This is a genomic window from Streptomyces sp. NPDC059788, from assembly GCF_042732265.1.
In the GTDB taxonomy this organism is placed as follows: domain Bacteria; phylum Actinomycetota; class Actinomycetes; order Streptomycetales; family Streptomycetaceae; genus Streptomyces.
In genome coordinates, this window is the sequence record NZ_JBHWHY010000025.1 from 1 (window position 1) to 57671 (window position 57671).

43 protein-coding genes, 1 pseudogene and 1 riboswitch (1 of these 45 running past the window's edge) are annotated in these 57671 nt (G+C 72.7%); of the genes and pseudogenes, 13 read left to right on the plus strand and 31 right to left on the minus strand.

What is annotated here, in order from left to right; genetic code table 11:
* Positions 1–185 precede the first annotated feature (185 nt).
* Positions 186–1361: a hypothetical protein gene (locus ACFV57_RS22225; protein ID WP_385234893.1), complete on the minus strand. Its 1176-nt coding sequence runs from the start codon at positions 1359–1361 to the stop codon at positions 186–188.
* A 495-nt stretch (positions 1362–1856) separates the two neighbouring features.
* Here ACFV57_RS22225 and sepH point away from each other — a divergent pair, with 495 nt between their 5' ends.
* On the plus strand, positions 1857–2921 hold the full coding sequence (gene sepH / locus ACFV57_RS22230; RefSeq protein ID WP_385234896.1) for a septation protein SepH: 1065 nt from the start codon (positions 1857–1859) through the stop codon (positions 2919–2921).
* A gap of 91 nt (positions 2922–3012) precedes the next feature.
* Here the strand turns inward: sepH and ACFV57_RS22235 are convergent, their stop codons facing one another.
* Positions 3013–3849, minus strand: coding sequence for a sulfurtransferase (locus tag ACFV57_RS22235; RefSeq protein ID WP_385234899.1), 837 nt, complete (start codon positions 3847–3849; stop codon positions 3013–3015).
* 273 nt (positions 3850–4122) lie between these two features.
* Between ACFV57_RS22235 and ACFV57_RS22240 the strand changes: the two genes are divergently transcribed.
* Positions 4123–4896 (plus strand): VOC family protein, encoded by a 774-nt coding sequence (locus ACFV57_RS22240; protein ID WP_385234902.1) that lies wholly within the window; start codon positions 4123–4125, stop codon positions 4894–4896.
* Positions 4897–4991: 95 nt separating this feature from the next.
* Here ACFV57_RS22240 and ACFV57_RS22245 read toward each other — a convergent pair whose 3' ends face one another.
* From ACFV57_RS22245 to ACFV57_RS22260, 4 genes are all read right to left on the minus strand, one after another.
* Complete coding sequence (locus ACFV57_RS22245) at positions 4992–5645, minus strand: thymidine kinase (RefSeq protein ID WP_385234905.1); 654 nt, start codon at positions 5643–5645, stop codon at positions 4992–4994.
* A gap of 122 nt (positions 5646–5767) precedes the next feature.
* Positions 5768–6976: an alkaline phosphatase family protein gene (locus ACFV57_RS22250; protein ID WP_385234908.1), complete on the minus strand. Its 1209-nt coding sequence runs from the start codon at positions 6974–6976 to the stop codon at positions 5768–5770.
* Complete coding sequence (locus tag ACFV57_RS22255) at positions 6976–7563, minus strand: DUF5998 family protein (RefSeq protein WP_003981824.1); 588 nt, start codon at positions 7561–7563, stop codon at positions 6976–6978. The genes ACFV57_RS22250 and ACFV57_RS22255 overlap by 1 nt, the downstream gene beginning before the upstream one ends.
* Before the next feature lie 36 nt (positions 7564–7599).
* Positions 7600–10482 carry a GNAT family N-acetyltransferase gene (locus ACFV57_RS22260; protein ID WP_385234912.1) on the minus strand — a complete coding sequence of 961 codons (2883 nt, stop codon included), beginning with the start codon at positions 10480–10482 and terminating at the stop codon, positions 7600–7602.
* A gap of 311 nt (positions 10483–10793) precedes the next feature.
* On the opposite strand from ACFV57_RS22260, the gene ACFV57_RS22265 reads away from it, so the two are divergent.
* On the plus strand, positions 10794–11075 hold the full coding sequence (locus ACFV57_RS22265) for an HPr family phosphocarrier protein (protein WP_030021209.1): 282 nt from the start codon (positions 10794–10796) through the stop codon (positions 11073–11075).
* A gap of 291 nt (positions 11076–11366) precedes the next feature.
* Here ACFV57_RS22265 and ACFV57_RS22270 read toward each other — a convergent pair whose 3' ends face one another.
* The 4 genes from ACFV57_RS22270 to ACFV57_RS22285 form a co-directional block, all read right to left on the minus strand.
* Entirely contained in the window at positions 11367–12059 is a 693-nt protein-coding gene (locus ACFV57_RS22270; RefSeq protein WP_385234916.1) for a GntR family transcriptional regulator, read from the minus strand.
* A 223-nt stretch (positions 12060–12282) separates the two neighbouring features.
* Positions 12283–13080 carry a M23 family metallopeptidase gene (locus tag ACFV57_RS22275; RefSeq protein WP_385234919.1) on the minus strand — a complete coding sequence of 266 codons (798 nt, stop codon included), beginning with the start codon at positions 13078–13080 and terminating at the stop codon, positions 12283–12285.
* Between the two features lie 13 nt (positions 13081–13093).
* Positions 13094–13248, minus strand: a riboswitch (cyclic di-AMP (ydaO/yuaA leader).
* A gap of 248 nt (positions 13249–13496) precedes the next feature.
* Positions 13497–14864 carry a M16 family metallopeptidase gene (locus tag ACFV57_RS22280; protein ID WP_385235179.1) on the minus strand — a complete coding sequence of 456 codons (1368 nt, stop codon included), beginning with the start codon at positions 14862–14864 and terminating at the stop codon, positions 13497–13499.
* 20 nt (positions 14865–14884) lie between these two features.
* Positions 14885–16222, minus strand: a complete 1338-nt coding sequence (locus tag ACFV57_RS22285) for a M16 family metallopeptidase (RefSeq protein WP_385235182.1) — start codon at positions 16220–16222, stop codon at positions 14885–14887.
* A gap of 248 nt (positions 16223–16470) precedes the next feature.
* On the opposite strand from ACFV57_RS22285, the gene ACFV57_RS22290 reads away from it, so the two are divergent.
* Entirely contained in the window at positions 16471–18918 is a 2448-nt protein-coding gene (locus ACFV57_RS22290) for a DNA topoisomerase (ATP-hydrolyzing) subunit A (RefSeq protein WP_385234922.1), read from the plus strand.
* Positions 18919–19096: 178 nt separating this feature from the next.
* Here the strand turns inward: ACFV57_RS22290 and ACFV57_RS22295 are convergent, their stop codons facing one another.
* A complete protein-coding gene (locus tag ACFV57_RS22295; protein ID WP_385234925.1) occupies positions 19097–20326 on the minus strand; it encodes a CobW family GTP-binding protein in 1230 nt (409 codons plus the stop codon).
* Between the two features lie 58 nt (positions 20327–20384).
* Positions 20385–21551, minus strand: a complete 1167-nt coding sequence (locus ACFV57_RS22300; protein ID WP_385234928.1) for a citrate synthase — start codon at positions 21549–21551, stop codon at positions 20385–20387.
* Between the two features lie 121 nt (positions 21552–21672).
* Here ACFV57_RS22300 and ACFV57_RS22305 point away from each other — a divergent pair, with 121 nt between their 5' ends.
* A complete protein-coding gene (locus ACFV57_RS22305; protein WP_385234931.1) occupies positions 21673–23034 on the plus strand; it encodes a citrate/2-methylcitrate synthase in 1362 nt (453 codons plus the stop codon).
* Positions 23035–23223: 189 nt separating this feature from the next.
* Here the strand turns inward: ACFV57_RS22305 and ACFV57_RS22310 are convergent, their stop codons facing one another.
* Entirely contained in the window at positions 23224–23430 is a 207-nt protein-coding gene (locus ACFV57_RS22310; protein ID WP_385234934.1) for a hypothetical protein, read from the minus strand.
* A gap of 655 nt (positions 23431–24085) precedes the next feature.
* Here ACFV57_RS22310 and ACFV57_RS22315 point away from each other — a divergent pair.
* From ACFV57_RS22315 to ACFV57_RS22325, 3 genes are all read left to right on the plus strand, one after another.
* Positions 24086–25144, plus strand: a complete 1059-nt coding sequence (locus tag ACFV57_RS22315; protein ID WP_385234938.1) for a sucrase ferredoxin — start codon at positions 24086–24088, stop codon at positions 25142–25144.
* Between the two features lie 680 nt (positions 25145–25824).
* Entirely contained in the window at positions 25825–27501 is a 1677-nt protein-coding gene (locus tag ACFV57_RS22320; protein ID WP_385235185.1) for an ATP-binding protein, read from the plus strand.
* The gene (locus tag ACFV57_RS22325) at positions 27498–28172 is read left to right on the plus strand and encodes a response regulator (RefSeq protein WP_385234941.1); all 675 of its coding nucleotides are present in this window, start codon (positions 27498–27500) and stop codon (positions 28170–28172) included. Before ACFV57_RS22320 ends, ACFV57_RS22325 begins: the two co-directional genes overlap by 4 nt.
* 90 nt (positions 28173–28262) lie before the next feature.
* Here the strand turns inward: ACFV57_RS22325 and ACFV57_RS22330 are convergent, their stop codons facing one another.
* The 4 genes from ACFV57_RS22330 to ACFV57_RS22345 form a co-directional block, all read right to left on the minus strand.
* Positions 28263–28940, minus strand: coding sequence for a response regulator (locus tag ACFV57_RS22330; protein WP_385234944.1), 678 nt, complete (start codon positions 28938–28940; stop codon positions 28263–28265).
* Positions 28937–30127 carry a sensor histidine kinase gene (locus ACFV57_RS22335; protein ID WP_385234947.1) on the minus strand — a complete coding sequence of 397 codons (1191 nt, stop codon included), beginning with the start codon at positions 30125–30127 and terminating at the stop codon, positions 28937–28939. Before ACFV57_RS22335 ends, ACFV57_RS22330 begins: the two co-directional genes overlap by 4 nt.
* 73 nt (positions 30128–30200) lie before the next feature.
* Positions 30201–30689, minus strand: a complete 489-nt coding sequence (locus ACFV57_RS22340; protein WP_385234950.1) for a DUF1453 domain-containing protein — start codon at positions 30687–30689, stop codon at positions 30201–30203.
* Positions 30690–30869: 180 nt separating this feature from the next.
* Positions 30870–32990, minus strand: a complete 2121-nt coding sequence (locus tag ACFV57_RS22345; RefSeq protein ID WP_385234953.1) for a type IIA DNA topoisomerase subunit B — start codon at positions 32988–32990, stop codon at positions 30870–30872.
* 446 nt (positions 32991–33436) lie between these two features.
* Here ACFV57_RS22345 and ACFV57_RS22350 point away from each other — a divergent pair, with 446 nt between their 5' ends.
* On the plus strand, positions 33437–33667 hold the full coding sequence (locus ACFV57_RS22350) for a hypothetical protein (protein ID WP_003981845.1): 231 nt from the start codon (positions 33437–33439) through the stop codon (positions 33665–33667).
* 209 nt (positions 33668–33876) lie between these two features.
* Here ACFV57_RS22350 and ACFV57_RS22355 read toward each other — a convergent pair whose 3' ends face one another.
* The 7 genes from ACFV57_RS22355 to ACFV57_RS22385 all read right to left on the minus strand — a co-directional run bounded on the left by ACFV57_RS22355 (position 33877) and on the right by ACFV57_RS22385 (position 45296).
* Positions 33877–34689, minus strand: coding sequence for a S1 family peptidase (locus ACFV57_RS22355; RefSeq protein WP_385234956.1), 813 nt, complete (start codon positions 34687–34689; stop codon positions 33877–33879).
* Between the two features lie 151 nt (positions 34690–34840).
* Positions 34841–36400, minus strand: a complete 1560-nt coding sequence (locus ACFV57_RS22360) for an RNA polymerase sigma factor (protein ID WP_385234959.1) — start codon at positions 36398–36400, stop codon at positions 34841–34843.
* Between the two features lie 602 nt (positions 36401–37002).
* Positions 37003–37956, minus strand: coding sequence for a FadR/GntR family transcriptional regulator (locus tag ACFV57_RS22365; RefSeq protein WP_385234962.1), 954 nt, complete (start codon positions 37954–37956; stop codon positions 37003–37005).
* A gap of 172 nt (positions 37957–38128) precedes the next feature.
* Complete coding sequence (locus ACFV57_RS22370) at positions 38129–40378, minus strand: ATP-binding cassette domain-containing protein (protein WP_385234965.1); 2250 nt, start codon at positions 40376–40378, stop codon at positions 38129–38131.
* Between the two features lie 272 nt (positions 40379–40650).
* A complete protein-coding gene (locus ACFV57_RS22375) occupies positions 40651–41415 on the minus strand; it encodes an NUDIX domain-containing protein (RefSeq protein ID WP_385234968.1) in 765 nt (254 codons plus the stop codon).
* Between the two features lie 48 nt (positions 41416–41463).
* Complete coding sequence (locus tag ACFV57_RS22380; RefSeq protein ID WP_385234971.1) at positions 41464–43446, minus strand: glycogen debranching N-terminal domain-containing protein; 1983 nt, start codon at positions 43444–43446, stop codon at positions 41464–41466.
* 215 nt (positions 43447–43661) lie between these two features.
* Positions 43662–45296: a DUF4192 domain-containing protein gene (locus ACFV57_RS22385; RefSeq protein ID WP_385234974.1), complete on the minus strand. Its 1635-nt coding sequence runs from the start codon at positions 45294–45296 to the stop codon at positions 43662–43664.
* A 126-nt stretch (positions 45297–45422) separates the two neighbouring features.
* Here ACFV57_RS22385 and ACFV57_RS22390 point away from each other — a divergent pair, with 126 nt between their 5' ends.
* Together ACFV57_RS22390 and ACFV57_RS22395 are read left to right on the plus strand one after the other, a co-directional pair.
* Positions 45423–47588 carry a RecQ family ATP-dependent DNA helicase gene (locus ACFV57_RS22390; RefSeq protein ID WP_385234977.1) on the plus strand — a complete coding sequence of 722 codons (2166 nt, stop codon included), beginning with the start codon at positions 45423–45425 and terminating at the stop codon, positions 47586–47588.
* 233 nt (positions 47589–47821) lie between these two features.
* A pseudogene (locus ACFV57_RS22395) lies at positions 47822–48367 on the plus strand (hypothetical protein); the annotation flags it as partial.
* 432 nt (positions 48368–48799) lie between these two features.
* Here ACFV57_RS22395 and ACFV57_RS22400 read toward each other — a convergent pair.
* The 5 genes from ACFV57_RS22400 to abc-f form a co-directional block, all read right to left on the minus strand.
* Positions 48800–49456: a hypothetical protein gene (locus ACFV57_RS22400; RefSeq protein WP_385234980.1), complete on the minus strand. Its 657-nt coding sequence runs from the start codon at positions 49454–49456 to the stop codon at positions 48800–48802.
* 66 nt (positions 49457–49522) lie between these two features.
* Positions 49523–50224: a ribonuclease HII gene (locus ACFV57_RS22405; RefSeq protein ID WP_385234983.1), complete on the minus strand. Its 702-nt coding sequence runs from the start codon at positions 50222–50224 to the stop codon at positions 49523–49525.
* A 613-nt stretch (positions 50225–50837) separates the two neighbouring features.
* On the minus strand, positions 50838–51743 hold the full coding sequence (locus ACFV57_RS22410; RefSeq protein ID WP_385234986.1) for an ADP-ribosylglycohydrolase family protein: 906 nt from the start codon (positions 51741–51743) through the stop codon (positions 50838–50840).
* A gap of 11 nt (positions 51744–51754) precedes the next feature.
* Positions 51755–52414 (minus strand): histidine phosphatase family protein, encoded by a 660-nt coding sequence (locus tag ACFV57_RS22415; protein WP_385234989.1) that lies wholly within the window; start codon positions 52412–52414, stop codon positions 51755–51757.
* A gap of 131 nt (positions 52415–52545) precedes the next feature.
* Complete coding sequence (gene abc-f / locus ACFV57_RS22420; RefSeq protein WP_385234991.1) at positions 52546–54165, minus strand: ribosomal protection-like ABC-F family protein; 1620 nt, start codon at positions 54163–54165, stop codon at positions 52546–52548.
* A gap of 110 nt (positions 54166–54275) precedes the next feature.
* Between abc-f and ACFV57_RS22425 the strand changes: the two genes are divergently transcribed.
* Positions 54276–54995, plus strand: coding sequence for a TetR/AcrR family transcriptional regulator (locus tag ACFV57_RS22425; RefSeq protein WP_385234994.1), 720 nt, complete (start codon positions 54276–54278; stop codon positions 54993–54995).
* Between the two features lie 216 nt (positions 54996–55211).
* Here the strand turns inward: ACFV57_RS22425 and ACFV57_RS22430 are convergent, their stop codons facing one another.
* On the minus strand, positions 55212–55817 hold the full coding sequence (locus tag ACFV57_RS22430; protein ID WP_385234997.1) for a YdbC family protein: 606 nt from the start codon (positions 55815–55817) through the stop codon (positions 55212–55214).
* A gap of 68 nt (positions 55818–55885) precedes the next feature.
* Positions 55886–57310 carry an amidase gene (locus ACFV57_RS22435; protein ID WP_385235000.1) on the minus strand — a complete coding sequence of 475 codons (1425 nt, stop codon included), beginning with the start codon at positions 57308–57310 and terminating at the stop codon, positions 55886–55888.
* 151 nt (positions 57311–57461) lie between these two features.
* On the opposite strand from ACFV57_RS22435, the gene ACFV57_RS22440 reads away from it, so the two are divergent.
* Positions 57462–57671, plus strand: partial view of a TetR/AcrR family transcriptional regulator gene (locus ACFV57_RS22440; RefSeq protein WP_385235003.1) — the 5' end (the start) only. 378 nt of this gene lie beyond the right edge of the window; only the first 210 of its 588 coding nucleotides appear in the window; the start codon lies at positions 57462–57464; its stop codon lies beyond the right edge, outside the window.

Consider the following 57671-nt stretch of genomic DNA (forward strand, 5'->3'; position numbering starts at 1 on the left):
ACCCGGCGGGGTGCCGGGTCCGGGCCGGTTCGGTCGCCGCCCGCGCGGGCGGCGGGACCGGGTTCTTCCGGGGGAAAGAGGATTCGGTCCTCGTGGATCGGGGAAATTCCGCGCCGGTTAAGGGGATTAGGTCCCCGCGCGGGACGGCATTACGTCCCGCGCGGGTGCGGATTTCCGTCCCGCGTTCACGGGGATTTCGGGTCCTGCGCCTGCTGTCCGCCGGGCTCCTGCTTGTTCCGGTCGCCGGAATCGCCCTTGGAGTCGTCCCCGCCCTTGCCGGTGTCGCCGTTGCTGCCGCCGCCGGACTTGGACGGCTGCGGGCTGGGCGGCGGCGTGGGCTTGCCGCTGCGGCTCGCGTCCGGGCTGGGCGGCGGCGTGGAGGGGTTGCCCGTACCGCCGGTGGAGCCGTCGTGGCCGGTGCCGGCGGAGCCGCTGGGGTCGGGCGTCGGCGTGCCGCCGGTGTCGCCCGTGGAGCCGTTGCCGTGCGAGGTCCCGGGCGACGGCGAGTCCGTGACCGGCGGGTTCCGGTCCCCGGACTGGTGTCCGCCGCCCCGGAAGACGTTGCCCACCGAGGTGCCGTTGCCGCCTGCCGCGTCGTGCCCGGTGAGCAGTTCGACGCAGGTCACGGCGCCCATCGACAGCACGAAGATCGCCAGTGCGGCCAGCGCCGGCCGCTTCCAGCCGCGCAGCCGGGTGCCGTACGTGGCGGTGCTGATCTCGTCGGCCTGCCGCGGCACCGCGGTGGCCCCGGCCGCCGGGTGGTCGGGGCGCGCCTGCCCCAGCGCCATGGTCCGGTCGTCGAGGCGCGGCACCATCTGCGTCTTGTCGGTGGGGCCGGCATCCGTCCCGGAGGCCCGCGCCGCGTCTGCCCGCGGCAGCATCCGCGTACGGTCCGCGTCACCGGCCTGCGGCAGCAGCTGCGTGCGGTCGGCGTCCCCCGCCTGCGGCAGCATCTGCGTACGGTCGGTGTCGCCGGTACGGCCCCGGTCCTCGGCCGCGACGGACGTGATCTCGTCCTCCGCGCCCTCCCGGTTGAAAGTGGGCAGCACCATGCCGCTGCCGGTCCCGGTGCCCGGGGGTCTGCGGGACACCGAGGAGCGGCGCGGCTTCGGCCGGGTGCCGACGGTCGCGGCCTCCTTGAGCTGCTCGCCGGTGCGCCGGAAGAGGTGCTGGAAGACCGAGCCACCGGTCGTGGCCACGACACTCACCACACCCGCGCCGATGATGGTCCCGTACACGCCGAGCTTCCCGGCGAGAAACGCGGCGACCGCGGCCGCCAGGGCACTGCCCGCGACCTGAGGAACGCTCAGGTCGAGCCGTTTCTCCTTGTTTTTCGTGTCGGTATCGCTTTTGTTGTCCATCTCCAGCCTTTGATCGCCCCTTCGATCCATCTTGCACGGACAAGTGACCTATGGGCGAAGCCGGTAGTTCCGATTCTGCGGATTCTGTGAACCTCGCCACCCGTCACGCGGTGTAGAGAGATCGACAAGGCGACCAACTCCCTTGGCGCAGGTGAACTTGGGCGGCGCGGCGGTCCACCTCAGTGGCCCGAATGGAGTACTGTGGCGAGCCCTGGCCCCGGAATCCCGTCCGGCTGCCCGGATACACGGGAAGGGGCCGGAAGGTGGCACTCACCCCCGGGTGCCGCCACGGGCACGGGTGACTGGGAGCAGGAACAGGACATGGTCACTGAGCGTTGCGAACAGGTAACCGTGTCATAACGGCGTTTCTGGGCCAAGCCTCGACACGCCGGGTAACTCGGCAATGTTGTGGCAGGCTGCACCCGGGCAGGCCACACTCGACTAGCGGAAGCAGCGACGCACGTGACGTCGGCAGGCACCACCCGGGAGGTCCCCATGCCCGAACTGCGTGTCGTGGCCGTCTCCAACGACGGCACACGGCTGGTGCTCAAAGCTGCGGACAGCACCGAGTACACGCTTCCGATCGACGAACGGCTGCGCGCCGCGGTCCGCAACGACCGCGCGCGTCTCGGCCAGATCGAGATCGAGGTCGAGAGCCACCTGCGCCCGCGGGACATCCAGGCGCGTATAAGAGCCGGTGCCTCCGCCGAGGAAGTCGCCCAGCTCGCCGGCATCCCGGTCGACCGGGTGCGCCGCTTCGAGGGCCCGGTGCTCGCCGAGCGCGCCTTCATGGCCGAGCGGGCCCGTAAGACGCCCGTGCGCCGCCCCGGGGAGAACACCGGACCGCAGCTCGGCGAGGCCGTCGCGGAGCGTCTGCTGCTGCGCGGCGCCGACAAGGACTCCGTGCAGTGGGACTCCTGGCGGCGCGACGACGGCACCTGGGAAGTCCTGCTGGTCTACCGCGTCGCGGCCGAGCCGCACTCGGCGAGCTGGACCTACGACCCGCCTCGGCGGCTCGTCCAGGCCGTCGACGACGAGGCGCGGGCGCTGATCGGCGAGACCGACGACACCCCGGAGCCCAGCTTCCCGTTCGTGCCGCGCATCGCGCGGCTGCCGCGCGACCGGCCGCTGGATCGCGCCCTGGACCGCCAGACGTCCCAGGACCGCGACCGCGACCGTTCAGGCGGCGAGGACGAGGAGCAGGCGCGCGCCGAGGACGGTTCCGGCGAGCGCGAGCGCGACTCGCTCACCAGCCTTCTGGAGGCGGTGCCCAGCTTCCGGGGCGACATGATCGTCCCGGAGCCGGTGCAGGCGCCCCCGCAGGAGGAGTCCGCCGAGGACGAGGAGCTGGAGGAGCCGGCCGCTCCGGCGGCCAGCGCGGGCGCGGGCTCGGCCTACGCCGACGTGCTCATGCCACGGGCGGTGGCCGGCCACCGGGACCGCCTCACCGGGACGACCGACCGGCAGGCCGAGGCCGACGGCGTACGGCCGGGGCGGCGCGCCGCCGTACCGAGCTGGGACGAGATCGTCTTCGGGACGCGGCGCAAGAAGCCGGAGTAGCGACGGCGGGCGCGGCCGGGCGGCACGGACGCCGACCGGCCGCCGTCTGAGCCCGCCCGGTGGCGGACGGGCTCACGGGACTCCCCGGGTGTCAGCCCGCCTGCGCGCCGGTGGCCACCGGACGCGCCGGATCGGCCGACCACTCGCTCCAGGAGCCCACGTACAGCGCCGCCGGCACGCCCGCGATCGCGAGGGCCAGCACCTCCTGCGCGGCGGAGACGCCCGAACCGCAGTAGACCCCGACCTCGGCGTCCGCGGTGGCCCCGAGGGCGGTGAAGCGCTCGGCGAGCCGCGCGGGCGGCAGGAATGTGCCGTCGTCGGCGAGGTTCTCCGTCGTGGGCGCGGACAGCGCGCCCGGGATGTGCCCGGCGACAGGGTCGATGGGCTCCACCTCGCCGCGGTAGCGCTCTTCGGCCCGCGCGTCCAGCAGCACGCCGCGCCGGGCCAGGGCCGCCGCCTCGTCCGCCGTCAGCAGCGGCAGCGCGCCGGGGGCCGCGGTGAAGTCGCCGGCCTTCGGGGACGGCGCGTCGGTGCCCAGCTCGCCGCCGGACGCGGTCCAGGCGGCCAGGCCGCCGTCCAGGACGCGTACCGAGGGGTGCCCGCTGTAGCGCAGCAGCCACCAGGCGCGGGCCGCCGACCATCCCTGGCCGCCGTCGTACACGACCACGGGCCGGTCGGACGAGACCCCGGCCCGGCGCATGGTCGCGGCGAACGCGTCGAGGTCCGGGAGCGGATGGCGGCCGGCCGGGCCCGCGGGAGCCGCGAGCTCGCCGTCCATGTCCACGTAGACGGCGCCGGGCACATGTCCGGCCTCGTACTCGGGGCGGCCGGGCGGGCCGCCGAGCCGGTAGCGGACGTCGAGGAGGACCGGCGGGGTCCCGGAGGCCAGTTCGTCCGCCAGCTCGGCGGCGGTGACGGTGACATTCATGGGGCCATCCTCGCGCAGGCCGGGCCCGCGATGAAGGCGCGTCCGGGGCCGCGACGGGCCCCTTCGCACGGTTTCCGGCACGCGTCCCCGAACCGCAACATCACCGAAACGGATGCGAAACATCAAATCGGGCATTCTCCCACGGGAACGCGCCGAAGACGGCGCGGCCGGGGCGCGCAGCGGATGAGGGGGTGCGAGCATCTGCACGGGACGGCGCACTCGCGCCCGGTCCCCGCACGGCCACCACCCCGATGGTCCGAGGAGAGAGTGACGATGACGACCGAGGCAACGACTCGGCGGACGCCCGGCGCGCCTTGCTGGGTGAGTCTCATGGTGCACGACCTGGCCGCGACCGAGCAGTTCTACGGTGCGCTGTTCGGCTGGGAGTTCAAACCGGGACCGCAGCACTTCGGTCCGTACGTCCGGGCGTATCTCCACGGGCGGGAGGTGGCCGGGATCGGGGAACTGGCGCCCGAACGTCAGCTTCGCGTGGCCTGGACCACGTACCTGGCGAGTGACGACGCGGACGCGGCGGCGGAGCAGATCCGCTGCTGCGGCGGCACGGTCGCCGTCGGCCCGCTGGACGCGGACGACGAGGCGGGGCGGATGGCGATCGCCTCGGACCCGCAGGGCGCGGTCTTCGGGCTGTGGCAGGGCAAGGAGATGGTGGGCGCGGCGCTGGTCGGCGTGCCGGGCGCCCCGGTGTGGAACGAGCTGGTGACCCGGGAGACGGAGGTCGCCGCCTTCTACGAGGCGGTGTTCGGCTACGAGACCCAGCCGGAGGCCACGGTTCCCGATTACCTGACGCTGCATCTGAAGGGGCGGGCCGTGGCGGGCGTGCACGGCGTCGGCGACACGCTGCCCCGTGAGCTGGGACCGCACTGGGTGACGTACTTCGCCGTATCGGACACCGACGCCGCGGTACGGCGGGTGGTGGAACTGGGCGGCCAGGAGGTGCAGGCGGCGTGGGACTCCGCGTACGGGCGGGTGGCGACGGTCGCCGACCCTGAAGGGGCGGTGTTCGCCCTGCTCCAGCAGCCGGGCTGAGCGGCCGGCGAGGGCGCGCCGCGCGGTGACCGGGGCACGGTGCCCGGCGCGCCCTGCGGTCCCGGTCTTCCGGCGGCCGGTGCGCGCCGGCCGCGCTACTTGGCGGCGTCGACCGGCAGGACGTCCGGGGAGAGCGCGGCCGCGTGCGCGGCGGCGGAGGTCTGGCGGCGCCGGTGGTGGCGACGGCAGAGCACCTCGTAACCGACCTCGGCGGGGGCGCTCTGCACGTCGCCGATGACGACCTGGGCGCCCTCGACGACCATCTGGCCGTCGAGGGTGCGGGCGTTGTGCGTGGCGCGCGCGCCGCACCAGCACAGGGCCTCGACCTGGAGGACCTCTATGCGGTCGGCCAGTTCGACCAGGCGCTGCGAGCCGGGGAAGAGCTTGCTGCGGAAGTCGGTGCTGATGCCGAAGGCGAAGACGTCCAGCTCCAGGTCGTCGACGACGCGCGCGAGCTGGTCGATCTGGTCCGGGGCGAGGAACTGCGCCTCGTCGGCGATGACGTAGTCGACCCGGCCGCCGGAGCTGAGGGCGGCGACGACGTGGGCGTAGAAGTCCATCTCGTCCGTCGCCTCGACGGCCTCGGTGACCAGGCCCAGGCGGGAGGAGAGCTTGCCGCGGCCCGCCCGGTCGTCGCGCGTGTAGATCATTCCTTGCAGGCCGCGGGCCGAGCGGTTGTGCTCGATCTGCAGAGCGAGGGTGCTCTTTCCGCAGTCCATCGTTCCGGAGAAGAACACCAGCTCGGGCATGGGAGAACGCGGGCCTTTCGGGCTCGTATCGAGTGGGGGCGGGCGGGAGCGCGTCGTGCGGGGGGCGGGCAGGGCGTGTGGGGCCGGGCTCGGGGCGGGCCCGGAGTGGGCGTTCGGGTGGCTCAGGTACGGACTTCCAGGAGCGGGACGAGCTGTTCGGCCGGGGTCATCGAGCCGTGCATACCGACCATCGCGGATTCACGCGGCTCCGTCTCGCTCGCCACGATCACCATGTCGGCGTGCGCGGCGGCGACGACGTCGCCGATCCGGGCCCGCACCCGGTCGTCCACCCGGGGGCCGAACCACCCGGCGGCGATGGCCTCGTCACGGCCTGCCACCCACATGTGTTCCCCGACCACCTCGCGCCATACCGCGAGCACGTCACCGGCCGCGCCGGGGTGGGCGTAGAGGTGCCTCGCGCGTCCCTCGCCGCCCAGCAGCCGCACACCGGCACGCAGTTCCCAGTCCTCGTCGAAGTCGATACGGGACTCCGGGCCGAACGGGATGTCGATCATGCCGTGGTCGGCGGTGACGTACAGGGCGCTGCGCGGCGGCAGTTGCTCGGCCAACCGCTGGGCCAGGCGGTCGACGTACATCAGCTGGCCGCGCCAGGCGTCGGAGTCGACGCCGTAGCGGTGACCGGCGCCGTCCACCTCGGCGTAGTAGGTGTAGACCAGCGAGCGGTCGCCGGCGGCGAGCTGCTCGGCCGCCAGGTCCATGCGCTCCTCGCCCGCGAGGCGGCCGTGGAAGGTGCCGCCGCTGAGCGCGACCTCGGTGAGCGGGGTGCGCTCGAAGTTCGGCGAGGAGACCTGGCAGGTGTGGATGCCCGCGGCGTGCGCCTGCTGGAAGACGGTGGGGTGCGGCTGCCAGGCGTACGGGTCGGTCCACGGGTACCAGCGCAGCTGGTTCATCAGCTCGCCGGTGTCCGGGTTCAGGCAGGTGTAGCCGGCCAGGCCGTGGGCGCCCGGCGGCAGACCGGTGCCCACCGAGGCGAGCGAGGCGGCCGTGGTCGCCGGGAATCCGGCGGTGATCGGGCGGCCGGTGCGGTTGAACGAGCTGTCCAGAAGGGACGTCAGAAACGGTGCCTCGTCCGGATGGTCGCGCAGCAGCTGCCAGCCGAGCCCGTCGATGAGGAAGACGCAGACGCGGTCGGCGGGCGCCAGGTCCATGCCCGGCGCGCCCGGCTGTCCGGCGCCGGGCAGGGTCAGGCCCTGGCCGGCGGTGATGGTGGGCAGCAGGTCGGCGAGCGAGCCGGTGCCGTACGCGGGCACCGGCGCGCCGGCCAGGTCGAGAGGTTCCGGTTCCGGCCAGGCGGGGACGGCGTGCGCCATCAGCGGGTGGTGGCCGCGGTGGCCTCGGACAGCGCCTGGGCGAAGGCGAGGGTCTGCCGGACGGTGTCCGGGCCGTCGCCGGCCTCGCTGACGCGCAGCGACAGGTCGTCGGCCGTCGAGGAGCCGGTGTAGCCGTGGTCGGCCTCGCAGTTGGGGTCGCCGCAGGTGGCGGGCTCCAGGTCCAGCCGGGCGACGGCGCCCCAGCCGATGGTCAGGACGACCTCGCGGGGCAGCCGGCCCGGCGTGTACGACTCGGGGTTGGCCACCACCCGGCTGAGCACCACGGAGGAGATCCGGCCCAGCTTGACGGACTCGGTGGAGGTCGTCGCGTACGGCGAGGGGGAGGTGTCGTCGGCGGACTGCTCGTCGGTGTGGCTGACGATGAAGCGGGTGCCCGTCAGCACCAGGACCGTGACGTGGCGGCGGACCTCGTTGGCGTCGAAGGTCGTCTCCTGGTGGACCAAGTACGACACCACCGGCTCGCCGCCGACCGCGGCCTGCACCGCCTCGGCCACCAGGGCCGGGTAATAGCCGCTGCGCTCGATCGCCGCGCGCAGCCCTTGGGTCGTCGTACCGGTCTTAGCCATGCGGCCCATCTTACGGGGCGTACCGGCCGGGGGGTCTCAGTAGGCGGGCAGTCGGCGGGGGCCCAGGTCGGTGGTGGCCGGCGGGCGGGCCAGGCGGACCGTGGCGTCCAGGACGGCGAGGCCGTGCGGGGCGACGACGACCGGCTCCAGGTCGACGCCGACGACCTCGGGGTGGTCGTCGACCAGCCGGGAGACCCGCAGCAGCAGATCCTCCAGGGCGGCGGTGTCCACCGGCTGGCTGCCGCGCCAGCCGAACAGCAGCGGGGCCGCGCGGATGGACCGTATCTGTTCGGCGACGTCGCGGTCGGTGGCCGGTACGAGGCGGTGCGCCGTGTCGCCGAGGAGCTGTGAGGGGGCGCCGGCCAGGCCGAAGGACAGGACGGCGCCGGCGGCCGGGTCGATGGCGGCGCGGATGACCGTGTCGACGCCGCGCGGCACCATCGGCTGGACGACCGGGCGCAGCTCCTCCGGTTTGCCGAGGAAGTCGGTCAGCTCGGCGTAGGCGCGGCGCAGCTCGGCCTCGCCGGTCAGGTCGAGGCGGACGCCGCCGAGGTCGGGGCGGTGCCGCAGGTGTGGTGCGGTGGTCTTCAGGGCGACCGGGTAGCCCAGGCGGGCGGCGGCGCGTACGGCGGTGTCCGGGTCGGGGGCCGGGTGGGCGGGGCGGACGGGGATGCCGTAGCGGGCCAGGAGGGCGTGGGCGTCCTCGGGTGGCAGCGGGACGGAGCGGGTGATGTCGGCGTGCCGGGCCAGCTCGTCGAGCAGCCGGTCGATGTCGGCTCCGGCGGCGGCCTCCTCGATGTCCTCGTACTCGGGCACCCGGCCGGGGTCGGCGGCGTCCCGGCGCCATTTCGCGTACCGGACCGCCTGGGCGAGCGAGCGGACGGCGCGCTCGGCGGCCGGGTAGGCCGGTATCAGAGGGACGGGCGGTGACCCGGGGCTCCCGGTGCCGCCGGGTGTGCCGGAGGGCGTCAGCGGGGCCGCTGTGGCGTCGGCGGGGGCGGCCGGGCTCGCAGGAGCGGGGGTGGCGGCGGGCGGCGGCGGGGCCGCCAGCGCGTCGGCGAGGGCGTCCATGGCCAGGTGCACGACGGTGACCGGTTTGGCGGGCGCGGCGGCCGAGGCCGCTTCGCGCAGCGCCGCGGCGAGGTCGGCGCCCTCGCCCGGGGAGGCCACGCCCTCCTCCCCCACCCAGGGGATGGCCGTGACGACGACGGCGTCGCAGAGTCCGTTGGCCAGGGCGGCGGCCAGGGCCGTACAGAAGTCCTCCGGTGTGGCCGCGGCGGCGAGGACGTGCGGACGCAGCGGGCGCAGCCCCTCGGTCAGGCAGGCGTCGTACGTCAGCAGGGCGAGGGCCTCGGAATTGCCGAGGATGGCGACGCGCGGACCGTCCGGCAGCGGCTGGGAGGCGAGCAGCAGCCCGGCGTCGATCAGCTCGGTGACCGTGTCGACCCGGATCACGCCGGCCTGGCGCATCAGGGCGGAGACCGTGCTGTCGGGGATGCGGACCGTGGGGACGGTGTGGCCGAGCGGCGCGGTGCCGGTGTGGCGGGCGCCCTTGGCGACGACGACGGGCTTGCCGGCGGCCGTACGGCGGGCCAGCCGCATGAACTTGCGCGGGTCGCCGATGGACTCCAGGTACAGGATCGCGACGTCGGTGGCGGGGTCGTCGTACCAGTACTGGAGCAGGTCGTTGCCGGAGAGGTCGGCGCGGTTGCCGGCCGACAGGAAGGTGGAGATACCGGCGATCGAGCCGTCGCCGGGGCCGCGCCGGTGCAGGCCGCTGAGCAGGGCGATGCCGATCGCGCCGGACTGGGTGAACAGGCCGATGCGGCCGGCGCCGGGCAGCTGCGGGGCCAGCGAGGCGTTCAGCCGGACGTCGGGCGCGGTGTTGATCAGGCCGAACGCGTTCGGCCCGATGAGGCGCATTCCGTACGAGCGGGCCTGGCGCAGCACGGCGCGCTGCCGCTCGCGGCCCTCGGGGCCGGACTCGGCGTATCCGGAGGAGAGGATCACCAGGCCGCGCACGCCGTGCTCGCCGCAGTCCCGGACCACGTCGGGGACCTGGGCGGCCGGGACGGCGATGACGGCGAGGTCCACCGGCTCGGGGATCTCCGGCACCGAGCGGTGGCCGGGCACGCCCTCGGGGTCGAGGTGGGCGCCGCCCCCGGGGAAGGCGTGGTTGACCGCGTACACCCGGCCTCCGTAGCCGGAGTCGAGGAGGTTGCGCAGCACGGAGCGGCCGACGCCGCCGGGGGTGCGGCCGGTGCCGATGACGGCGACCGAACCGGGCGCCAGCAGGCGCTGCACGGAACGGGCCTCGGCGCGCTGCTCGCGGCCGCGCATGACGGCCATGGACTGCTCGGTGGGCTCCAGGTCGAACTCCAGGCGCACCACGCCGTCTTCGAAGGTGCGCTGCTGGGTGTATCCGGCGTCGGTGAAGACTTTGATCATCTTGGTGTTGGCGGGCAGCACCTCGGCGGCGAACCGGCGGATGCCGCGCTCGCGGGCGACCGCGGCGATGTGCTCCAGGAGCGCGGAGGCCACACCGCGGCCCTGATGGGCGTCCTGGACGAGGAAGGCGACCTCGGCCTGGTCGGCGCCGGGCTCCTTGGCGGGGCGGCCGCGGTCGTCGATGCGGTCGTAGCGGACCGTGGCGATGAACTCGCCGCCCACGGTGGCCGCCAGGCCGACCCGGTCGACGTAGTCGTGGTGGGTGAAGCGGTGCACGTCGCGGTCGGACAGGCGTGGGTAGGGCGCGAAGAAGCGGTAGTACTTCGACTCGTCCGAGACCTGTTCGTAGAAGGAGACCAGGCGCTGGGCGTCGTCGGGGGCGATGGGGCGGATGCGCGCGGTGCCGCCGTCGCGCAGCACGACATCGGCTTCCCAGTGGGCCGGGTAGACGCTGTCCGACGGGCTCTGCATGGGGGACAGCGTACGACCCGCCACCGACAACCGGCTCGGTGTGCGTGGCCGTACGGGCCGGGGCAGGCTGGGACGTGATCGCCGGGTCCCGGATGGCGGACGGTCCGGCCGCGCGGCCGTGACCTGCGGGTAGCGTGCCGACGGCCGGCTCGGGGCGCCGTCGCGCGGGGCCGTCGCGCGGGGCCGTCGCGCGGGGCCGTCGCGCGGGGCCGTCGCCGAGGCCGTCGCCGAGGCCGTCGCGGCCTGCCGGAGCACTCCCGGCACCATGAGACACTGGTCTAGACAACCGTTACGACTTGAAGGGCAACACCATGGCTGAGCGCCGCGTCAATGTCGGTTGGGCCGAGGGTCTGCACGCCCGCCCCGCCTCGATCTTCGTCCGTGCGGCCACCGCCGCCGGGGTGCCCGTGACGATCGCCAAGGCCGACGGCAACCCGGTCAACGCGGCCTCCATGCTGGCCGTGCTGGGCCTGGGCGCCCAGGGCGGCGAGGAGATCGTGCTGGCCTCCGACGCCGAGGGCGCCGACGCCGCGCTCGACCGCCTCGCGAAGCTGGTCGCCGAGGGCCTTGAGGAGCTCCCGGAGACCGTCTGAACCGCCGCGCGGGTCAGTGTGCTCGCGGCTCCGCCGCGGTGACCGGGATTCCGGCGCCGGGCGGGGCCGCATTTTTGTGCCCGCCGGCAGAATGGGCGGACCTGCCGGAAAGCAGGAACTTCGCCGGCGCGGCCGGACAATTCAGCGCGGCCGGACAATTCACAGCGCTCCGCCGCCGCATTCCCGCGCCGCTCCCCGCATTCTCGGCACGCGCGACGCTTCCCGCCGCTCCCCCGCCGCTTTCCATCGCATTTCACTGAATCCGCCCACCGCTTGTATACGGCGCCCCCGTTAATTCTGGTCGTGCGCCGTGTTTACGGTCTGTTTCGAATCCCTCACCGCCGGGCCGGGGACCACCGGGCGCAGCCGGTACGCCGGGCGCGAGCGCTCGATGTGCGCCGCCATCAGGGCGCGGGCCCGCTCGGCGTCCCCGCGGCTCACCGCGTCCAGCACCGCCCCGTGCTCCTCCCACGACCGCTCGTCGCGGGCCGGCAGTTCGACCGCGTACATCCAGTCGATCTTGCGCCGCAGCTGGGTGAGCAGGGCCGCCAGGCTGGCGCTGCCGGACGCCTGGGCGAGCGTCTCGTGGAACCACCCGTCGAGTTGGCGCAGTTCGGACCGCTGGCCGTGCCGGGCCCGCTCCCGGCCCAGCCGTACGACGCCGCGCAGCACCTTCAGGTGCCCCGCGGTGCGCCGGGTGGCGGCGCGCGCGGCGCCCAGCGGCTCCAGCAGCCCCCGGATGTCCAAAAGGTCGGCCGCCTCGCGCTCGGTGGGCTCGGCCACGCAGGCACCCGCGTGGTGCCGGATGGTGACGAAGCCCTCGGACTGCAGCGTGCGCAGCGCCTCGCGCACGGGGACCCGGGAGACCCCGTAACGGCGGGCCAGCAGCTCCTCGATCAGCCGGCTGCCCGGCGCGAGCGCGCCGGATACGATGTCGTCGCGGATCGCCGTGCACACCACGTGCGCGGAAATGTGGCCTCGCATCGTCCGTGCCTCCGCCGTAATCCCCTGGAAACATCCGGAAATGCCACCGGGCGGCGGCATTCGACGTGACTCTATTCGACGGGCACGGAATTTCCGACGGCCGTGGCGTATTCGTGGATATTTTTGGCCAGGCGTGCGCGGGGCGGCGACGCGGAGCGGCCCCCGGATGCGCAGACGCCCCGGCCGTAAGGGCCGGGGCGTCGTACGGGGGACGGGGTGTGCGTCAGACGTTCACGCCGTGCGAGCGCAGGTACGCGACCGGGTCGATGTCCGAGCCGTACTCGGCGGAGGTACGGGCCTCGAAGTGCAGGTGCGGGCCGGTGGTGTTGCCGGTGCTGCCCGACAGGGCGATCTGCTGGCCCGGGGTGACGGTCTGGCCGACCGAGACGCTGATGGACGACAGGTGGCCGTACTGGGTGTAGGTGCCGTCGTTCATCTTGATCACGACGTTGTTCCCGTACGCGCCGCCCCAGCCGGTCTCGACGACGGTGCCGGAGCCCACGGCGTGGACGGTGGTCCCGGAGGCGGCGTGGAAGTCGACGCCGGTGTGGCTGCCGGAGGACCACAGGCCGCTGGAGGCCTTGTAGCTGGTGGAGACGTAGGAGCCGTCGACGGGCGCGACGTAGGTCAGCAGGCGCTTGCGCTCGGCCTCGCGCGCGGCGCGCTCCTTGGCCTCCCGCTCCTTCTTCGCCTCCGCCTCGGCCTGGCGCCTGGACTCCTCGGCCTGCTGACGCGCCTCGGCCTCGGCCTTGGCCTGCGCGGCGGCGGCCTCGGCGGCCTCCTGCTGCGCGTCGGCCTGCGCCTCGATCTGCTCGGCGAGCTCGTCGCCGAGGACGACGGCGTGGTGGAGGCCGGTGTCGTGGTTGCCCGCGTCGTCCGCGTTGCCGGCCGCCAGGGCCGGGGAGGCGACGGAGGCGATGACGCCGGACGCGGCGAGCGTGGCTATGCCGGCGAGGTTACGGGTCGTCCGCGCGCTGCGGCTCGGACCACGGTGCTTCCCGGTGGCACGGGTGAACGCCATGGGCTGGCTGTGTCCTTTCCTTCCCTCTCGCCTACCGGGTTAGCTGACGGGTTCGGAGCAGGAAGGTCTCCTACGGGCACCTCCGGGAAGGCGCCCGATTCACCCCAAGGGACATGGGTCCCCGGCTCCCCTGGCTCGCGCCGTACGGGGACTCGGCGATGACTGCCCGTGCCGCGGTTGCGGCGGTGATCCTGCGGACAGCCGGATCGACGCTAAACGGGGCCACTTTCGAACGGCAAACAGAACCGGGGTTTTATGACGTACGCCACAGGGGCACCGCGCAACCACCCCCAACAATTGGGACATAAAGAAGATCCAGTGGCGCGCACGCACCACTGGATCCCTTTTGTGACGGCTCGTCACCTCAGCGGGTCACGGTCCGCCGACCCCCGGCGGCCCGCGCCGCCGACGCTCCGTCAGCCCTTGACGACCGTCACCTCGCCGATGCCGAGCGCCTTGACGGGCTCCTCGATCTCGGCGGCGTCGCCCACCAGGACCGTCACCAGCCGGTCGACCGGGAAGGCGTTGACGGCGGCGGCGGTCGCCTCGACCGTGCCGGTCTGCGCCAGCCGCTCGTACAGCCGGGCCTGGTAGTCGTCCGGGAGCTGCTGCTCGACCTGGTCGGCGAGGGTGCCCGCGACGGCCGCGGCGGTCTCGTACTTCAGGGGCGCGACCCCGACCAGGTTCTGCACGGCCACGTCGCGCTCGGCGTCCGTCAGGCCCTCCGCCACGAGGGTGCGCAGCACCTTCCACAGGTCGTCCAGCGCCGGGCCGGTCGAGGCGGTGTCCACCGAGCCGCTGATGGCGAGCATCGCGGCGCCGTCGCCGTCGGCCGAGGAGCGCAGCACCTGACCGAAGGACCGCACCCCGTAGGTGTAGCCCTTCTCCTCGCGCAGCACCCGGTCCAGGCGGGAGGTGAGGGTGCCGCCCAGGCAGTACGTGCCGAGCACCTGGGCGGGCCAGACGCGGTCGTGCCGGTCGGCGCCGATGCGGCCGATCAGCAGCTGGGTCTGTACGGCGCCGGGGCGGTCGACGATCACGACGCGGCCGGTGTCGTCGGCGGTGATCGGGGAGGCCTTCACCGGCTCGGCGGGCGAACCCGTCCAGGCGCCGAGGGTCTCCGCGAGGGCCGCGTCCAGGTCGACGCCGGTGAAGTCGCCGACGACGACGGCGGTGGCCGTGGCGGGGCGCACATGGGCCTCGTAGAAGGCACGGACGGCCGCCGCGTCGATACCGGCGACGGTCTCCTCGCTGCCCTGGCGCGGCCGCGACATCCGGGAGTCGGCCGGGAACAGCTCCTTGGACAGGGCCATCGCGGCGCGCCGGGCCGGGTTGGCCAGCTCGTGCGGGATCTCGTCGAGGCGGTTGCGCACCAGGCGCTCGACCTCGCCGTCCGGGAAGGCCGGGGCGCGCAGGGCGTCGGCGAGCAGGCCGAGCGCCTTGGCCAGCCGGGAGGCCGGGACCTCCAGGGAGACGCGGACGCCGGGGTGGTCGGCGTGCGCGTCCAGGGTGGCGCCGCAGCGCTCCAGCTCGGCGGCGAACTGCTCGGCGTCGTGCTTGTCGGTGCCCTCGGACAGGGCGCGCGCCATGATCGTGGCGACGCCGTCCAGACCGGCCGGCTCGGCCTCCAGCGGCGCGACGATGTCGATCTCGACGGCGACGACCTGCTGGCCGGGACGGTGGCTGCGCAGGACCGTGAGGCCGTTCGGGAGCTGCCCGCGCTCGGGGGCCGGGAAGGCCCACGGCTTGGGCTCGCCGCCGGACGGCTGCGGGTGGAAGGTCATCGGGTTGCTGACGGCGTCGCTCACTGGGCCGCCTCCTCGTCGTTGTCCTCGGCGGCGGTCGGCTCGGTCGGCTCGTACACGAGGACCGCGCGGTTGTCGGGGCGCAGCCGGGCCTTGGCGACCTCCTGCACCTCCTGCGGGGTGATGTCCAGGACGCGCTGCACGGCCGTCAGGGCGAGCTGCGGGTCACCGAACAGGACCGCGAAGCGGCACAGTTCGTCGGCGCGGCCGGCGGCCGTGGCGAGCCGGTCCAGCCACTCGCGCTCCAGCTGTGCCTGCGCGCGCTCCATCTCCTCGGCGCTGGGTCCCTCCTCGGCGAAGCGGGCCAGCTCCTCGTCCACGGCGCTCTCGATCTCCGGCACCTCGACGCCGCCGGAGGTCTTGACGTCCAGCCAGCCGAGCGAGGGGGCGCCGGCCAGCCGCAGCAGGCCGAAGCCCGCCGCCACGGCCGTACGGTCCCGGCGCACCAGCCGGTTGTACAGGCGGGAGGACTCGCCGCCGCCCAGCACCGTCAGTGCCAGGTCGGCCGCGTCGGCCTCGCGGGTGCCGTCCTGCGGGAGGCGGTAGGCCGCCATCAGGGCGCGGGAGGGCACGTCCTCCTCAACGACCTCGCGCAGCTGCTCGCCGACGATGTCCGGGAGGGAGCCGTCGCGCGGCGGCTGCTTGCCCTCGTGGCCGGGGATGGAGCCGAAGTACTTCTCCACCCAGGCGAGTGTCTGCTCGGGGTCGATGTCGCCGACGACCGACAGGACCGCGTTGTTGGGCGCGTAGTACGTACGGAAGAAGGCGCGCGCGTCCTCCAGGGAGGCGGCGTCCAAATCGGCCATCGAGCCGATGGGCGTGTGGTGGTACGGGTGTCCCTCCGGGTAGGCCATCGCCGTCAGCTTCTCGAAGGCCGTGCCGTAGGGGACGTTGTCGTAGCGCTGCCGGCGCTCGTTCTTGACGACGTCGCGCTGGTTCTCCAGGGACTCCTCGTCCAGCGCCGTCAGCAGGGAGCCCATGCGGTCGGCCTCCAGCCACAGCGCGAGCTCCAGCTCGTGGGCGGGCATGGTCTCGAAGTAGTTGGTGCGCTCGAAGCTGGTGGTGCCGTTCAGGGAGCCGCCCGCGCCCTGGACCAGTTCGAAGTGACCGTTGCCCTTGACCTGGGCGGAGCCCTGGAACATGAGGTGCTCGAAGAGGTGGGCCAGACCCGTGCGGCCCTTGACCTCGTGGCGCGAGCCGACGTCGTACCAGAGGCAGACCGCGGCGACCGGGGTCAGGTGATCTTCGGAGAGCACCACGCGCAGGCCGTTGGCCAGCCGGTGCTCGGTCGCTGTCAGGCCGCCGGAGCCGGCTTGTTCTGTGGCCGTGTGACCCATGGGCATGTACGTCCCTTCGATCCGTTTGCGAGGAAGTTCTGTCACTGTATGCAAGCGCGCCGAGCTATGGCGAAGTTCCCGCCCGCGCTGCCTCGTACGAGCGGTCTTCGCATGCACCTCGTCCGGGGCCCCGGGGAGGGTCGCGGTCGGCGTTGTCAGTGGGGCGGGCCACAATGGTCCGCGAAAGACCCGAACGTTGATCCAGCATCGGCAAGCAGCAGGACGCAAGCGAAGGAGCCGCAGCCGCGATGGCCCGCCGTAGCACGAAGACCCCGCCGCCGGACGACTTCGAGGAGAGGATCCTCGACATCGACGTCGTCGACGAGATGCAGGGCTCCTTCCTTGAGTACGCGTACTCGGTCATCTACTCCCGCGCCCTCCCGGACGCCCGCGACGGCCTCAAGCCCGTACACCGCCGCATCCTCTACCAGATGAACGAGATGGGGCTGCGCCCCGAGCGCGGCTACGTCAAGTGCGCCCGCGTCGTCGGCGAGGTGATGGGCAAGCTCCACCCGCACGGCGACGCGTCCATCTACGACGCCCTGGTGCGCATGGCGCAGTCCTTCTCCATGCGCGTGCCGCTGGTGGACGGCCACGGCAACTTCGGCTCGCTCGGCAACGACGACCCGCCCGCCGCCATGCGGTACACCGAATGCCGGATGGCCTCCGCCACGTCCCTGATGACGGAGTCGATCGAAGAGGACACGGTCGACTTCGCCCCGAACTACGACGGCCAGGAGCAGGAGCCGGTCGCCCTCCCGGCCGCCTACCCGAACCTGCTCGTCAACGGCGCCTCCGGCATCGCCGTCGGCATGGCGACGAACATGCCGCCGCACAACCTCGGCGAGGTCATCGCCGCCGCCCGCCACCTGATCAAGCATCCGAACGCGGACCTCGACACGCTGATGAGGTACGTGCCGGGACCCGACCTGCCGACCGGCGGCCGGATCGTGGGCCTGAGCGGCATCCGGGACGCGTACGAGTCCGGCCGCGGCACGTTCAAGATCCGCGCCACGGTCGCCGTCGAGAACGTGACCGCCCGCCGCAAGGGCCTGGTCGTCACCGAACTGCCGTTCGCCGTCGGTCCCGAGAAGGTCATCTCCAAGATCAAGGACCTGGTGGGCGCGAAGAAGCTCCAGGGCATCGCGGACGTGAAGGACCTCACCGACCGCGAGCACGGCCTGCGCCTGGTCATCGAGATCAAGAACGGCTTCAACCCGGAAGCCGTCCTGGAGCAGCTCTACAAGCTCACGGCCATGGAGGAGTCCTTCGGCATCAACAACGTCGCGCTGGTCGACGGCCAGCCGCTGACGCTGGGCCTCAAGGAGCTGCTGGAGGTCTATGTCGACCACCGCTTCGACGTGGTGCGCCGGCGCAGCGAATTCCGCCGCACCAAGAAGCGCGACCGCCTCCACCTGGTCGAAGGCCTGCTGACGGCCCTGATCGACATCGACGAGGTGATCCGCCTCATCCGCTCCAGCGACAACAGCGCGCAGGCCAAGGAGCGGCTGATGGACCGCTTCGGGCTGAGCGACATCCAGACGCAGTACATCCTCGACACCCCGCTGCGCCGGCTGACCAAGTTCGACCGCATCGAGCTGGAGTCCGAGCGCGACAAGCTCAAGGCGGAGATCGAGGAGCTGACCAAGATCCTCGAATCGGACGCCGAGCTGCGCAAGCTGGTCTCGGGCGAGCTGGCCGCGGTCGCCAAGAAGTACGGCACGGACCGGCGCACGGTCCTGCTGGAGTCGGCGGGCGCCCCGGTGACCGCGGTGCCGCTGGAGGTCGCCGACGACCCGTGCCGGGTGCTGCTGTCCTCGACGGGCCTGCTGGCCCGTACGGCCAACGGCGAGGTGAACTTCGACGCGGACGCCAAGCGCGTCAAGCACGACGTCATCGTCTCGGCGGTGCCCGCCACCACGCGCGGCGAGGTCGGCGCGGTGACGTCGACGGGACGGCTGCTGCGCCTCCAGGTGGTCGACCTGCCGCAGCTCCCCGACACGATCGCCGCACCGAGCCTGTCCGGCGGCGCGCCGGTCTCGGAGTTCCTCAGCCTCCAGGACGGCGAGCAGCTGATCTGCCTGATGACGCTCGACGAGTCCTCACCGGGCCTGGCGCTCGGCACGCAGCAGGGCATCGTCAAGCGCGTGGTGCCCGACTATCCCTCCCACAAGGAGGAGTTGGAGGTCATCACCCTCAAGGACGGCGACCGCATCGTGGGCGCCGTGGAGCTGCGTACGGGCGAGGAGGATCTGGTCTTCGTGACCGACGAGGCCCAGCTGCTGCGCTATCCGGCGGGCCAGGTGCGGCCGCAGGGCCGGCCGGCGGGCGGCATGGCCGGCGTCAAGCTGAGCCCGGACGCGAAGGTGATCTTCTTCTCGGCCGTCGACCCGGCCGCCGACGCCGTGGTCTTCACGGTCTCCGGCTCGCACGGCACCCTCGACGACTCGGTCTCCACGGCCAAGCTCACGCCCTTCGACCAGTACCCGCGCAAGGGCCGGGCGACCGGCGGCGTGCGCTGCCAGCGGTTCCTGAAGGGCGAGGACTGCCTGTCCCTGGCCTGGGCCGGCCCGGCGCCGGTGCGGGCCGCGGACGCCAAGGGCACACCGGTCCCCCTCCCGGAGCCGGACCCGCGCCGCGACGGCTCGGGCGTACCGCTGACGAAGCCGGTCACGGCGCTGGCCGGGCCGGTGTGACGGAGGCGGTTGCGCGGTGAGGTCGCGCGATTGCCGTGACGACGTGCTCGCGCGGTGACAACGCCCCCGATGCGGCTTCGGCCGGGTCGGGGGCGATGTTGTGGGGCGGGGGGGCGGGTGTGGGGTGGGGCGTGCGGGCCGGGTGATGGGCGGGGCGGGATGGGCCGGGTGTGAGGGCCTACGGCTCCTCGGGCTCCTCGGGCTCTTCCGACGCCACGAACGCCCCACCGGGCTCACCGGGCTCACCGGGCTCACCGGGCTCACCGGCGGACGGTACGTAGCGCAGTACGCCCCACATGCTGTTCGCGTCGGCGCGTTCCGGACCCGTCTCCCGGCAGTCCGTGAGCTCCTTGCGCAGCGCCGCCGCGTCGACTCCACTGCCGATCAGGACGAGCTGGGTACGGCGCTCCTCGTCCTGCTCCCACGGCGACGGATAGAACCGCAGAAAGTCGCCGACCGCGTGCACGGCGAACTTCTGGCGGTTCTCCGGCACGTCGAAGTGGACGAAGCCCTTGATCCGGTAGAGGCCGGCGGGCCTGCTGTCGAGGAAGGCCATCAGGCGCCGCGGATGCATCGGCTCGTCCGAGACGAACTCGACGCTCTCGTAGCCCGCATGGAGATGACGACCGCACCCATGCCCGTGTTCGTGGCCGTGCCCTTGGCCGTGTCCTTGGCATCCCGCTCCGTCGCACTCGTGCTCCCCGCCGTCCCCCGCCCCGCTCGCCTCGGCCTCCGCGTCCGCCTCCTCGCGGAACAGGTCCTCGAAGGACAGCTGGCGCACCGCCTCGTCGTCCACGTCGCGCGGCTTGCGGTCGAAGAACAGCCCGGGGTCGACCCGCCCGTATGTCGCCGGAACGACGGGCGTACCCGGGCTCAGCTCGGCGAGCGTGTCCAGGAGGGCGCGCTGTTCCTCCGCCCCGATCCGGTCGGCCTTGTTCATGACCACCAGGTCGGCGATGGCCACATGCCGGTCGATCTCCGGATGCCGGGCCCGGGTGGCCCCGAACTCCGCCGCGTCGACGACCTCGGCCAGCCCGCCGTAGACGATGCGGTCGTTCTCGCTGGCCAGGATCATGCGGATGAGTTCCTGGGGTTCCGCCAGTCCGCTGGCCTCGATGACGATGACGTCGATACGGGCCGACGGCCGGGCCAGGCGCTCCAGGTACTCGTCCAGCTCGCTGGTGTCGACCGCGCAGCACAGACAGCCGTTGCCCAGCGACACCATCGAGTCGACCTGACCGGCCACCGTCATGGCGTCGATCTCGATCTTGCCGAAGTCGTTGACCACGGCTCCGACGCGGGTGCCACCGCTGCGGCCCAGCAGGTGGTTGAGCAGGGTCGTCTTGCCGGAGCCGAGGAATCCGGCGAGCACGATGACCGGGATCTGTCGCGGGGCCTGCGGGGCCAAGGGGGCGCCTCCATCGTCGTACGTCGGTGCGGCGGCGCGCCGTCGGTCCGGCACGCCGTCAGTTCAGCGCGGCGGGCACCGGCTGGGGCGGGGGCGGGCCCACATAGCGGGCCGCCGGACGGATGATCTTCGAGTCGTCCGCCTGCTCCAGGATATTGGCGCTCCACCCGATCACCCGCGCCGCGCAGAAGGTGGGGGTGAACATCTCCCGCGGCAGACCGCACAGCTCCATGACCACACCCGCGTAGAACTCGACGTTGGTGTGCAGTTCCCGGCCGGGCTTGAGTTCGGCGAGGAGCGCTTCGACCCGCTCCTCCACCTGCACCGCGAAGTCCACGAGGGGCCCGCCGAAGCCGCGGGCGATGTCGCGCAGCATCCGAGAGCGCGGGTCCTCGGTGCGGTAGACGGGGTGCCCGAAACCCATGATCCGCTCGCCCGACCGCACACGTTCCCGAATCCAGGCGTCGATCCGGTCCGGACTGCCGATCGCGTCGAGGGCGTCCAGGGCCCGGCTGGGGGCGCCGCCGTGCAGTGGTCCGGAGAGCGCGCCCACCGCGCCCGCCAGGCATGCCGCGAGGTCGGCGCCGGTGGAGGCGATGACTCGGGCGGTGAACGTCGAGGCGTTGAAGCCGTGGTCGATGGTCGAGATCAGGTAACGCTCGACGGCACGAGCACGCGCGGGGTCCGGCTCCTCACCGGTCAGCATGTAGAGGTAATTGGCGGCGTACGGAAGGTCGTCCCGCGGCTCGACCGGCGCCAGGCCCTGGCCGATGCGGTACAGCGCGGTGAGAACCGTGGGCACCGCGGCACTCGCGGTGAGCGCGTCCGCGCCACGCTGCCGGGGATCGATGTCGTACAGGGGCTGGAAGTCCGCGGCGGCACCGAGCAGGGAGAGCGCGGTGCGCAGCCCGGCGAGCGGGCCGCTCCGGGCTCCCGCGCGGGCGATGCCGGGCAGCGCGTCCCGTACGGCGTCGGGCAGGTGGCGGAGCGCCGCGGTCTCCGCCACGAACGCGGCGCGCTGCGCCGCGTCCGGCAGCGAACCGCGGATCATCAGGTGCCAGACGTCCTCGAAGCTGCGGCTCTGCGCGAGCTCCACGGCGGAGTACTGGCGGTAGTGGTAGAAGCCCTCCCCGCCCCGTACGTCCCCCAGCTCGGTCTCGGTGACGATCACACCCGCGAGTCCGCGGGGTGCGTCGACAGTCGCGTCGGCCCCGGCAATCGACATGACGGTGCTCCTTCCCTCTCCTGGACACTCCCTATTGACCCGACTGTCTATTCTGGACTCGATCCCTGTCAATATTGATTCAATCAATACATAAGCGAAGTCAATCGATACGGTGAACGACATGGCGGACCACAAGACGGACGACGACGGACACGGCAGCGGCAGCGGCAGCGGCAGCGGCAGCGGCAGCGGCAGCGGCAGCGGCAGCGGCAGCGGCAGCGGCAGCGGCAGCGGCAGCGGCAGCGGCAGCGGCGAACGGCGGCTGACCACCCGGGAAGCGGCCGAACGGCTCGGCGTGAAACCGGAGACGGTCTACGCCTACGTCAGCCGCGGCCAGCTGACCAGCCGACGGAACCCCGGCGGCCGCGGCAGCACCTTCGACGCCGAGGAGGTGGACGCGCTCGCCCGGCGCGGCGCCCGCCGCGAACCGCCCGCCGCGGGCGGCGACCTGGCGATCCGTACCGGCATCACCCTCATCGACACGGACCGCTGCTACTTCCGCGGCGTGGACACGTCCGAGCTGGCCGACCGCTACGGCTACGAAGAGGTCGCCGACTGGCTCTGGACCGGCGTACTGCGCCCCGGCGTCCGCTTCACCGCCCCGGAGGACGCCCTCACGGCCGCCCGCCGGGCCGTCGGCGCCCTCCCCGCGCACAGCGGCCCGATGGACCAACTGCGCGTCGCGGTGGTCGCGGCCGCCTCCGCCGATCCGCTGCGCTTCGACCTGTCCGAGGACGCCGTACTGAACACCGCGCGCGCCCTCATCCCCGTCCTCGTGGACGCCCTGCCCCGCCTGGAGCGCGGCACCGACCTCGCCTCGGCCCCGCTCCCCCGCCGCCTGTGGTCGCGCCTCGCGCCGGAGCAACCCGACGAGGCGTCACTGCGCGTCCTGGACGCGGCCCTTGTCCTCCTCATCGATCACGACCTCGCCGCCTCGACCCTGGCCACCCGGGTGGCCGCCTCCGCGCGAGCCCATCCGTACGCCGTCGTGTCGGCCGGCCTCGGCGCCCTGGACGGCCCCCTGCACGGCGCCGCGAGCAGCCTCGCGCACCGCATGGTGCTGGAGGTGCTGGAGCGGGGCAGCGCGGCGGCCGTGGTGGCGGACCACCTGCGCGCCGGACGCCGGGTCCCGGGCCTCGGCCACCGCCTCTACCCGGGCGAGGACCCACGCGCCCGCGCCCTCTTCCGCCTCCTGGAGGACGTACCGCAGGCCGCGCAGGCGCTACGGGCCGCACGCGAGGTGGCCGCGACGACCGCCCGCCACTCCGCACTGCACGCCAACGTCGACCTCGCCCTGGCCGTCCTGACCGTCTCGGCGGGCATGACCGCCGAGGCCGGCGAAACGGTCTTCGCGGTGGCCCGCACCGCCGGCTGGATCGCCCATGCCCTGGAGGAGTACGAGGAGCGCCCCATGCGGATACGCCCCAGCGGCCACTACCAGGGCCCCCGCCCACCCCAACTCCTGCCCCAGCCCCAGTCGTGAGCTGCGGCCAGGTGGGCACGGAAGCGAGCGAGGCGGGCGTACGGGCGGGGACGGGATACGGGGGCACGGGAGGGGGTGGAGGCGGGGCACCCAAGCGCCCGCACACCCACGCACCCACGCACCCACGCACCCACGCACCCACGCACCCACGCACCCAACGATCACCGGCTACTGGTGATCGGCCACCCCCTATCCCCCGAAGGGGCTGGTGATCCGCCCCAAGACCCTGGTCACCGCCCGGACATCGTGCTCGTCGATGGGGTCCTCGAAGGCCGAGACCGAAAGGCCCTCCGGACCCGGCTTGGGCCCTGCGGGACTGGCAACCGCCACGGTCGGTGACGCCACAGCGGCACCGGCCAGAGCGACCACCGCGACGAACGCGGGACGGAATTGCATGACTGTCTCCCAAAGGGACTGGGCTCAACGAGCAGACGACTTAGCCGACATGAGGCATGAGCCATGCGACATGAGCCATCGGGCGTATGCCGTGACCACGCGCCGATCTGACGCACCGGCCGACGGCCCGACGCACGGACCGGCGACCCAACGCACGGGGCGACGCACCGGCCGACCCACGGCTACGGACTCGGCTCATCGTAGGGGTCGATAGCTCCTCCTCTGGTCAGGTACAGAGCGGTTTCAGTGGTTTTGCAAGATGAGGTCGGGTTCGAACAGTCGAGTGGCGGGTGAGACTCCGGAGTCCCTGCGGGAGGTCACTGATCGGCGAGTTAGGTCGGGAGGGGGCCTCGGGCTGCACAACGTCCTCCAACTCGCGGCCTCACAGCATCTCCTGACGCTCGATTTGGCGCCCCCCACACCCACCCCGCCCCGCGTCCCGTCACTCCGCACCGGATCACACCGACGCGCAGACCGCCGCGTTGACCCGGCACAGGCTCGGACGGGTCGGACGGGTCGGACGGGTCGGACGGGTCGGACAGGGACGGCGGGCGGGCCGGACAGGGACGGCGGGCGGGCCGGTACCTGCGGGTCCGGATTCCGGCGGTATCGGTTCTGGATTCCAGGCGCTCCGCGGCAGGTTAGGGTTACCTATGTGAGGACGTGCGCAACCGCTTCCCGCGATGCCACCGAGCCTGTCGCGGGGACTTCGGCCACTGCCCGGACCTGGCTGCTCGTCGAGCAGACCGGGCCGTGGGGCACCGAGGCGCTGACCGAGAGTCATCTCGATCCCCGCGTCGGCCGCGCTCTGGAAGCGGCGGCGGACGGCACGGGCGTACGCGTCGCCCTCGTCCGCCGACCGGGTCGGCACGCGGACTGCCACCGGTCCGCCGCCCGCCGGGTATTTCTCGCGCACACCGCGCCGTCCCGGCCCTGGATTCGGACCGCCGCCGTCACCGGCCCGGAAGCGCTGCTGGACCTCGACTTCGCCCGGCTGGGGGCAGGTGAGCACGACGGCGTGTGGGACCCGTACGACGGCGAGCCGCTGGTCTTCGTCTGCACCAACGGCAAGCGCGACCGCTGCTGCGCCGTCCTCGGACGCCCCCTGGCTGCCGAACTCGCCGTCAGCGGCGCCGAGGCGTGGGAAGTCACCCACATCGGCGGCCATCGCTTCTCCCCCACCCTCTTCGTCCTTCCGTACGGATACGCCTACGGGCGGGCCTCCGCTCCGCTGGTCAAGGACGCCGTTGCGTCGGCGCGCGAGGGCCGCATCCTGCTGGACCACTGCCGGGGCCGCTCGGCCTGGGAGCGCCCGGCACAGGCCGCCGATCTCGCCGTACGCGAGCTGATACGCGAGGAGCGGGCGGACGCGATCGACATCGTGCACAGCGAAGCCGTACCGCCACCCCACGACGGCGCAGAACACGCGGGCGAGAAGACGGGGAATCCGTCTCGTGCGGGCAAGGACGCCAAGGACTCGCCTCGCGAGGGCGAGGGGACGCAGGACCCGCGTCGCACGGGAACGGCCTCGACGACCGGCCTCCTCGACGCGCCTGCACCCACTTGGGCCGTCACGGTCGCGCATCGCGACGGCCGGTCCTGGCGGGTCACGGTCGAGCAGCGCGCCGACGGCACCCCCACGCCGGTCAGCTGCGGCTCCCCGCTCGGCAGGCCCGCCCGTATGGCCGTACTCTCCGTGCTCCCCCTTGGCTGACCCGGCCGCGCTCCCGGACTTCACCTCACCAGGCCGAGCCACACTCCCCGGCTCCACCCCTTCGAACCGGACCGCCACCACGTCCACCACCCCCTCCGCGCCGCCCCCGCCCGTCCGACACCCGCCCGTCCGACACCCGCTCGCCCGACACCCGCTCGTCCAGCCCCTGCCCTCCCGACACCTGCCCCTCCAGAGCACGCCCCTCCGACATCCGCGCCACCTCCGCGCCACGCGTCCCACCCCTCTGAGCGACCACATACCGTCCCCCTCCTCCGTCCGGCCCCACGTCCGTCAACCGCCCGTCGCGGACGGTTACTCGCTGTGACACTGCGAGATTAGGCAGGGGCGGAAGACTCACGAAACCCCTGTGGATAACCCCCACGTCACTTATCCACAGGCACCCTGCCGCCCCCGCCCGCCAACCGCCCGCTCCCCACAGCCCCACCCCGGACCACGCCGGGGAGGCCCGAGCCGGACCGGACCGGGCCGGTCCAGGCTGGACCGGCTGGCTACCGGGCCACGCCCAGCTCCGCCTACTGTTCGTTCGTATGAGTGATAAGGGCGAGAGCGGCGCGCGGTCCGGCGAGGACCGGCCCGCCGGCAGCGGGCTGCGCACCGCGCTGTCGGGGCTGCGGCTCCGCGTGGGCTGGCCGCGCCGCGTCTTCGCCCAGGTGCTGCTGATGCAGCTGGCCATCGCCGCCGGGGTCACGGCGCTCGCCACAGGCCTCTTCCTCGCCCCGCTCGGCGCGCAGCTCGACGACCAGGCGATGCGCCGCGCCCTGGCCATCGCCCAGACCACCGCCGCCGAGTCCCGCCTCGACGACGCGCTGGGAAGCTCCAGCCCCGTCCGCCACGGCCCCGTCCAGAACGAGGCGGAACGAATCCGCCGCGCCACCGGCGCGGAATACGTCGTGATCATGGACGTCCGCGGGGTGCGCTGGTCCCACACCGACCCGGACCAGATCGGGCGGCACGTGTCCACCGACCCCAGCGGCGTTCTGGCAGGCCGCGAGGTGATGCAGATCGACGAGGGCACTTTGGGCCGTTCCGCGCGCGGCAAGGTGCCGCTGCGGGACGAGAACGGCGGCATCGTCGGCGCCGTGTCGGTCGGCATCGCGTACGAGAGCGTGCAGCAACGCCTGCTGGCCACCGTGCCGCAACTGCTCGCGTATGCGGGCGGGGCGCTCGCGGTCGGCGCGCTGGCCGCCTATCTGGTCGCCCGACGCCTCCAGCGCCGTACCCACGACCTGGCCTTCTCCGACATCTCCGCCCTGCTCACCGAACGCGAGGCGATGCTGCACGGCATCCGGGAGGGATTCGTCGCTCTCGACGCTCACGGCCGCATCCGGCTGCTGAACGACGAGGCGCAGCGCCTGCTAGACCTGCGCTCCGAGGACACCGGCCGCCCCCTGGAGGAGGCGCTGCCGCCCGGCCGTACCGCCGACGTCCTCTCCGGGCGGGTCGACGGCGCCGACCTGCTCACCGTCAGCGGTCAGCGCGTCCTGGTGGCCAACCGGATGCCGACCGACGACGGCGGGGCCGTGGTGACGCTGCGCGACCGTACCGAGCTGGAGCGGCTGGGCCGCGAGCTGGACGGAACCCGCGGGCTGATCGACGCGCTGCGCGCCCAGGACCACGAGCACGCCAACCGTCTCCACACCCTGCTCGGCCTCCTCGAACTCGGCCTGCACGAGGAAGCCGCGGAGTTCGTGACCCAGGCCGTGGGCGTGCACCGGGCGACCGCGGAGCAGGTCACCGAGCGGGTGCACGATCCGTTGCCGGCTTCCCTGCTGGTCGGCAAGGCGACAGTCGCCACCGAACGCGGCGTCTCGTTGAGCATCGCGCCCGGCAGCCGGCTGCCCGACCGCGTGGTGGACCCGCACAGCCTGGTCACCATCCTGGGCAATCTGGTCGACAACGCCCTGGACGCCACGGCCGGCACCCCTGGGGCACGTGTCGAGGTCGAGCTGCTCACCGAGGGGCGTACCGCGGTGGTCCGGGTGCGTGACAACGGTCCGGGCGTCCCGGAAGCACGGCGTGCGGAGATCTTCACCGAGGGCTGGACCACCAAGAAACCCCCTGCGCACGGGAGGCGCGGCATCGGCCTCGCCCTCGTCCGCCGTCTGGCCGAACGGTACGGGGGCTCCGCCGACGTGGGCGAAAGCCCCGGCGGTGGCGCGGAGTTCACCGTCACACTCCCCGACGCGCTGTCCGACGCGCTCTCCGAGGACGCCACGGAGGAACGGCCCGGCGGGGTAGCTCCGGCGGGCCAGGAGGCCGGAAGCGCGCGGCACCCGGGTGGACACGTGGCCGACGGCCGTGCTGCCCCCGGTGACGCCTCGGAGGCCGACCGATGATCGACGTGCTGGTCGTGGACGACGACGTACGGGTTGCCGAGATCAACGCCGCTTATGTCGCGAAGATCCCGGGCTTCCGCGTCAGCTGCCTGGCCCACTCCGCCGCCGAGGCACTGGCCGCCCTGGAGACGCTCCGTGCCGATCTCGTCCTCCTGGACCACTACCTGCCCGACGAGACCGGCCTCCAGCTCGTCTCCCGGCTGCGGCAGCGCGGCCTGCAGACCGACGTGATCATGGTGACCGCGGCCCGTGACATCGCGACCGTCCAGGCGGCCATGCGCCAGGGCGCGCTGCAGTACCTGGTCAAGCCGTTCACGTTCGCCGGGCTCCGCTCCAAACTGGAGGGTTACGCGGCTCTCCACCGCACCTTCGAGGGTGGCGGTCAGGCCGAACAGTCCGAAGTCGACCGGATCTTCGGCGCGCTCGGGTCCGCCAACGCGGGCCCCGCGGAGCTGCCCAAGGGACACTCGACGGCGACGGCCGACCGCGTCCGGACCGTGCTGCGCTCGGCCGACGCGCCGCTGTCAGCCCAGGAGGTGGCCCGGCAGGCGGGCCTGAGCCGGCAGACCGCGCAGCGCTACCTCAAGCTCCTCGAACGCGCCGGGCGGGTCCGCCTCAGCCTCAGGTACGGGGAGACCGGCCGCCCGGAACACCGGTACGTCTGGGTCTGATGCGGTCCGGTACGTCTGGTCCCGGCACAGTCGGCGCCCGGCCCCAGCCCTCCCACCAAAAGACTCCGACCGGAAGGGGCCCTCACCCCATCAGGTAATAGACGACCCAGGCGGTTGTGCGAGACCGTGCCGATAGGCGTAGTGGATCGCCTGGGCCCGGTCCCGCAGTCCGGCCTTGGCGAAGAGGTTGTTGATGTGGGTCTTCACGGTCGCGTTCGAGACGTGCAGCGACCGGGCGATCTCCGGGTTGGACAGCCCCTCGGCGACCAGGCGCAGCACCTCCACCTCGCGCGCGGTCAGCCCGTCCGGTGGCTCGGCCGGCGCTGCGGGGGCGGGGTTCCGTACGGGTTCCGCGAACCGCTCCAGCAGCCGCCGCTGCACCTTCGGCGACAGCCCGGCCGCGCCCGACAGCACGTCCTCGATGGCCCGGACGATCTCGTCGCCGTCGGCGTCCTTCGTCAGATAGCCGCGGGCGCCGGCCTCCAGCGCGGGAAAGAGGTGGTCGTCGTCGGCGTACGTGGTCAGCACGACGATCTCGGTGCCCGGGTGCTCCGCCCGGATGCGCCGGGTGGCCTCGACGCCGTCGCAGCGGGGCATCCGCAGGTCCATCAGGACGACGTCCGGAGCCAGTTCGGCGGTGAGCCGTACCGCCTCCTCGCCGTCCCCGGCCGAGCCCACGACCTCGATGCCCGGCAGCAGCCCCAGGAGCATCACGATCCCCTCGCGCACCACCGTCTGGTCGTCGGCGACCACGACACGCGCCATCATACCGGCACCCTCAACCGCACCACGAAACCCTCCTCGTCAGGACCGGAGTCCAGCGTTCCGCCGAGGAGTTCGGCGCGCTCCCGCATCCCCAGCAGACCGTACCCGGAACCGGACGAGCCGAGATCACCGAGGGTTCCCGGCCTGCCGCCGCGGACCTTGCGGCGCGCGCCGGAGTCCCGTACCTCCAGCTCCACCTCGCCTTCCGTATAGGCGAGCCTTACGGTCACCCGGGCGCCCGGCGCGTGCTTGCGTACGTTTGTGAGCGCTTCCTGCGCCACCCGGCGCAGCGCGAGGCCGGCTTCGGGGGACAGTTCGCGCCGCTCCCCCGCCACCTCCAGGCGGGCGTTCTCGGCGGCCGTCAGGTCGCGCAGGTAGTCCTCCACCGGAGCCATCTCGCCGCGCAGCGCCGACAGCGCCTGACGCGTGCCGTCCAGCCCTTCTCTGGCCATGCCACGGGCCGCCACGACCCGTTCCAGGATCTGTTCCCGGTCCGCCTCCAGGTCGCCGCTGCGCTGGATCAGCAGGCGTGCCGCCTCAAGGTGCACCAACTGCGCGCTCAGGCTGTGCGCGAGGATGTCGTGGATCTCGCGGGCGATACGGCCCCGCTCGGCCAGCGCCGCCGTCTCGGCCTCGGCCTTGCGGGCGGCCCGCTCCTGGGTCAGCAGCCGCTGTGCGTTGCCCCGCGCCTCCGCGTCCAGCCGCAGGACGTATCCGGCCAGCCCGAGCCCGATGACGGTCGTCGTGATCGTCAGCCAGTTGTCCGGGCTGCGCGTGGCGTACGCCGCCAGGGACACCGCCATGCACGGCACCGCCGCCGCCAGCGGAAGCCGCTCCATCGAGGTGACCGCGCCGACGCCCCACACCACGGCGGCCGGCACCCTCGCGCCTTCCAGATGGAACCAGAACGCGCAGGCCTCCAGCAGCGCCAGCAGACCGAGCGCCGGCCACAGCCGGTGCTGGAGCGTCGTACGGAAGAACCCCCACAGGAGGAAGCCGCACAGCGCGACCCCGGCCAGGCCCAGCACCGCCCCCGCGTCCCGGAACTCCCGTTCCGCCAGCGCGCTCCACAGCAGGGCGGCCATCACCAGGATGCGGATGCCCCTCCCGATCCACAGCCGTGTCCTGCTGAGCCCTTCTCGGGAGAGCGCCTCCCGCAAGGGCCAGCTCGTCCAGAAACTCAGCGGCACAGACGATCCTTCCGGCACGGTGCTCCTGGGGCTCGGCCACCGGCGCGTCCTAAGGGGGCATGGGAGCGCGGTCTCAGCCACCGGCAGCAACACGGTACGTCGGCCGGAGCGTCTGGGCCCGCCACGCCATGGTGCCCGTACGGGCCAGCAGGGTGGCGGCCACGGTCAGCATCGTGGACTGGCTGCCCATATGGACTCCCGCCAGCGCCGCGGCACCGTACAGGGCGAACCGCAGCCCCGCTCCGGCGATCCACGCCACGGCGGTCACCGCGCGGCCCGCCGACCAGACCTCCCCGTCCTCGTTGGTCCAGATCCGCATGGTCCACGCCCAGGCCGCGCCGGTGAGCAGGCCGAGGACCACCCCGACGGCCAGCAGGACGACGGACCCGGTGGGATGCGCGTCGTCGATCAGTCCCGGTTCGCGTACCGCCATGAAGGCGAGGACGGCGGGCAGCAGCCACCAGCGCTTGCCCTCCGTCTCCAGCCGCTGCGGCTTGAGCTGCCGCACGACCACCAGCGCGATGACCGCGACTATGACGAGAACGTTGAGCGAGCCGCTCATGACCTGGGCCTCCGTGACGCGGGAACAACAACGGTTCCGACGCTACGAAGCGGGCCCCACCGCCCGGATCGGCGTGCGGGTGGGCTCCGGGTGGAAAACGCGGCGGGCGCCTCTCCACCCGTGGGTGGACAGGCGCCCGCACCGGCGCGTGGACGCTTCAGGCGCCCCCTCCGCGGCCCGTCACGTGTCGATGCGCGAGCGGTCCAGCGTGGCGGCCGAGCTGGTGATGAATTCGCGGCGGGGCGCGACCTCGTTGCCCATGAGCAGGTCGAAGGCCTTCTCGGCGGCCTCCAGATCATTGATGTTGATCCGGCGCAGGGTGCGGAGGCGGGGGTCCATCGTGGTCTCCGCGAGCTGGTCGGCGTCCATCTCGCCCAGGCCCTTGTAGCGCTGGATGCTGTCCTTGTAACGGACGTTCTTGCGCTGCAGTTCCAGCAGGGTCTGCCGCAGCTCGTTGTCCGAATACGTGTAGATGTACTTGTCCTGGCCCTTCTTCGGCTGGATCAGTTCGACCCGGTGCAGCGGCGGCACGGCCGAGAAGACCCGCCCCTGCTCGACCATCGGACGCATGTAGCGCTGGAAGAGCGTCAGCAGCAGGATACGGATGTGGGCGCCGTCGACATCGGCGTCCGCGAGGAAGATGACCTTGCCGTACCGGGCGGCGTCGATGTCGAAGGTCCGGCCCGATCCGGCTCCTATGACCTGGATGATGGCCCCGCACTCGGCGTTCTTGAGCATGTCCGAGACGGATGCCTTCTGGACGTTGAGGATCTTGCCGCGGATCGGCAGCAGCGCCTGGAACTCGGAGTTCCGCGCCAGCTTGGCCGTGCCCAGCGCCGAGTCGCCCTCGACGATGAACAGCTCGCTGCGATCGACGTCGTCGCTGCGGCAGTCGGCCAGCTTGGCCGGCAGCGAGGAGGACTCCAGGGCCGTCTTACGGCGCTGGGCCTCCTTGTGCTGCCGGGCCGCGATGCGCGTACGGGCCGCCGCCACGATCTTGTCCAGCACGGCGCGGGCCTGCTGCTTGGCGTCCCGCTTCGTGGACGTCAGGAACGCCTTGAGCTCCTTGGCGACGACCTGCGCGACGATCCGGGAGGCGGCCGAGGTGCCCAGCACCTCCTTGGTCTGCCCCTCGAACTGCGGTTCCGCGAGCCGTACGGTCACGACGGCGGTGAGGCCTTCCATGGCGTCGTCCTTGACGACGTCGTCCTCGGCGACGCGCAGCAGCTTGGCCGATCGCAGCACCTCGTTGACGGACTTGGCCACGGACCGTTCAAAACCGGACACGTGCGTGCCGCCCTTGGGCGTCGCGATGATGTTCACGAAGGACCGGACGGTGGTGTCGTAGCCGGTGCCCCAGCGCAGCGCGATGTCAACGCCCAGCTCCCGGGTCACCTCGGTCGGCGTCATGTGGCCGCGGTCGTCCAGGACCGGCACAGTCTCCTTGAAGGTGCCCTGTCCGGACAGCCGCAGCACGTCGCAGACGGCCTTGTCCTGCGCCAGGTACTCGCAGAACTCGCTGATGCCGCCGTCATACCGGAAGGTCTCCTCCGTCGGGCCCTCGCTCTCGACGCCCCGCTCGTCCCGTACGACGAGGGTGAGGCCGGGCACCAGGAAGGCCGTCTGGCGGGCTCGCGCGTGCAGCGTCTCCAGGGACAGCTTGGCGTCCTTGAGGAAGATCTGCCGGTCGGCCCAGTAGCGCACCCGGGTGCCGGTACGGGTCTTGGGGATGCGCTTGCCCTTGAGCAGGCCGTTGGCCGGATCGAAGGGGGCGTCGGGCCCGGACTCGGTGAAGATGCCGGGCACACCGCGACGGAAACTGATCGAGTGGGTCTTGCTGTTGCGGTCCACCTCGACGTCCAGTCGGGCGGAGAGCGCGTTGACCACCGAGGCACCGACGCCGTGCAGGCCGCCGGAGGCCGCGTACGAGCCGCCGCCGAACTTGCCGCCGGCGTGCAGCTTGGTCATCACGACCTCGACACCGGACAGGCCGGTCTTGGGCTCCACGTCGACCGGGATGCCGCGGCCGTTGTCCCGGACCTCCACCGAGCCGTCTTCGTGGAGGAGGACGTCGATACGATCGCAGTAGCCGCCCAGCGCCTCGTCGACGGAGTTGTCGATGATCTCCCAGAGGCAGTGCATCAGACCACGGCTGTCCGTGGAGCCGATGTACATACCCGGGCGCTTGCGGACGGCCTCCAGTCCCTCCAGGACGAGCAGATGCCGCGCGGTGTAGTTGGACCCGTCCCGGTCTGCCCCGGTCAGCACGGCGGTGGACGGCACGGACATCTCGGCGGTCACGCGGTTCGCTCCTCGCTGAATTACTGGTGGTCCGCATTCCGCGGACCCGGTCGTGGCGGTGTCGCCGGTGAGAGCGTACCGAGGCCCGGTAGAGCCGATGTGACGCCACCCGTGACGGTGTCCATGCTAGTAGACTTTCGTTCACACGTTCGATCCCTCGATGGAGTGAGAGCACGGTGCCGCGCACATCACGTTCCCTTCGAGGCATGAACCATTTAGGCTCCGGGCACGTCCTCTTGAACAACCGGCAAGCCAGCCGGGAGGACAAAACCCCCAGCAACCAACGTGAATCAGACCACCACGCAATACGGCTCATTCGCCGCCACCCGGCAACACCCGGCTCCTTGGAAAAATTTTTTCAGGGAATAGGCACGAGCGGGAACGTTTTCGGCCTGGTTGGATGTTGACCCTGGTACGACAGCTCGTCGAGCTAGAGAAGAGGCGACGTGACTACTGTTCTGACCCCCGCGAGCCCGCTGACGGCCGCTGACCGCTGCGACCGCTGCGGCGCCCAGGCATACCTGCGCGTCGTTCTGATGTCCGGCGGCGAACTGCTCTTCTGCGCCCACCACGGCCGCAAGTTCGAGCCAGAACTCAAGAAGATCGCCGCGGAAATACAGGACGAGACGGAGCGGCTGACCGCCTCTCCCGCGTCCGCGTCCGACGAGGAACGCTGACACATCGCATCCGACGACGAGCGAGTAGCGGCCTAGGGCCGTGCGGCGGGCGGTCCCCCGGCACCACCGGGGGACCGCCCGCACTCGTCTGCTCCCGCGATCCCGGCCCCACCGGGGGCACGGCTGCACCCTCAAACGCCCTGTGCGGCGCTCTGCGGCCCGCGACCGGCCGTCCCGACCAGGGACACCGGCCGCTCACTCCGCAGCCCTCAGCCGGCGCCATGGGCGGTCACGTGCTTGATCATCGCTGAGATGCGCGTATAGACGCCCGGCTTCCCCACCTTTCCGCAGCCCGTCCCCCAGGACACCAGTCCCACGAGACGGCCCCGCGCCACCAGCGGCCCGCCACTGTCCCCCTGACAGGCGTCCCGGCCGCCCGTCGTCGTGCCCGCGCACAGCATGGAATCGGCCAGATACCTACCGTCCGCATTGCCCGGGTACGCCCTGCTACAGGCCGCGTTCGAGAACATCTGCACCTGCGCCGAGCGGAGCGTGGCCGCGTACGAGCCGTTGCCGGTGGTGTCGCCCCAGCCGTACACGTTCGCCTTGGTGCCCGCCCGGTACGCGGCGTCGCCGACCTTGGCCATCGGGAGCGCCCGCCCCTTGGGCAGCTGCTTGCCGAGCGTGAGCACCGCGATGTCGCCGGCGTTGCTGTAACTGTCGTACGACGGGTTGACCCAGACGCGGCGCGGTACGAGTTCCTGCCCGCCCCGGCCCCGCATGTCCTCGCGGCCCACGATGATCCGCAGATCCTTGACCTGCTGCCATTCCACGCCCAGCACCGCGCGGCTCAGACAGTGCGCCGCCGTGACCACCGTCGCGCGACCGACCAGCACACCGCCGCAGAACTGGCCCGAGCGGTCGACGCCGAAGCGCGAGCGGGAGCTGAGCGCCACCATCCACGGGTTGTCGGAGACCTTCACCGGCCGGCCCCCCACCACCGATTCGTCCGCCTGCGCGGTGACCGGTACGGCGAGGACCAGGACGAGGGCCCCGATGACGGCCCGGACGTAGGCACGCATACACGCTCCTGACTGTGCGGAAGTGTTCGCACACCCAGGGTGAGCCAGGCGGGCTCATCACGCACCCGGACACACCGCGAGCCCGGCCCTCTCGGAGGAGGACCGGGCCCGCGATGCACTCGTACGGCCGTCCGGAGCGGCCGCTCCCGGATCAGTCCAGGTAGTCGCGCAGAACCTGCGAGCGCGACGGGTGGCGCAGCTTCGACATCGTCTTGGACTCGATCTGCCGGATCCGCTCACGCGTGACGCCGTAGACCTTGCCGATCTCGTCCAGCGTCTTGGGCTGGCCGTCGGTGAGGCCGAAGCGCATGGAGACCACGCCCGCCTCGCGCTCGCTGAGCGTGTCCAGGACCGAGTGCAGCTGCTCCTGCAGGAGCGTGAAGCTGACCGCGTCGGCCGGCACGACCGCCTCGGAGTCCTCGATCAGGTCACCGAACTCGCTGTCGCCGTCCTCGCCCAGCGGGGTGTGCAGCGAGATCGGCTCGCGGCCGTACTTCTGGACCTCGATGACCTTCTCGGGGGTCATGTCCAGTTCCTTGGCCAGCTCCTCCGGGGTGGGCTCGCGGCCCAGGTCCTGGAGCATCTGACGCTGCACGCGGGCCAGCTTGTTGATGACCTCGACCATGTGGACGGGGATACGGATCGTCCGGGCCTGGTCGGCCATGGCGCGGGTGATGGCCTGGCGGATCCACCACGTCGCGTACGTGGAGAACTTGTAGCCCTTGGTGTAGTCGAACTTCTCGACCGCACGGATCAGGCCGAGGTTGCCCTCCTGGATCAGGTCCAGGAAGAGCATGCCGCGGCCGGTGTAGCGCTTGGCCAGCGAGACCACGAGGCGGAGGTTGGCCTCCAGCAGGTGGTTCTTGGCGCGGCGGCCGTCCTCGGCGATGATCTCCAGCTCGCGCTTGAGCTTCGGCGCCAGCTTGTCGGAGTTGGCCAGCTTGTCCTCGGCGAACAGGCCCGCCTCGATGCGCTTGGCGAGTTCGACCTCCTGCTCGGCGTTGAGCAGCGGGACCTTGCCGATCTGCTTGAGGTAGTCCTTGACCGGGTCGGCGGTGGCGCCGGCCGCGGCGACCTGCTGCGCGGGGGCGTCGTCTTCGTCGTCGTCGGACAGCACGAACCCGGCGTTCTCGGCGCCCTCGGGCACCTCGGCCGCGGCCTCGCCGCCCTTGCCGGCCGGCGCCGCCTCCTCAAGGGGCTCGTCTTCGAGGAGCTCGTCGACGTCCTTCTTGGCGGCGGTCTTCTTCGCCACGGTCTTCTTGGCGACGGCCTTCTTCGCGACCGTCTTCTTGGCGGCGGCCTTCTTGACGGCCGCCTTCTTCTCGACCCCGCCCTCGGCCTCGCCGTACGACCCCTCGCCCAGCGGGGCGGCCGCGGTGGTGGCCTTCTTCGCCGTCGCGGTCTTGGCCGCGACGGTCTTGGTGGCGGTGCGCTTGGCCGGACTCTTCGCTGCGACGCTCTTGCGGGTGCGCTTGGGCGCCTCTGCGGCACTGACCATCAGCGTCACACCCTCCTCGTCGAGGATCTGGTTGAGGCTGCGCAGAACGTTCTTCCACTGGGTTGGCGGAATCTGGTCAGCCTCGAAGGCCCGACGCACGTCGTCGCCGGCGATCTGCCCATCAGCCTTTCCCCGCTCGATGAGCGCCATCACTGACTCGGACTCGGCGATCTCCGGCGGGAGCGTACGGGATGTGCTGGCCGACACGAACAACCTCTCGGAACGATGGAAACGGCTTCCGACCCCGTCCACGGTGGATCGGAGCCGACGACCGTCGGCGGGGATGGACCGACGGCGCAGGGTAAGCCGGGGAGTTGAACAGCGTCGAAAACGCCGCTCGCATTCCCTCCTCGGCTATCACCTCTTAAGTCATCGCGCCTCCCCGGCGAGCGTTACGCCCAATCTGCGTGGCCCGAGTCACACCGCATAACGAGACATTCCCCCCTCTACGGTGCGCAATCCTCCCAAGTTCGGTGCGCGATGTTCCCAAGCAAACGCCGGGCCCGGATCACGCTCCCGGGCCCGGCGGCCTCACATACGTCGGCCCGCGCCCACCGCTCACTCGCGGCGGCGCAGCGCCGCGGGCCCTCGTGCCCGCGTCCGTGCGCTCCGTCGGCGTCCGCACGCCCGGTGCGCCCCGCTACGCTCCGTGCGCCCGGCGTCCGCTCCGCACGCCCCGGCCGGCCCGCACCTTTTTGGACAGCGCGTCCGGCGCGGACGCGCCTCCCGTCCCGTACGGGTACACGCCCCCCGGCCGGTTGCTTCCGGCCGGTACGGGCCTCCGATGGGCGGGGATCTTCGGCGGCGCCGGGCCTTCAGTGCTCGCGGGGCGGCGGGACGGTGTGGTCCCCCGCGCCGCCGGCACCCTGGCCGCCGGATTCGCCGTGCGCGGTCAGCAGGGTACGCATCGCGGCCTCGGCGCCCGCGGCGTCGCCGGCGCCGATCGCGTCGACGATCCGCATGTGCTGCCCCACGGACTTCTCCCCCGGGCGCTCACAGCCGCCGGACGGGCCGCCCGAGACGTGCAGGGCGGAGGAGACGATGCCGGAGAGGTGCTCCAGCATCCGGTTGCCGGCGAGCTGGAGCAGCAGCGTATGGAACTCGGAGTCGGCGCGGGCGAAGGTCAGCGCGTCGCCCTGGGCCACGGCATGCCCCATGATCTCGACCATGTCGGCAAGGCGCTGCTGGATGTCGTCACGGCCGTGGCCGGCGGCGAGCCGGGCGGCGAGGGGCTCGATCGTCCAGCGCAGCTCGGACAGTTCACGGCGCTGGTCGTCGCGCTGCGGACCGTACGCCCGCCACTCGATGATGTCGGGATCGAGGAGGTTCCAGTCGCTGACCGGGCGCACCCGGGTGCCCACGTTCGGGCGGGCACTGACCAGGCCCTTGGCCTCCAGTACGCGCAGCGACTCGCGGACGACGGTGCGGGACACCTCGAAGCGCTGGCCGATCTCCTCGGGTACGAGCGGACGGTCCGCGCCGAGGTCACCCGAGACGATCATCTGGCCGAGCTGCTGGACGAGTTGGCCGTGCAGCCCGCGGCCACGGTTACCCGCCGCGCGGCGGCCGACCCGGGCCATGTCCGCGTCGGGCCCGTCCCAGACGGGCGGCACGCGGTCGGCCCGCTCGGCGCCCGGAGCGTGGGCGACACCGCCGGCGCCGGGCGCGCCCGCGGCGGCGTAGGAGTAGCGGTCAAGCTCGCCCGGGCCGGCGAGGCCGGTGTCGGCGGGGCGAGCCGCGGTCATCATGGTGTGCGCAAGGGTACTCACGCATCATTTGTCGGCGACGCCCCGGGACCCCTTGAGGTCTTTGGTGAAAAGCACACGAAAGGGTGATCGCCCATCATTCCCCAATTGACGCTTTATCGGAAAGAAAGGTGCTCCCCTCGGGAGGGCCCGGACCGGTACCGCGCAAGCAGCGCGACAGAGCGGCCCGGCGGGGTCAGCGGGCCCTCTTTCGCAGGGCGGTGAGGGCGTAGGCGAAAACCAGTACGGCGAGCGACAACGTCAGCGCACCGCTCACCGGTTGGGCCGCAAGCCGCAGCGCCGCCGCGACCGCCTGGTCGAATCCGGACGGCCACTGCACCAGCGCCGCCGACCGCAGCCGTGAGGGAACTCCCACCAGAGACCGGGCGGCCGGCGCTTCCAACGCCCGCTGTACGAGCGGCAGAACGAGCACCGGTACGGCCAGGACCGCGGCCAGCCCCATCGCGGTGGACCGGAAGACACCGGCCGCCAGCACACCCGCCCACGCGCAGCCGACCATAAGGGCCGCCCAACTGACCGTCAGAACCTTCCAGTCGCCTCCGTGAGGCAGCCCCGCGGCCCCGAACAGACCGCGTACCGCCACGGCGTCGAGCAGCAGGGTCGCGATCGAGAGCAGCACGGCGGCGGCGCCGCTGACCAGCAGCTTGGCGACAAGCAGGCCGAGGCGGCGGGGCACCGTGCCCTGCTCGGGGGCGAGGGCCGGGTAGCGGAACTCCTGACCGAAGGAGAGCGCCCCGATCAGCCCTGCGGCGAGCGCCACCGGAGGGAACGGAAGTTGACGCGGCCAGCCGGTGAGCACATGCACCCGCGAAGTGTCACCGCCGCGGGCCGACGCCAGCGCGAAGACGAGGGCCACCGCCAGCGCGACCACGGCCACGACCAGGCCGGACGGGTCGCTCATGGCGCGCCGGAACTCGTACCGCAGCGGCCACTCCGGCCCTCGGCCGGACAGCCGCAGACTGACGAGCTTCCGGGCGGCGACTTCCGGGGAGGCCGGGGCCGGGCCGGGTGAGCCGGGGGAAAGGGAGGTGCGGAGGGGCTTGAGGGGTTTTAGAGGTTTGAAGGTGGAGGTGCGGGTGGGCGCGATGGTGGTGGCTGGGGGTGCTGGTGAGGAGGGTGCGGGTACGGGGTCGGTGCTCGGGGTGGCTGGAGCGGCTTCGATCGGCTGCGCGCCGTCGACGAGTTGGTCCGTCACGATGTGCGGGGGGTGGCCCGGGGCTCTGCTGCCCTGGCCCTCCGGCTCGGGGTAGGCATCGGAGAAGGCCTCGGTGGACGCCACGGTCACCATGTGCGGCACGTGCCGCACGCTCGGCACGGGGCTTTCAGGAGCCGCGGTCGCATCGGGGGCCGTTGCGGTGAGGGCCACAGGTACGACGGGCGAGGGCGGGAACGTGGGCATGGACATGGGCGGGACGACCGGGGCGCGGCCCGGCACAGCCTCCGGGGCAGTTTCCGGATCACCCGCCGGGACCACCGGAACGGCTCGGCCGCGGGCGCGTCCGTCGGCACGGGCGAGCGGAGCGACCGGTCCGGTATCCCCCACCTCGTCGGCCAGCCGGTGCACGAGAATGCCGTGCCGGAACGCCGTGTCCCCCACGGCGGCACAGCTGCTGCCGTAGACGGCGATACGGCTGCCGCTCTCCCGTACGACTTCGACCGCGCGACTCGCGTGAGGGTCCGTCTCCGGACGCGCGCGCTGCGACTCGTCGACGAGCAGCGACGCCAGCCGGTCGGCGTGCGGGGAGCGCACGACCACTCTGGGGCGCAGCCGGGTGCGGGCGAAGTCGGCCACGCTCTGGTCGGCGATCAGCCTGCCGTCCTCGATGCTGACGACCCGATGGGCGAGCCGGGCTGCCGCTCTGGCGTCACAGGAGGTGACCAGTACGGCACCGCCCTGCGCGGCGTACCCCTGGAGCAGGCCGTGCACCCATGCCGCCTCGCGCGGGGAGACGTCCCGGGAGGGCTCGTCGAGGAGGAGGGTGTGCGGGTCGCCGAGGAGGGCTGCGGCCAGGCCGAGCCTGCGGTCCATGCCCCGCGAGAAAGCGCCGAGCTTCTCATCGGCCAGGCCGCTCAGCCCGACGACATCCAGGACGTCGTCGGCCCGGGACGCCGGGACGCCCGCGGCAGCGCTGAGCATCCGCAGGTGCCCCCGCGCCGTACGGCCGGGGTGACCGGGGACGTCTCCGAAGACCACGCCGATCTCGCGGGCCGGGTTCGGCACACGGTGCAGCGGACGGCCGCGGAAGAGGGCCACGCCGCGCCCGCTCTCCAGCTGGAGCATCAGCCGCAGGGCGGTGGTCTTGCCGGCGCCCTCGTCTCCGAGCAGCACGGTGATGCGGCCGGCGGGAGCCTCGAAGCTCAGGTCGTCGACGGCGGGGCGCCGCCCCTCGCGGGAGCCGCCGGTCAGCCCGATGGCCTGGATCATCGCGGCCCCCACAGGGTGCGGGACCTCACGGAAGCGGCGGGGGCGGTGGGGAGGAGGTGGGGACTCACCCGGCCACGGTAACCCCGCATGTCCGATTTGCCGGTAATGCCCTGTTGTTGGTGCCCATGCGTGTCACACTTCCCCGACAACGGCGCCCTGCCACCGCACCACCCGACCCCGACCGATCCGCCGAACCCCCAAGGTCTGCCAGGACGCTACGGCTCACACACCGGCGCGGGCCGCCGCGCCCCTACGGTCCGCGGGTCCGTCGGTCAGACCTCCGGGCGCAGCATCGGCGGGTTGAGCAGGGTGGCACCGCCTGCCCTGAACAGCTGGGCGGGGCGGCCTCCCTGACGGGTCGTGGTCCCACCGGTCGGCACCAGGAAGCCCGGTGTGCCGGTGACCTTGCGGTGGAAGTTGCGGGGGTCCAGCGCCACGCCCCACACCGCTTCGTACACCCTGCGCAGCTCACCGACGGTGAACTCCTGCGGGCAGAAGGCGGTGGCGAGGGAGGAGTACTCGATCTTCGAGCGGGCCCGCTCCACCCCGTCCGCGAGGATGCGGGCGTGGTCGAAGGCGAGCGGGGCGGGCTGCTCGCCCTCGCGGCCGAGGCCACCGTCCTGATCCAGGAGCGTGTCGACCGGGGCCCAGCGCGCGCTGTGGGCGTCGCCGCCCGCCGTCGGGGCGGGGAGATCGGGCGCGAGCACCAGGTGGGCGACGCTGACCACCCGCATTCGGGGGTCTCGCTTGGGATCGCCGTACGTGGCGAGCTGTTCCAGATGCGCGCCGTAGGGCGGCGGAGGGCCTGCCGGGCAGTGGGCGTGCAGCCCGGTCTCCTCGGCCAGCTCCCGGGCGGCGGCCGCCTCCAGGTCCTCGTCGGCCCGTACGAAGCCGCCCGGCAGGGCCCAGCGTCCCTGGAACGGCGGCTCGCCACGGCGCACGGCCAACGCGCACAGCGCGTGCCTGCGCACGGTGAGCACGACCAGGTCGACGGTAACGGCGAACGGGGGGAAGGCCGACGGGTCGTAGGGAGGCATGGCGCGATCATAGTCGTCCGCTTGACGATAATCAGGCCTTGGCGCACCTCACGCCCCCAGTTGCAAGCCATTCGCGGCCTCCTCCACCAGGCCGAGGCCGAGCCGGCTGATCCGTACGGCGAACGGCTGCCCGGCGACATTGAGCCCGGTGAACTGCATGGCCCCGAGCGGCGCGCCGGCGACCGGGCGAACCGCCAAGGTGCCCGCCGGAACGTCGGGGCGCACCCCGGCCAGGGTGGTCAGGGCATGCACCGCGCCCGCTGCGGCGACGGCCGCCGGGCGGCAGGCGGCGGGGTGCGGCACGGGTGCGCCGTCTTGGGTGCGCTGCTCGCCCGCGTACATCTCCGGGAGCCGGTAGGCGAAGCTCTGGGCCGCGTCGAGGAGACCGCGGACCAGGGAGGCGGACTCCTTCTCGTGCCCCGCTGCGGCCAGCCCGGCGATGGCGACGGCCGTCTCGTGGACCCGTACGGCGCCGCTGCGATGGCCGAAGGGGTTGTAGCCGCTCTCCTTGCTCCCCAGTCCTCGCAGCCCCCAGCCCGAGTCCATCGCGGGGCTCCCCAGAAGCCGGGCGAGCCGCTCCGTACGTACCGGGTCGAGGAGGCCTACGGCTGTCCGGCCGCCGCCGAGCAGTCCGGTGTCCAGGAGGTGGGCGGTCGTGGAAGCGAGGTGCGGCAGCAGGCGCCCGCCGGGCGTCCGCAGCACGGCCGGGCTGCCGCCACTGGGACTCTCCACCCAGAACTCCTCGCGGAACCGCACCCGCAGCCCGGCCGCCCACTCCAGCAACGCGGGCGCGCCCGGTCTGCCGTAGGCGTCCAGGAGATCGGCGCCGAGCATGGCCGCGCGGTGCGCGTGCGCCTGCATGGCGCAGCGGTACGGCCCTCCGGGCGCCGGATCGGGGACGTAGCCGCTGCCCCCGCTCAGGGCTCCGTCCCCGGGATCGCCCCCGTCGCCGACGGCCGTACGCAGCCATCTCAGGCAGCCCTCCGCCGCCGGGAGCAACTGCTCGGTCTCCCGCTCGGGCATTCCCCAGCGGCGCGCTTCGGCGAGGACCGTGGGGAACAGCAGCGTCGCCTCGACGCCTGTGCAGCTGGGTGGCGCGTACGGTCCAGCGTCCCGCAGGGCGCCCGGAATTCGGCCGGAATCCGCCCCCGGACCAGCCAGTTGGAGGCGCGCGAGCGTGCGCAGGGTGCTGGCTGCGAGCCGGGTGCCCAGGGGCAGCAACATGCGTGCGGCCCAGAGGGCCTCGGCCGGTGAGAGACCGCAGCGCCAGGGGACGCCGCCCGCGACGTACGTGTCCGCGGGGGCGTCGGGGCTGCGCATCAGCAGACCGTGGAGGTCGTCGAGAGCGGCCGTCAGCAGCGCGTCGGCCCGGGAGTCGTCGCACTGCAGGCGCGCCGCCGACCAGGGGCGGGGCGGTTGCTCGCCGCCACGTGTGGCCGGGAGCGGCGGACCTGGTCTGCCGGCGAACGCCCCCGATGACGCATGCTCCAGGCGGACGCGCACCTCGATGGTGTGGTGGCCGCCGGGCGGCAGGTCCAGTTCCCAGCACAGCAGTCCGGCGGAGGCCATGACGTCCGTGGGAGCCGGGGTCGCGGCGACGACGGAATGGACCCCTGAGGCGGACCAGCGCAGCCCCGAACCATGCACGCCGGCGGGGAGTTCGGGTCCGGCGACACCGACGGCGATCGCCCCCAGGTCGGCGAGGTCCGTGCCCAGTCGCAGTTCCACGGGCAGCCGCACCCGGCGCGGCGCGCTGCTGTGGAACGTGATCCGCTCGGCGCCGTCGGCACACCGCAGCCGTTCGACGCGGATCTCCGGGTCGGGGCCGCGGTCGACGGCCGTACGGACCGTGCCGATGAACCGCGCGCGGTCCGCCGCGATCAGCCTTCCCTGCACCACGACGGGCTCTGCGCCTCCCGCGCTCAGCTGGCACCGGGACAGGATGCGGCGCCCGGCGCGGTAGAAGCCGTCCGTCCCCCGGCCCGTGAGCTGGCCTTCTTCGGAGGAGATGGCGAGGGACGGGAGGGCCACGCAGATCAGGGTGCCGTGGACGGGCTGCGGTTCCGGGGGCCGGGGCACCCCGGATCGGTGATCCACGGATGCCCGGCGGGCCGGCTGAGTGGTGGGAACCATGCCTGACACTCTCTGCGCTCCCTGCTGGGGTCTGGGCTCCATACGGACTGCGCCACAGAGGTGAACGCCGGGGCCGGCGCCCAGGTCACGCCGGCACCTGCGCACCGGCGGGCTCACGGCCGGCTCCGGTCACCGTTGCGGCCGGCGCGGCGCCCGCTCCGGCCGGTGCCCGTACGCGGGCCGGGGCGCGTGCTGCCGCGCGGTCCGCCCGGACGGTCCGAGCCACCGCAACGCCCGCTGCCGCCGGGGCGCTCCACCCTGGCGGTGCCGCCCGCCGCGGTCGATCGTCCGGCCCCGGCGTCCCGGCCGGCCTCCCCCGAGCGGATCGCCTCCGGGAGGGAGCCGGGCATGGGCACGGGCCCCTCCACAAGCACCGGTACGGAGTCGCACTTGGACGCCAGTACGACGCCCCTCGTCTCGGCACCACCGGCCCGCTCCTCGCGCTCCTCCCTCAGGCAGCGCCGCAGCGTCTCCGGGTCCAGCCCCTGGTTGATGCCGCGGTGCAGCAGCTGGGCGAAGAGGCACTCGGGGTCCAGGGTCAGTGCCCGGCTGAGCGCGACGCGGGCGGACGGCTGGTCGCCCGTCGCCCAGGCGACCCAGCCCGCCAGCGACAGCGGTGCCACGGCGTACTCCTCGTAGCCACCGACGCAGCGGCGGGACAGCGCCTGCCACAGGCGCAGCGCCGGTTCCGCGTCGGGGCCCTCCATCCACTCCGCCGCCCGGTCCCGGGCCACGCGGTCCTGGAGACCGAGGATGACGCGGGCGGCCTCGGCGTCGGTCAGGAGCGCGTCGTCGCAGGCGTCCCTGGCCCTGCGGCTGCCCGTGGGCGGATCGCCGCGGAAGCGGCGGACCAGGTCGCTCGCCCGCGCCAGCGTCTCCGCCCGCACGGGCGCCGCCGTCCCGTCCTGGACCATCCGCGGGACGAGTGCAAGGGCCTCGGCGTCCAGTGCACGGGTCTGCTCCGTGGCGCGCGGGCCGGTCCGCGGGGCCAGCCGGGATTCCAGCTCGCGCAACGATCCGCGCACCTGGATACCGGCGTAGGCAGCGGCGGCGGCCATCACCGACGTCCCCGGCGGCTTCATGGGTGTGCCCGCGGCGGGGCAGCAGCGGTAGTCGGGGCAGCAGTAGGACCAGAAGCGGCCGTCGGAGACGCACAGCGCGTCGAGCACCGGCACATCCCGCGCCCCGCAGGCGATGCGCAGCCGCTGCGCGAGGGGACGCAGGCGCTCCATCACATCGCGTCCGCTCTCGCCCTTCGCCGGCTCCTGGCAGAGGTAGACGATGATCCCTTCGGGCCGGGAGTGACGGTCCTCGCCGATCTTCACGAGTGAACCGGCGAGCTGGTCGGACACGTAGGGCCACTGCGTGCGGTCGGTCGGAATGCCGAGGCGGGCCCGGCTGCCGAAGCGCCCCCGCTCGCCGTGTAGGCCGACGAGGACGATGCTGTCGTCCGGAAAGAAGCCGAGGAGATACGGCAGCGCGTCGGCCAGCTCGGCCGGTCCGCGCAGGGTGACGTTGGTCTCCGCGATCCCGCCGGTGTCCGTCGCGGATTCCACGGCGGCGGCCGGGGGCGGATAAGGCGGCGCGGTCGGTCGGGACGGAACGACGGACGGGCGCGTCGGCGCGGACGGCTGGGGCCGGTCGAAGTCGGCCGGGCGGCCGCTCCGGTCGGGCTGGTCGGCACGGCCGCGTCGCTCGGGCCGGCGGGGCTGGTCGGGCTGGTTGGTCGGTTCGCTGTGCTGGTTCATGGCTCGAAGATCCCGCGGACCGCCGCGCCGCCGCGACCCCTGTGGATAACTCGCGGGTGACGGAAGTTGTCCACAGCTTCGGGCCGCGGTTCGCGCGTTGTCAGTGGCATCGGGTTGCATGGAGCCATGAGCAACGAAGACCTGCGTGCCTCGGCCGACGCCGTCCTCTCCCGCCTCGTCGGGGACCCCGGTGGCACGGCACGGCTGCGCGAGGACCAGTGGCGGGCGATCGAGGCGCTGGTCGCCGAGCACCGCCGCGCGCTGGTGGTGCAGCGCACGGGCTGGGGCAAGTCGGCGGTGTACTTCGTCGCGACCGCGCTGCTGCGCGAGCGCGGCAGCGGCCCGACCGTGATCGTCTCGCCGCTGCTCGCGCTGATGCGCAACCAGGTCGACGCGGCGGCCCGGGCCGGCATCCGCGCGCGCACGATCAACTCCTCCAACACCGAGGACTGGGACACGATCCAGGCCGAGGTGGCGGCGGGCGAGGTCGACGTGCTGCTGGTCAGCCCCGAGCGGCTGAACAACCCCGACTTCCGCGACCAGGTGCTCCCCAAGCTGGCCGCGGCCACCGGGCTGCTGGTGGTCGACGAGGCCCACTGCATCTCCGACTGGGGTCACGACTTCCGCCCCGACTACCGGCGGCTGCGCACGATGCTCGCCGACCTCCCGCCCGGCGTGCCCGTGCTCGCCACCACGGCGACGGCGAACGCACGGGTCACGGCCGACGTGGCGGAGCAGCTCGGTACGGGCGAGGGCGCCGCCGAAGCCCTCGTACTGCGCGGCCCGCTGGACCGGGAGAGCCTGAGCCTGGGCGTGCTCCCGCTGCCGGACGCCGCGCACCGCCTGGCCTGGCTGGCCGACCATCTGCACGAGCTGCCCGGCTCGGGGATCATCTACACGCTCACGGTCGCCGCGGCCGAGGAGGTCACCGCCTTCCTGCGGCAGCGCGGCCACACGGTCGCCTCGTACACCGGAAAGACCGAGAACGCGGACCGCCAGCAGGCCGAGGACGACCTGCTCGGCAACCGCGTCAAGGCTCTGGTCGCCACCTCGGCGCTGGGCATGGGCTTCGACAAGCCCGACCTCGGTTTCGTCGTGCACCTCGGCTCCCCGTCCTCCCCCATCGCCTACTACCAGCAGGTCGGACGCGCCGGGCGCGGTGTCGAGCACGCCGAGGTGCTGCTGCTCCCCGGTCGCGAGGACGAGGCGATCTGGAAGTACTTCGCGTCTTTGGCGTTCCCGCCCGAGGAGCAGGTGCGCCGGACGCTGGACGTCCTGGCGGGCGCTGACCGGCCGCTGTCGCTGCCGGCGCTGGAGCCGCTGGTGGAACTGCGCCGCTCGCGCCTGGAGACCATGCTGAAGGTGCTCGACGTGGACGGTGCGGTCCATCGCGTCAAGGGCGGCTGGACCGCGACCGGCCGCCCGTGGACGTACGACGCCGAGCGCTACGCCTGGGTGGCGCGGCAGCGCGAGGCCGAGCAGCAGGCCATGCGGGACTACGCCACGACCACGGAATGCCGGATGGAGTTCCTGCGGCGGCAGTTGGACGACGAGGCGGCGGCGCCGTGCGGCCGCTGCGACAACTGCGCGGGGGCACGATTCGGTGCCGAGGTGTCCGCCGCTTCACTGGACGCGGCGCGCGGTGAGCTGGGGCGGCCGGGCGTGGAGGTGGAGCCGCGGCGGATGTGGCCGACGGGGCTGCCCGCCATCGGTGTCGATCTCAAGGGACGTATTCCGGCGGGTGAGCAGGCCGCCACCGGGCGCGCGCTGGGTCGGCTCTCCGACATCGGCTGGGGCAACCGGCTGCGCCCGATGCTCGCCGCCCAGGCTCCGGACGGACCGATTCCGGACGATGTCGCGTCGGCGGTCGTGACGGTGCTCGCCGACTGGGCGAAGGGCCCCGGGGGCTGGGCTTCGGGGGCCCCGGACGCCCCGGCGCGCCCGGTGGGCGTCGTCACGCTCGACTCCCGTACCCGTCCGCAGCTGGTCCGCTCCCTGGGAGAGCGCATCGCCGCCGTCGGACGGATGCCGTTCCTGGGAACGGTGACGTACGGGGAGGACGGACCGGACCCCCGGATTCCGCGCAGCAACAGCGCGCAGCGACTGCGCGCGCTGCACGGGTCGTTGAGCGTGCCGCCGGAGTTGGCGCAGGCCCTGGCGTCGGCGGGCGGGCCGGTGCTGCTGGTGGACGACTACGCGGACACCGGCTGGACCCTGGCCGTGGCCGCACGACTGGTGCGCAAGGCGGGCGCCGCCGGAGTGTTTCCGCTGGTCCTTGCCGTACAAGGGTGAGGTGACGGGGGTGGTCGGGCGTCAGGGGCCCGTGCGGCGGGCAGGAATAGGGCAGACGCAGCGCCCGAATCCTGCCCTGCGTGCGCAGAGTTCATTGCCGCATGTCTGTACGAACGTAAGAATTGGACCTGCTTCCCCGTACCGGCCGTCCGCGGACTGGTACGGCGGTACCGAGCCGTGCCCGCGCGGCCGGCCGCCGTCCGGCGTGTGGACGTGTAGACGAAGGGAGGACCGTGACCTTCGGCTTCGCCCATCCCCCGGATGTTTCCCTGCCCACCTCCGCCGATTCCGCCGCCCGGCTGAGCCGAATGCTGGAGCCCGCCGAGTGGGCATCGGCGGGGATTCCACTGCTGCGCAATCCGCGTGAGGTCGTCACCGGCCTGCACGACCGCCATCTGCCGGAGCTGTCGACGGCGGTCGTGGCGGTGCTCGGTCCCGAGGAGCGCGTCGTCGCCAGCGCGTCGTTCGTCCAGCACGCCGCGGCTCCGGACGGCTGGGAGTTCCGCAACGCGCTGTTGACCCAGCTGCGCCGGGTCGTCCCGCACGATCTGCGGCTGCGGGTGCCGGTCCGCACTGCCGTCCTGATCTACTGCCGTGAGGGCGACCCGCTTTGGACGGAGGCGGACGGCGCCTGGATGTGGGGCCTACGGGACGCATGCACGCTGCACGGACTTCGCTGTGGTGCGTACATCACGCTGACCCGCAGCGGCTGGCAGGTGCTGGGCGAAGGCCGCGGCGGCCGACGGCCACGCTCGGGTACGCGCACCGATCACTTTCCCGGTACGGGAGCACCATCCCATGGGCGCGTAGCGGAACAGCCGACTCCGGCCGGGCCGCAGGAGGCGTCGGGACGGACACCGGCGGAGACGCCGTGGCAGGCCGACGGCACCGCACCACCAGGCGTATCCCGGCACGTCGACGGAGTGCGGCAGTCCGGATCGCCGCCACCGCCCGACCCACCGGAACGGCTCGGTCCGGCGGAACGGTCCCGCACCGCCGAACGGACGCGTACGACCGCACCACAGCCGTACGCAGGAGAACCGCGCCTTCCGTCGGAAGCGCCGCACAACGACGGGCACCGCACGTCACGGCGCGGCACAAGCGGCACGGCAGAGCCCCGACGGCGCACCGTGGCCCGCTGACGGACCACACCTACACGGCGCGAGATGCCCGGACGGCCCATGGCCGCCGGGCTCCCCCTGACACGCCCGTCAGGCGTTCACACCCAGGAGGGCGTTGATCCGCTCCTGGTCGCCGCAGACGACCAGAAGCGCACCGGCCCGGGCCATCGCGGCGGGCAGGGCCCGGGCGATGGCTTCCTCGGCGCCGCCGTTGACCGCGACGACCACGACGGGCCGTCCGGCCGCGCGCTCGGCGGCGGCGTCCGCGTAGAACACATCGTCCGCGGCATCCTGCTGCGCCCAGTAGGACGCTTCGCCGAAGGACAGTTCGTGCGCGGCCCAGGGGTGCATCTCGCCGGTGGTGAGCACCAGGATGTCGCCCGGCGCGCGCCCGGAGTCCAGCAGCAGGTCGACGGCCTCTTCAGCGGCGTCGAGTGCGCCGGACTGCGGGGCCGGGATCAGCTGGAGCTGTGCTCCGGAGGCGGCGCCGGTGGCATCGGCGGTCGCGGTGGGCTGCTTGGGGCCCGGGCGCTGCGCCGGAGGAGCGCCGGCCGGCCCGCGGGACGGCGTGGCGGGTCCGGGCTTGCCGGGGCGGGCGCTGGCCGCGGGGGCGCCGCGCGGAGGCGCGGGGCGGGGACCGGGGCCAGGAACAGGACGAGGGGTCGACGCGGTGCGGCCGGCGGCCGGAGTTGCGCGGGGACCCGGGACACTCTCGTGAATCTGAGGCTCCTCGGGGATGAGAGGCATAAAAGGATGTCTATCAAACGTAGGTGCGGAACACGTCATCGGGTACCGAATTCATGCCCGCACCGCTCAGAAGTCGAAGCCGAGTTGGCCACCGGCTTCCAGAGCGGCTGCTTCGGGGGTGCTGCGCACCTTCTTCAGGTGACGCCAGCGGGGCAGGGCGTCCATGTAGGACCACGACACCCGGTGGTACGCCGTGGGGCCGTACTCCTCCAGGGCCGCGCGGTGCACCGGTGACGGGTAGCCGGCGTTCTCCGCGAAGGCGAAGTCAGCGTGCACTCCCACCAGTTCACCCATCATGGCGTCACGACGGACCTTGGCGAGCACGGAGGCCGCGGCCACCGCGATACAGGACTGGTCACCCTTGATGACCGTACGGACCTTCCATGGGCCGCCCAGGTAGTCGTGCTTGCCGTCGAGGATGACCGCGTCCGGACGGACCGGCAGCGCCTCCAGGGCGCGGACGGCCGCGAGCCGCAGCGCCGCGGTCATACCAAGATCGTCGATCTCCTCCGGAGAGGCGTGCCCGAGGGCGTGCGCCGTGACCCAGCCATCGAGCACTTCGGCGAGTTCGGTACGTCGCTTGGGTGTCAGCAGCTTGGAATCGGTCAGTCCGTCCGGCGGGCGGCGCAGTCCGGTAACGGCTGCGCAGACGCTGACCGGGCCGGCCCAGGCGCCGCGCCCGACTTCGTCCACCCCAGCGATGATCTTGGCGCCCGTGGTGGCGCGAAGCGATCGCTCGACGGTGTGGGTTGGGGGCTCGTACGGCATGGCGCCAGCAAGCGTACGCCTAATCTCGGCGGCCGTGCGCACCGGGTACCGCCTGATCGCGATGCGTACGGGAGCGGGCACCGCCGATGCCCCCTTCGGTGATGGCGCGACGACCGATCGGCGGGTTGGCGATCATGAATGTCCGGGGTCGACAGGGCAACGGGGGAGCTTTGTCGGCGCGACGTCCGAGCGTCCCACCCGGGAAGATCAACTACGCGCCCGGGGGCCGCCCTTGGCCGTCCGGGCTTTGGGGTCTCGAGCCCCAGGAAACCTGGGCACCTGGGCACTGGGCACTGGGCACTGGCAGTCAAAACCCCGGAATTCCGAGCGTCCGAGGTTTCCGCGCGGCCCCGCCCTTGAACTACCGGAATTCAGCGCTCCGAATGGCACATCGCACGGCATCGCCCGGACACGCCTCCCGAACACCGGCCATCCAGCCGCCCTCCACCCACCGACGAGAGTTCCCCGCCACCGAGAGTCCCGCCACAGGCCAGCCGTCAGCCCAGCCGCCCGTCAACCCGCCGCTCCCCGGAGCCCGCCAGCCCGGATCGCTCTCGCTCCCCGGCGAACCCTCTCGCTCGCCCGCGATCATCCCCGCTCGCCCGGCCCCCGCTCAGCCGGATCGTTCCGGCATCCAGCCCGGGAGCGGTTCCGTCTGCTCCAGCCAGTCCGAGGGCGGCGTGCTGCCGCCGGCGGCGACGATCCCCCCGACGATGGCGCAGGTGGTGTCCACGTCGCCGCCCGCCTGGGCCGTGGCCCAGAAAGCTCGCTCGAAGTCGCCGAGGTGGCGCGCGGCGGCCCACAGCGTGAAGGGGACGGTGTCGTGGGCGCTGGTCCGGCGTCCGCAGCCCAGCACCGCGGCGACCGTGCCGGCGTCGCCGTAGTCGAGCATGTCCCGGGCTCGCCGCAGACCGGCCTGGACGGCGCTGCGCGGGATCAGCTCCAGCACGTCGTCCAGCAGCGCTTCGGGGCCGGTCGTACGGTCGGGGGCGGCGGCCAGCGCGGCCGCGGCGGCCACCGCCATGGCTCCGACGACCGCTTCCCGGTGCTGGTGGGTGGTGTAGGCCGAGATCTCGGCCTGGTGCGTCGCCTGCTCGGGGTCGTCCGCGTACCAGGCGCCGAGCGGGGCGATGCGCATGGCGGCGCCGTTGCCCCAGGAGCCCTGGCCGTTGAAGAGCGCCGCGGCCAGCTCGCGCCAGTCGCCGCCTTCCCTGATCAGCCGGAGCATACGGTTGACGGCCGGGCCGTAGCCGCGGTCGAAGTCGTGGTGATCGGCGAAGGACCGGGCGAGCACGTCCTGGTCGATGCGGCCGTGGGAGGCGAGCACGGCCACGACCGAGCAGGCCATCTCCGTGTCGTCGGTCCACTGCCACGGCGACGGCGGCAGCTCGCGGCGCTTGAGCCCGGGGTAGTTGGCGGGAACGAAGAACTGGGAGCCGAGGGCATCGCCCAGGGAAAGTCCGCGCAGGCTCCTGAGGGCCCGCTCGAAGCGGTCTGCGTCACAGTGGTCGGCGCTCATCGGTGTGCACTCTAACCGGTGATGCCGTACGACTCCGGTTCACACCAACGTTCGAACGGCCGGTCCAGTGTGTAGCGACCGTCCGGGCCCAGGAGCAGCGAGCGCCACTCCGCGTTCCCCGGGTTGGTCAGGGACTCGAACTCCGCCACGGTCCAGTGGAACCACCGCATACAGAAGAGCCGCATGGTCAGGCCGTGCGTGACGATCAGGACGTTGGGCGGGTGGTCCGGGTCCTCGAAGCTGCGCCACAGGCTCTCCAGGAACGCGCCGACGCGGTCGTACACGTCCGCACCGGACTCGCCCTGCGCGAAGCGGTAGAAGAAGTGCCCGTAGGCGTCGCGGTAGACCTTCTGCAGCCGTACGTCCTCCCGGTCCTGCCAGTTGCCCCAGTCCTGCTCGCGCAGCCGGGGCTCCTCGCGGACCCTGACCCGGTCCATGTCGAGCCCGAGTGCCTGGAAGGTCTGGTGCGTGCGGCGGTACGGCGACACATACGCGGAGATGCCCTCGTCGCCGAACATCGCCCGCAGCGAGCCACCGGCCCCCTCGGCCTGCCGGAATCCGTCCTTCGTCAGGCTCAGCGCGTGGTCGGGCTCCCGCTCGTAGACCGTGTCGTCGGTGTTCCCCTCCGATTCTCCGTGGCGGATGAGGACGATGCGTCGGGGCCGTGCCATGCCGCCACCCTAAAACGGTTGCTCTGTACATGCCTCACACGCCCTCCTACCCGGCCTCCGCCGTCACAGCCTTACCATCACCGCCGGTCCGCCCCGCTCCCTCCGCTGTCGCCCCTCGCCTCCCTCCGCTGTCACCACTCGTCGCGCACCGGCCGTCCGGCCCGTATCTCGCACCGACGCCCGTCGAACCGGCGGCGGAGCAGCCGGTCGTGCGAGACGACGACCAGGGCGCCGGGCCAGGCGGCGAGCGCCGCGTCCAGCTCCTCCACCAGGCCGAGCGCCAGGTGATTGGTCGGCTCGTCCAGGAGAAGGAGATCGGCGGGGCGGGCCAGCAGCCGGGCCAGGGCGAGCCGACGCCGCTGCCCCGCCGAGAGGGCCCCGACCGGCACCTCCAGGTCACCCTCCCGGAACAGGCCGAACGACAGGAGAAGTTCGGCAAGCTCCTCCGGATCTCCGGGGAGGCCGCGGCCGAAGGCCGACAGCAGCCGCTCCCCCGGCCGGGACACCGGTATCTCCTGAGCCAGGTAGCCGATGCGGCCCCGGCGCGCGACCGTGCCCACGTCGGGCTGCTGCACGCCCGCCAGGACCCGCAGCAGCGTGCTCTTCCCCGCCCCGTTGTCCCCGTGGACCAGCAGGCGCTCGCCCGCGCCGACGGTCAGCGCGTCCACGGAGAGCCGGGTCCCCACCCGCACGCCGCACAGTTCGACGAGCGTGCCCTCGGCGTCTCCGGCGGCCGGCCCGGCGCGGAAGCGGAGCGGCTCCGGCGGCCGGGGAACCGGGTCGGCGCGCAGCCGCCGGAGCCTCTCCTGCGCATTGCGCACCCGACCGGCCACCGAGGCCTGGACCCGGCCTCCCGCCCGGTCGTACGCCATCTTGTTGTTGTCCTTGATCGCCCGGCCCTGGGCGACGTGGTGAGCGGCGCCCGCCGCGAACTCCTCCAGCCGCGCGGTCTCGGTACACCACTGCTCATACTTCTGCTCCCAGCGGCGGCGGTCCGCGGCCTTGGCGACGACGAAAGCGCCGTACCCGCCGCCGTACTTCACGACTGCTCTGCGGTCGGCGTCGACCTCGATGATCGTGTCAGCCACGCGCTGCAGGAAGAGACGGTCGTGCGAGACCGCGAGGACCGTGCCACGGTGGGCCGTCAGCGCGCCCTCCAGCCAGTCCAGCGCATCCGCGTCGAGGTGGTTGGTCGGCTCGTCGAGCAGCATCACCTCGGGGGACGCGGCGATCAGGCAGGCGATGCCCAGTCGGGCCTGCTCCCCGCCGGAGAGGCTGTCGAACGGGCGGTCCCGCTCCACATGGGCCAGCCCCAGGCCGTACAGCGCCTTGTCGACCCGCGCGTCGGCCTCGTAGCCGCCGCGCAGCTCGAATATGCCGAGCAGCCGGCCGTACTCCTCCATGTCTTCCGGTCTGCCGGCGCCGAGGCGCGCCTCCAGCGCCCGCAGGCGGCTTTCCAAGTCACGCAATTCCGACAGCGCCGCGTCCACCGCTTGCTGGACCGTGCAATCGCCCGGCACATCGGGGACCTGCCCCAGATACCCCGTGCCACCGTCGGCCGTCAGCACGACCCGGCCCTCGTCCGGCTGCTCCAGGCCCGCGATCATCCGCAGGAGAGTCGACTTGCCCGCGCCGTTCTCCCCCACTATGCCGACCCGGTCACCCGGGCGCACCGTCAGGGAGACGCCGTCCAGCAGCAACCGGTCGCCGTAGGACTTGAACACCTCGTGTAGTGCGATCTGCGTGGTCATGCGGCCCCCGTCCCGGCGGTGCGACACCGCACCCCGAACTCAAACGCTACGCTTGTTGCGTTACGTCGATGATGGCACACCCCATCGCACTAATGCAACAGGAGTAGCAATTGCCCGAAGATCCGGAATCCCCGGCACCGAAGCCCGGCACCCGCCGCCCCGGCACCAGCCGCCCGGGCGGGCGCACCGCCCGCACCCGCGCCGCCGTCCGCGACGCCGTACTGGCCGGCCTGGTCGAACACGGCTATCCCGGCCTGACCGTCGAGTACGTCGCGGAGCATTCGGGCGTGCACAAGACGACGCTCTACCGCCGCTGGGGCAACCTCGAAGGGCTGCTGGCCGACACCCTCGACCTGGCCGGAGAGGACAGTTGGACGCCGCCCGACACCGGATCGCTGGAAGGCGATCTGCGTGCGCTCACCCGCGAGGTCGTGGAGTCGTTCGACGACCCGGCCACGGCGGCTTCCGGCTCCGCCATCATCGCGGCAGCCTTCCAGTCCCAGCGGGCGGCCGACGCGCTGCGCGCCTACTACGGGGAACGCTTCAGGCGTTGCGAGCCCATGGTCCGGCGTGCGGTCGAGCGCGGTGAGCTTTCGACCGCGAGGGAGGGCGCCATCGACGCCGGCTCCCTCTCGCGGGCCGCGTGCGCACCGCTCTTCTTCCAGCTCTTCGTCACCCGCGAACCGGTCGACGAACACACCGCCGACCAGGCCGCCGCCGCAGCCCTGGCGGCAGCGCGCGCCGGAGTGTTCACCCCTTCCGGCGCCGGGGCGCCCGCCGCGTCAGCAACCAACGCAACCGCGGCACAGGAGCCCGAAACAGCCCCCTAGGCAGGGCCCTATAGGCAGGAGCAGGCGCGCCGCCCAGACCATCGAAGCCTCAGCGGGAAGGCCCTGTCACAACCGACGAAGCCCCGACGGGAACACCCCATCCCACCGTTCACTTCAGCAGGAACGTCCCGCCGCCCCATCCACGACCACACCCCCACCGCACCCTCCAGAACAGCCGGAGCACCCGGCCGCCCCACTCGACGGCAGGGCCGCCCCTCACACCGTCCACGACGGCTCAAGGTCGGCCACGTCGCCCGTCACGGCCCGCACGTCGGCCTCCGTCTGCGCGCGGAGGCCGAGCCGCTCCACGCGCTCCGGCCGGTACTTCCCCCGCTCGGCCGCCGACTCCCACATCGAAAGGATCAGGAACTCCTCCCCCGGGGCGCGCCCCATCAGCCCGCGCAGCATCCCCGGGGAGCCGGCCATGGCCGGATTCCACACCTTCTCCTGCATCAGCATGAAGTGCTCGACCCGGTCGGCGCGCACCTGGCAGTGGGCTATCCGCAGCACGTCGGCGTCGGCGAAGACGGGGCGGAAGCCCACCTTCACGTCGAGTTCGTACTCGAACAGCCGCACCCGGGAGTCCTTGAACGTGCCCACCTGGGCCGCTGCCAGCCGGTCGTGCGAGCGCGCCATGAAGGAGTCGTAGAACGCCCGGCTCTCCCAGAAGGCGACCAGATGCGCGACCGACGGCCGCGTCCGGCTCCATCCGCCGCCCTGTCCCCGGAAGCCCGGTTCGCCGAGCAGTCCCGCCCATTTCCGCTGCCCCCGTTCGAACCCGCGGCGGTCCACGACCGTGCATCTAATCCACTTGACCAGCACCGCGCCATCGTACGGCCCGGGAGGGCCCGACATCACCGCGCGTCACGCACCGACCACACCGAACTCCCCTACGACCGCGGATCAATGGGAGTGATCACGCCGAGCCGCCGCTCGACGGCCCCGGCCGCCTCCAGGCACAGGTCCTCCCGGTAGGCGCGGCCGATGAGCTGCACGCCGTACGGGAGCCCCTGCGCCACTCCGGTCGGAACGGCCACCGCGGGTACACCCACGAAACTCGTGGCCGTGCACAGACGCAATGCCCGCTGGACGCGCGCGTGCCCCTCCTGGTCGCGCATCTCCAGTCCCGGTTCGAAGGGCGGCTCGGTGAATACGGGCCCCAGCAACAGCGGATACGTGTCGAGGAATTCGGCCCATGACCTCTGGATGCCGAGCCGCGCGCCGGTGAGGCGCAAATATTCCGGCACGTCCATCTGCGCGACGTCGCGCCTCTCCATCGACAACTCGATATAGCGATGCCCTTCTTTTCCCAGGAGGTTGCGCACCACTGGCCAAGTAGGGGCGAATTCGGCCAGTGTCATCCGACCGTACACATCCAGCGCGTCATCCAGGCGCGGCACATCCTGGACCTCGCACACCTCGTAACCCGCGTCGCGCAGCGCGTCCGCCGCGCCGGCGACGGCCTTGCGCACCAATGGATGCACGCCCTTGCCGCCCGGATCGGCGACCATCGCGACCTTCACCGGCCGCGGAATCGGCGCACCATACGGAGGAACCGGTACGGCCCTCGGGTCACGCGGGTCCGTACCGGCGAGCGCTTCGTACGCCAGACGCAGATCGCCGACCGTACGGGCCAACGGCCCGTCCACCACGAGCACCTGGGTGGCCAGCGCCGGATCGTCCGGGCCGAGGCGGTGGTCGGCGGGGAAGCGTCCGTACGTGGGCTTCAGTCCGGCCACGCCGCAGAAAGAGGCCGGCAGGCGCACCGATCCGCCGGAGTCGTTGCCCAGGCCGATCGTGGCCATGCCACTGGCCACCGCCGCACCGTCGCCGCCGCTGGTCCCGCCCGGCGTGACGCCTCGCGCCCAGGGGTTGGCGGTGTCCCCGTAGAGCTCACTGCGCGTGTGGATGCCGGCGAGGACGAGAGTCGGCATGTTGCTGTGCCCGATCGGGATGGCGCCTGCCGCGCGCAGCCGCGCCACCGGGGGCGCGTCGGAGCGCGCGAGGTGGTGACGGAAGCGTTCGGCACCGTACGTGGTCGGCACGCCCTCTATGTCGGTGGTCTCCTTGACCGTGAAGGGCACTCCGGCGAGCGGCCCCGGGTCCTCCCCCGCGGCACGCCGCCGGTCCACCTCCGCCGCATCCGAACGCGCCCGGTCGGCGAGCAACTGCGTCACGGCGTTGACGGCCGGATTGACCTCGGCGATCCGCTCCAGGTGGCTCTCGACCACCTCGGCGGCGGCCACCTCTCCGCTCCGTACGGCTGCCGCCTGGGCCTCCGCGGACAGCTCCCACAGCGACTGCTGCGCTCCCATTTCGCACCCCTTCGTCGTCAGATGTACCGCTTCGGACGCCCCACAACCAGGGCTCGACGGGGCGGTCCCGCGGCCCACACGTTCCGATGCAAGTGCATCACATCGTACGCTTGTCATCGATACGCACGCATCGCATTACCGGGAGCGCCCCATGCCCAAGCAGGTGGACCACGAGAGCCGGCGTCGGCAGATCGCCGAGGCCGTCTGCCGTCTCGCCGACGAACACGGCCTGGAAGGCGTCACCCTGCGCGACGTGGCGGCGCGCGCCGACGTGTCCATGGGGGCGGTCCAGCGCTGCTTCCGCACCAAAGAGGAGATGCTGGTCTTCGCGCTCGGCCACATCGGCACGCGGATCTCGGCG

Bases quoted from the DNA above. Each gene is read 5' to 3' on its own strand.
- ACFV57_RS22225 (WP_385234893.1), bottom strand. From the start codon at position 1,361: ATGGACAACAAAAGCGATACCGACACGAAAAACAAGGAGAAACGGCTC.
- sepH (WP_385234896.1), top strand. From the start codon at position 1,857: ATGCCCGAACTGCGTGTCGTGGCCGTCTCCAACGACGGCACACGGCTG.
- ACFV57_RS22235 (WP_385234899.1), bottom strand. From the start codon at position 3,849: ATGAATGTCACCGTCACCGCCGCCGAGCTGGCGGACGAACTGGCCTCC.
- ACFV57_RS22240 (WP_385234902.1), top strand. From the start codon at position 4,123: ATGACGACCGAGGCAACGACTCGGCGGACGCCCGGCGCGCCTTGCTGG.
- ACFV57_RS22245 (WP_385234905.1), bottom strand. From the start codon at position 5,645: ATGCCCGAGCTGGTGTTCTTCTCCGGAACGATGGACTGCGGAAAGAGC.
- ACFV57_RS22250 (WP_385234908.1), bottom strand. From the start codon at position 6,976: ATGGCGCACGCCGTCCCCGCCTGGCCGGAACCGGAACCTCTCGACCTG.
- ACFV57_RS22255 (WP_003981824.1), bottom strand. From the start codon at position 7,563: ATGGCTAAGACCGGTACGACGACCCAAGGGCTGCGCGCGGCGATCGAG.
- ACFV57_RS22260 (WP_385234912.1), bottom strand. From the start codon at position 10,482: ATGCAGAGCCCGTCGGACAGCGTCTACCCGGCCCACTGGGAAGCCGAT.
- ACFV57_RS22265 (WP_030021209.1), top strand. From the start codon at position 10,794: ATGGCTGAGCGCCGCGTCAATGTCGGTTGGGCCGAGGGTCTGCACGCC.
- ACFV57_RS22270 (WP_385234916.1), bottom strand. From the start codon at position 12,059: ATGCGAGGCCACATTTCCGCGCACGTGGTGTGCACGGCGATCCGCGAC.
- ACFV57_RS22275 (WP_385234919.1), bottom strand. From the start codon at position 13,080: ATGGCGTTCACCCGTGCCACCGGGAAGCACCGTGGTCCGAGCCGCAGC.
- ACFV57_RS22280 (WP_385235179.1), bottom strand. From the start codon at position 14,864: ATGACCTTCCACCCGCAGCCGTCCGGCGGCGAGCCCAAGCCGTGGGCC.
- ACFV57_RS22285 (WP_385235182.1), bottom strand. From the start codon at position 16,222: ATGGGTCACACGGCCACAGAACAAGCCGGCTCCGGCGGCCTGACAGCG.
- ACFV57_RS22290 (WP_385234922.1), top strand. From the start codon at position 16,471: ATGGCCCGCCGTAGCACGAAGACCCCGCCGCCGGACGACTTCGAGGAG.
- ACFV57_RS22300 (WP_385234928.1), bottom strand. From the start codon at position 21,551: ATGTCGATTGCCGGGGCCGACGCGACTGTCGACGCACCCCGCGGACTC.
- ACFV57_RS22305 (WP_385234931.1), top strand. From the start codon at position 21,673: ATGGCGGACCACAAGACGGACGACGACGGACACGGCAGCGGCAGCGGC.
- ACFV57_RS22310 (WP_385234934.1), bottom strand. From the start codon at position 23,430: ATGCAATTCCGTCCCGCGTTCGTCGCGGTGGTCGCTCTGGCCGGTGCC.
- ACFV57_RS22320 (WP_385235185.1), top strand. From the start codon at position 25,825: ATGCAGCTGGCCATCGCCGCCGGGGTCACGGCGCTCGCCACAGGCCTC.
- ACFV57_RS22325 (WP_385234941.1), top strand. From the start codon at position 27,498: ATGATCGACGTGCTGGTCGTGGACGACGACGTACGGGTTGCCGAGATC.
- ACFV57_RS22330 (WP_385234944.1), bottom strand. From the start codon at position 28,940: ATGATGGCGCGTGTCGTGGTCGCCGACGACCAGACGGTGGTGCGCGAG.
- ACFV57_RS22340 (WP_385234950.1), bottom strand. From the start codon at position 30,689: ATGAGCGGCTCGCTCAACGTTCTCGTCATAGTCGCGGTCATCGCGCTG.
- ACFV57_RS22355 (WP_385234956.1), bottom strand. From the start codon at position 34,689: ATGCGTGCCTACGTCCGGGCCGTCATCGGGGCCCTCGTCCTGGTCCTC.
- ACFV57_RS22370 (WP_385234965.1), bottom strand. From the start codon at position 40,378: ATGATCCAGGCCATCGGGCTGACCGGCGGCTCCCGCGAGGGGCGGCGC.
- ACFV57_RS22375 (WP_385234968.1), bottom strand. From the start codon at position 41,415: ATGCCTCCCTACGACCCGTCGGCCTTCCCCCCGTTCGCCGTTACCGTC.
- ACFV57_RS22385 (WP_385234974.1), bottom strand. From the start codon at position 45,296: ATGAACCAGCACAGCGAACCGACCAACCAGCCCGACCAGCCCCGCCGG.
- ACFV57_RS22390 (WP_385234977.1), top strand. From the start codon at position 45,423: ATGAGCAACGAAGACCTGCGTGCCTCGGCCGACGCCGTCCTCTCCCGC.
- ACFV57_RS22400 (WP_385234980.1), bottom strand. From the start codon at position 49,456: ATGCCTCTCATCCCCGAGGAGCCTCAGATTCACGAGAGTGTCCCGGGT.
- ACFV57_RS22405 (WP_385234983.1), bottom strand. From the start codon at position 50,224: ATGCCGTACGAGCCCCCAACCCACACCGTCGAGCGATCGCTTCGCGCC.
- ACFV57_RS22410 (WP_385234986.1), bottom strand. From the start codon at position 51,743: ATGAGCGCCGACCACTGTGACGCAGACCGCTTCGAGCGGGCCCTCAGG.
- ACFV57_RS22415 (WP_385234989.1), bottom strand. From the start codon at position 52,414: ATGGCACGGCCCCGACGCATCGTCCTCATCCGCCACGGAGAATCGGAG.
- abc-f (WP_385234991.1), bottom strand. From the start codon at position 54,165: ATGACCACGCAGATCGCACTACACGAGGTGTTCAAGTCCTACGGCGAC.
- ACFV57_RS22435 (WP_385235000.1), bottom strand. From the start codon at position 57,310: ATGGGAGCGCAGCAGTCGCTGTGGGAGCTGTCCGCGGAGGCCCAGGCG.